The sequence below is a fragment of the Snuella lapsa genome (assembly GCF_039539345.1).
GTDB lineage: Bacteria > Bacteroidota > Bacteroidia > Flavobacteriales > Flavobacteriaceae > Snuella > Snuella lapsa.
Genome location: NZ_BAABCY010000033.1, coordinates 1 through 57,671 on the forward strand (window position 1 = coordinate 1; position 57,671 = coordinate 57,671).

Consider the following 57,671-nt stretch of genomic DNA (forward strand, 5'->3'; position numbering starts at 1 on the left):
AATGTTCGTTTTGCTCTTAAAGCTATCCTACAATACGTTTTACGTCTTTTTAAGCCTTATAATTTTAGGGTACAAGCAATTTACACCGTAAAATAAAAGCCCTTAAAAGGGCTTATTTGTGTCTTGTTTTTAGAAAATTAAGGGCTTGCGCAACGGCTACCATTGTTGTGCAACGTTATTTCTTTTTCGTCGATTTTATTCAGTATTAATATTAAACCAAAAGCCAAAATTGTAACTCCTAACGCTGTGTAGATTAAATTGTTCCATAAAAAATAACCAAGTCCCATAAAAATTGCTCCTGAAAAGGTCAGTATAAATCCGAATGGATTAGATTTAATAAAATTCAGAGAATGAATTGAAAGTCCAAGAAAAAGTAAAGATGGTCCAACGTAAACAAAAGGAAAAGCAATCGAAGGTGTATTCGCCAATTGATTAAAGAATTCAATTCGTCCGTCATTATCATTTCCAAAACTCCACGAAATAAAATCAATTGTATTCAGTCCGATAAATGCGATTACTCCCATTATTGTCAATGTCGAGGCAATTTTTCCGATTCCGTTTTTGGGAAATACTTTATTGAAATTCAGGAGTAGTACAGCTCCAATCAAATTTAACCAATGAGCAAAGTCAATAGGTTTTTGACTATGAGCAAATTCATTCCCTTTTGTAAATATCCAATAACTAATAACAAAAAGGAAAAGTCCAATTATACAAATAGTTTTTAATCTCAATTTTCGGTTTCTTTTAATGTTGCACAACTCGTTATATGCGGCATTATTATCCTACTTATCCCCTTTTTTTTTCCGGATAAGAGGAACTTTTGTTCCTCATTATAACTCGCAAAACACAAATATATACAAAACCCTACAAACATGTAATATATTATCTTGATTTAAATAGCTGTATTGTCTTATATAGTTATTTTAAGACGGGCCAAAAAAAGCTACTCCTTCACCTTTCCTTCACCTTTCCTTCATATCTCCTTCATATATACTTCACCTTTACTCCATAGTAAAGCTATTCTAAGATTTATTCATTAACCTGTATAGCTATTTCAGGACGGGTCATACTATATAGATGAAGTATGGATACTGTATGGATAGTGTATGGGAAATACATTTCAGCAGAAATCACCAAAAACGGCTAAAACACCATAAAAGAGTAAGCTTAACAACTCTATAAAACAGCTTGCAGTGCTTTTTTATAAAGATTCCTACCTTCACAGGAATAACAACTTCAAAAGGGCGTTTATAAACTGAGTGTCGCAACCTAACTGTAAAAAAAAAAACCGATTTAAATTGCCGGCTCCTTTTTATGCTCCGAATCCAATTCGTTAAAATAGTAGATCCCCATACTATCGAGAAACGCGAATAGCTTCGGTAAGGTAGCATCAAATCGCGACCAGTCCTTTTGGGCCTCATCGGTCCAGGCTGCCTCGGACATAGCAATCAACCTCGGAAAGGTCATAAAATCGATCCAGTCGTCCGTTGCCAAACGCTCCGTCCATAAATTGGCTTGCAGTCCCGCAATCAGCTTCAGATCAGTTTCAGCAAACCGATGTGTACTATCAGGATATTGGTATACGTCCCTTAACGGATTAAAGCCTTCCCAACGGCGACCATTTTTCAAGGAATCGTGCTGTACAAAATCAAAATAAAGTGGTCTGCGCGGACAAAGCACCGTCTTATAGCCTGCCTTAAGCGCCGTTTCCAGTTTATCCGTCTTATCGTGGCGCCACCAATAGATCATACTTGTCTGCCTATCCACACCCGAAGCTACAATCTCATCCCATCCCGCAAGATGCTTCCCTATTGCTTTAAGGCTATCCGTCATACGTCGCATAAAATAATGCTCGACCGCAACCAAATCCTCTAGACTCTCACGTTTCATCAAGGCCTTAATACCCGCATTATGGTGCCACTGTTCGTTTCCAAAATGTACCTCGTCCCCTCCTAAATGAATGTAGTTTGACGGGAACAAATCAGCTACTTCCCTCAGGATAGTTGTTAAATAGCCATAGGTCGCTTCATTACCCGGATCGAAGGTAAAATCGGGGTGCTTCTCGCTCCCGCCACCAGAAAACTCAGGATAAGCCTTGTTGGCAGCCGTGGCATGCCCTGGCATGTCTATTTCGGGAATAATAGTCACAAAACGCTCAGCGGCATAAGCCACTACCTCTTTAATATCTTCCTGGGTATAATAAGCCGCAGGTGCATCTGGATTTGTATGACTACCCTGCCCGCCCACAGTAGTTAACTTAGGAAACGCCTTGATCTCTATACGCCATCCTGGCGCGTCTGTTAAATGCCAGTGAAAAGTATTCAACTTAAACGAAGCCATTAAGTCTATATACTGCTTTACCTTTTCCTTACCAAAAAAGTGTCTGGACTCATCCAGCATAAACCCTCGGTAGTCAAAACGCGGTGCATCGGTAATTCGTGCGCAAGAAATGACCTTTTCACCAGATAAACTTAACTGCTGCCACAAACTCATAAACCCATAAAAGATACCCTTGGAGCTAGCTGCCGAAATTACAATTCGCTTTTTATTGATCTCCAGTACATAAGCTTCCCCTTTCAATGATTTAGAATCCAACAGTTGTAAATCGATAACCCGATCTGCCTTAGCATCTACAATAACCCCTAAATCAGAAAGCCGTTTACCATAGAATTCTGAAAGTCCCTGCAATGAAGCATCAGAAAGGCTAATGGCAATACCCCTTTCAAAACTAAACACACCCTTAACGGTTTCTATTGCATTCGGATACGGCACCAGTGCCCATGCAGGTTGTTCTTCAGGTTTACAACTATTTAGTACAATGGCTAAAATTATAAGGAAGATCGATCGGTTCATAAAATACACTTCAAGAGGTTTGTAAAAATTTTGCTATAAGACACGAAAATAAGTTTTTTTAACAAAACTGACCTAATCGTATTGATCTTAACCGAATAGCCATTGAAAGTTTACACCATCCCTCTGGTCTGTTTTAAGACTTCCCACTTTAGTTTTTCTTGGGCGTTAGTCGAAAGGCTCGAAACAACACATTGTCATTTCGACAGAACGACGAAGGAGTGACGAGAAATCTAAGTATAATGAGATGCCTCCTTTCGTCGAAATGAGAACTCCCTGCTATCCTTTATTTTATACTGCCTATATTACTATTCGTTTCTTTTGCTTGTCCAAAAGAAACGAATCAAAAAAAAACACTACTTCTACAGGGTTTTTCAGCATTCACTGAAAACCATTTGACAAACTCTGCGTCGCAGCGTTCCTGAATCTCGGAGCTTTGCCTGCACTATTCTTACGAAGAAGGGTCGTCAATCAATATCTACCCGTCGTAAACGTAACGCATTGGCAATCACCGATACCGAACTAAAGCTCATTGCCAAAGCAGCCAACATAGGCGATAAAAGAATTCCAAAAACAGGAAATAGCACCCCTGCCGCTATCGGCACACCCACACTGTTATAAAACAAGGCAAAGAACAGGTTTTGCTTAATATTACGCATTACTTTGGCACTTAAATTATAAGCCTTTACAATACCCTGCAAATCCCCTTTCACCAAGGTAATGGCAGCACTCTCTATCGCTACATCTGTTCCAGTCCCCATGGCAATACCCACGTTACTTTTGGCCAATGCCGGCGCATCATTAATACCATCGCCAGCTACAGCAACTTTTTTACCTGCCTTTTGGTAATGCTCCACCACATCCAGCTTATCCTGTGGCAGCATGTCCGCTTTAAAATCGCTCAACTGTAGCTCGTTTGCTACAGCTTGAGCCGTTAGCTTACTATCGCCAGTGAGCATTACTACGGCAACACCTTTTTGCTTCAAGCTTGCTATAGCCTGCTTACTGCTTGCTTTTATCCTGTCTGAAATCACCACATAACCAACCACCACCCCATCTACAGCCAAAAACGAAATGGTTTTGCCCTGCGATTGGTATTCGGAAACCGCTTTTTGCACCGACTCCGGCAGCTGGGCCTTCACGTCCTGCATCAATTTCATATTTCCGAAAGCCACCGTCTTCTGATCGACCTGTCCCGTTACCCCTTTTCCCGTTACCGAGCTAAAGCCCTCTACCTTAAAAGGGTCTACTCCCTGTGTTCTGGCATACTGGGTAGTCGCTTCGGCCAAGGGATGCTCGCTATGGACATTCAAGGATATCATATACTGCAATACGGTCTCTTTTTCAAAAGAATCTCCCACAACCTCTAGCTGCTCCACCGATGGTTTACCTTCGGTTATCGTACCAGTCTTGTCCACTATAAGGACATCAATAGCACTTAAAGTTTCCAAAGCCTCAGCATTTTTTATAAGCACGCCCGATTTGGCTCCTTTACCCACTCCAACCATAACAGACATGGGCGTTGCCAGCCCCAGTGCACAGGGACAAGCTATAATAAGCACAGCAATAGCATTTATCAACGCATACACATATCTGGGTTCCGGACCAAAAACCGCCCAAAGCACAAAGGTAACCACCGAAACAAGTACCACGATAGGCACAAAATACCCAGAGATGGTATCAGCCAACTTCTGAATGGGCGCCTGACTGCGACTGGCTTTATTGACCATGTCAATAATTTGCGACAGTAAGGTATCGGCCCCTACCCGCTCCGCTTTCATAACAAAAGACTGTTTGCCGTTAATTGTTCCCGAACGCACCCTATCTCCCGGTAATTTGTGTACAGGAATGGGTTCGCCCGTAATCATCGATTCATCTACCGCACTTTCACCTTCCCGAACCACCCCGTCCACAGGAATCCGGTCACCCGGTTTAACACGTAACAAATCACCTACCTCAATAGCCTGAATAGCTACCAGTTCCTCTTTGCCATCCACAATACGAATGGCCTGGTTGGGCGCCAGCTTGAGCAATTCCTTAACCGCACTATTGGTCTTCGTATGCGCGCGCGCTTCCAATACCTGCCCCATGAGTACCAAGGTCAAGATAACAGTAGCAGCTTCAAAATACACGTGTACGGTGCCATATTCAGTTTTAAACTGCGCTGGAAAAACCTCTGGAAACAGCAACCCGAACACACTAAAGACCCAAGCTACTCCTGCTCCTATTCCTATAAGAGTAAACATATTTAAATGCCAGCTCACAATCGACCTGTATGCCCTTTCAAAGAACATCCAAGTGGTATAAAATACCACGGGAAGCGATAAGACCAACTGAATCCAGTTCCAATTGCTTTGCGGAAGTATGCTGTACAAGGGTTTGCCTGGAAACATCTCAGACATGGCTATTAAAAATATGGGCAGTGTAAAAGCGACACTCCACCAAAACTTAGACACTAACTTTTTGTAGTGCTTCACTTCAGTAGATACTTCAGGCACCATAAGTACCAGATCCATACCACAGATGGAACAGGCTCCGGGAGTATCTTCAATTATTTCTGGATGCATGGGGCATGTATATTGTGCAGAAGCCTCAGCAACAAAAGACATTTCTTCCACCAGATCCATACCGCACACCGGGCAACCACCCGCAACACCGTAGGTTTTATCACCCTCGCAATGCATCGGACAATAGAACACGCCAGTTCCCGTACCGCTTTCTTTTTTAGGAGCGACTTGTTTTGGCTGTGCCATACCGGGCATGACAATACCATAACGCCCACCACTATCTGCTTCCAAAGCTTTCGCTAATGTTTCTAGGGAAATATGTGAAGCCATAGTTATAACAGCCTCTGCTTTTTCAAGATTTACATGCGCTTCTTCAACACCCTCCACCGCACTAAGGGTTTTCTCTACATGCGCACGACACCCGTTACAGGTCATCCCCGAAATCGAATATGTATGTTTCACAAGTTTAAGTTTTAATAATTAATAAGTCCGATTGACTTCTTAAACAAAGATCCGTTTTATCCAGAACCCAATTGTATACAATTTTGATTAAATTGTATCTAACTTTTTCCGTAGCCTTATCTTTTTAAAGGCAGATGGTGTAAACCCTGTTACTTGTTTAAATTGCTTTGAGAGATGCTGCGGACTGCTGTAATTAAGCTCATAAGAAATCTGGCTTAATGTTAGTTCATTATAAACAAGCAGTTCCTTGGCGCGTTCAATACGCTGCTCAATTATGTAATGCTCTATAGTATTACCGGTTATTTCAGAAAACAGCTTGCTTAATTGAGTGTATTCTATCCCGATTTCTGATGCAATAAACCCTGAGAAGGTTTGATGCTCCGGCTTTTCTTTTCCGTGATGAATGTGCTGAACGATAAGGGCTTTTATGTTCTTTACAATAATGGATTCTTTATCCTCTACCAATTCAAACCCTTCCTTTTCAAGGATAGCCTTAAGTTGTTCCTTTTCTTTTTCAGAGAGCACATGGTCAAAATAAATCGTTCCCAGATCTACATAGCTAAAGTCAAAGTGCTTTTTGCTTAGTTCTTCCCTAACCACTTTAATACAGCGGTTACACACCATGTTCTTTACTGCTATTTCAGTATAAGATTCCTTCATAATAAAGAAAGATCCGTGTTATTGATTACTAAAATTTAAAACTATTCTTAGGTATTCAAGCTGAATTAGAAGTCAGCTCTTTTCAATGGCATAAACTCTTAATAGTCTTACCTTATAATCGCGTATCCATTAATTAACTCCTAATTCAGCTTTCGCCTGTTAATGCTTAAGAATAATAGACCTATTGATTCATAGCCATTTCATGGTCGTACTGACAGCATCCTGGCAGGTTGTTATAAGCATCTTCACTTCCAGCTACCTTTTCGGTATCATAGCCTGAAGCAGCGATAGCCTTATGAATAGCCATGGCATCTGTTTTCGCTTCATCGAAGGTTACATCAATCTTCTTTTTATCAACATCCCAGTTGGCACTTGCAACACCCTCTACACCATTAGCGGCCTTCTCAATGGTCTTTTTACACATCTTACAATTCCCGCGAACACCAAAACTTAGGTTAGTTCCAGCATTTTGCACTGCAACCTCTGTGGTCGCCTCTTTTTTTGTATCGTTTTTACAGCTTGTAAATCCGATAGCAGCTATTACAGCTACACTTAAAATGATTCTCTTCATGGTATTAAATTTAATGATTATAATTATTATTTGTTATTCTATGAATAATTTTACTTCTCCACAGGTAAGCATCGCTTCACCAAAATAAGGATTTAATATATTTTCTTCGTTACTTAGCCAGTACGCACCTTTGTTATTATCTGCCATAGGACAAAATTGCTCATAAGCCTTCTTATCAATGCCAAAACGTTGTACGGCATCAATTAAATGCAGAGACAGGTTCTTAAAATGCTTACGTTGTTCCTGTATGTCTGAGGCTGCTGCAATACCTGTAGAAGTAGTTTGCAATGCTTTTTCCAACACCATCCAATGCCCATGAGCCTTACTATCAGTCAATAATTGCATATCTACAGCTTCCAAACCGCTACGCAATTGTTTTGCCGCTTCCCCAGCTTTCTTTGCATCATCCTTAACCAGGGCATCTTTTATCTGGATATAAACATCAAATACCTGTTGCAGTTGCTTACGGAAATCGGACGAAACATCAAATCGCGTTGTTTCCGAAGACTGCGTTACCTCCACACCCATATGCCCTTCATGACCAGTCATTACCTCACCACCACTTTTGTTCATCATAGACTTTTTGCCTTGTAACTGAGCAGCAGCATCAACTGTAAAAGTACCGTTAGTAACCACTTCATCACCTTGCTCCAACCCTTCCAACACCTCATAGGAAGCTCCCGTTTTGTTACCCAGAACAACTTCACGCATTTCAAAAATGGGCGTTTCACCCTTTACTTTCAAATACACTACCGAACGTTCACCTGTCCATAGAACAGCACTCGCAGGCACCTGTAACACAGCATCGTCCTGCAAGGCATTTAACTGTCCTTCCACAAACATACCTGGCTTAAGGAGTCCCTCTTTATTACTCAGAACAACGCGTAACTTAACAGTTCGTGTCTTGCTATCCAGAATAGGCTCTATAAAATCGACCTTAGTTTTAAATGCTTTATTAGGATAGGCATTGGTTTTAACAACGATTTCCTGCCCCTTTTTAACCTGGGCGATCTGATTCTCGTACACATCAAAATTGGCCCAAACGGTATTTAGGTTAGCCACTTTAAACAAGGCGTTACCTTCCATAATATGGGCGCCTTCACTAAGCGCTATTTCTGTAACAACTCCTGAAATGTTTGAATAAATAGTAAACTGTGTTTGAATATTTCCTGAGCGTTCTATTTCCGAAACCTGGGTATCCTTAACCATCCAGTTGCTGAACTTTTTCTTTACGGCCTCATATAACTCAGGCTGAGACGCCTTATTTTTATAAGCTATTAATAGTTCCTGCTGTGCTGCAATGAGTTCTGCCGAATAGATCTTTGCAATGGCCTGTCCGCGTTTAACATATTCCCCCAAGGATTTCACATATAACTTATCAACGCGTCCACTAAAGTGTACTGGTTGTGTCGCAGCTTCATCCTCGTTTTCAACAATCTTCCCTGATAATTTGAGCGTTTGTTCGCCTGCAAGTTCCCCCAGTACAGAGGTCTGTACATTCGCCAGGGCCATGGCATTTTCAGTCAGTTTAAATTGATCTTTGGACAATCCGTCTGCTCCAGCTTCAGCAGGAATAAGATCCATCCCACAAATAGGACAATCACCAAGCTCAGGTTGCATTATCTGAGGGTGCATAGAACAAGTCCACATAGTCTTTGCTTCGACTTCAATACTATGATCGTGTTTTTTATTAGTATTAGAAGCACCTCCAAAGAGTAACCACCCCAGCAGTATCCCAATGGTTAATATTCCGATATAAACTATATACTTTTTCATCTGTTTATTTTTACTGTTTTTCAATGGTCGCATGTCCATTATTATTTATTTTTTCGTTTCCAAAATTTTCTAACCGTAAGTGAGGAGGTATACCACAGCAGAAATCCGCTCAATACCGTAATCAGCCCTAAAAGAGAAAAGACTCTTAATAACGTAGTATTAAAGTTATCCCTCCCTTCGTAATCCATAGTATGGGTCATCCACAAAAAGTCGAACCAACGCCAACTACGATGCCTAACGGTTTGAAACCTCCCGTCTGCTTTAGACACATAGGCCTTTATATTCTCGTTATTAGCATAGGAAATGACATAAGCTGGCAATAAGCCTCCTCTGTATTCGTGATGCTTTCCCGCGGCATCTATCTGGTTTATAGAGGCTACCTCCAAGTTGCCCTTCATACGATGTTTAGCAATATAAAGTGCTTCTTCCTTTGAAATACCTTCCTTCTCGGAGCCGTCAACCGCATTGAACAGTCGCGATCCGTTAACCCAATAGTAAGGTGTTTTATTAATGTCCCGTATTTCAATAGATGATATACCGTGCTCCACATCCAGTTGTGTAGGACTGATCAAATTAGAAAAACTCAGGGGCTTATAGTTTAAGTTTTTAAATTGATCGCCATGAATATCATCAATATCTGTCCAACTAAAATACAGGCCACTGAATGTCCAGAACAAGAACTGAATTCCTAAGAACAATCCTAAATAGCGATGGACCTTACGTATCTTTAACGCTGTATGTCTGTTTACCATAATTATTGTGTTAGATAATTAATGATTGTCGATTGTATATAAAAGTCTTTAACAGATTCTATTTGATTCATCTCGAACTTTAACTGCAATTCCTGAACATCCAAAACATCATTAAAATCAATGGTTCCTGTTTCATAGCTTCTAACAAGTATGGCTTCGGCATCTTTGGCTTGCCTTAAGTTTTTAGTTTGGGTCTCATGACTTATTCTTGCAGACATTCTACCTTTCACAGCATCATCCAGCAATGTCTCCAATATGTTCAAACGCTCTTGCTTTTGCGAATGAATCTCTTGTTGCTGCAATGCATTTTGTTTGGTCTTGGACTTATATTTTTTATTAAAAATTGGAATGGAAACAGATAACATAGGCATTAAAATATCCTTTCCGTTGTCGTTAAAATCCATACCGGGCCGTTTCTCGACATTGATGTAATCTAACCCGAAACCAATCATCGGACTGCTTTCCTTTTGATTCAGTAATTCTGATTGTTCCACCGATTTATAAAGTTTATCGTACTTTAATAATTCGGGATGTAGCACCAGGTTGTCCGAGTGGATCTCCTGATCGTCGATGGGGATTTCCAATGCATCCACCACATCCACTTCAATACCTTTATCCCTATTCAGGAGTTTATTGAAACGTGTTTGCTCGGCCAGGTATTGTTGCTCCAACACCTGTTTGAGTTGCTCTAATTCATTTTGTCGCATTTGCAAGCGTAAAATAGCAACGGCTGATGCCTTTCCCACCTCTACCGCATTAAGCGCCAGCGTCTCGTAAGTTTTTAACAAAGCGATATTTTCATCCAAAACAACACGCTTCTTTTTATTGGCATACAACTTATAATAGGATTGCGATACCGAAGCCATCAACTTGCGTTTGGCAATCACAATATCCTCATACTTAGCATCGGCCAGCGAACTGACGTATTGCTCCCGTGCCGTAATACCTCCGAACCATGGCACCATTTGCCTGGCAGATAGTTTAAACCGCTGTGCCCCGGTGCGTGTCTCGGGTTCGCTTACAAAATAACCTACTCCGAATTCGGTATTGGGCAGGACATCGACTTCATTCACTTTCTCCGAAGCAATGCGGTATTGCAGTTCGTATTTCTGAATCTCCGGATTGTTACTTAAGGCCTCTTCCAGCAGACTTTCCAATTGTTGCGCATTTGAAAGGTGTACCGTTAGAAGAGAAAAACTGAAAGCGAAAAGTGAAATACTCCTCAAAGTAAAAACACTTGAACTCCCTACAAACAATACCTCCTTTATATTTTTAAACAACTCCTTCATAGTACATTCGATTTAGACATTTTTAATTGTAACTCTTGTTTCCAGCTAAACAACACCGGAACGACAAATAATGTAATAAGTGCTATGAGCATCCCTCCAAAACTTGGAATGGCCATTGGTATCATAATATCACTACCTCTGCCTGTTGATGTTAGTACAGGTAACAACGCTAAAATAGTCGTAGCCGTAGTCATCAAACAAGGTCTGATTCGCTTTTCACCCGCTTCAATCACCGAGGCCCGTATGGCTTCTTTTGTATGAGGTGCGTTCCTGCTAAATGTTTGTTTTAAGTAAGTGGCCATAACGACGCCATCGTCTGTTGCTATTCCAAACAATGCTATAAACCCAACCCAAACAGCGACACTAAGATTAATAGGATGCATTTGAAAGAGATCGCGAAGATTCTCTCCAAAAACACTAAAATTTAAAAACCAGTCCTGCCCGTATAACCAAATCATTACAAAACCTCCTGCAAAGGCAACGGCTATACCTGTAAATACCATGAAAGATGTGGCTACCGAACGGAATTGAAAGTAAAGGATCAAGAAAATAATTAATAATGCCAACGGCACAACTACCGATAAGGTTTTTTCTGCTCTCAACTGATTTTCGTAGGTCCCTGTAAACTGGTAATTAATACCATGTGGTACTTCAATTTCTCCTGAAGCGATCTTTTCTTTTATCAGTGCCTGTGCATTTTCAACCACATCGACTTCAGCATACCCGTCCAGTTTATCAAACAAAACATAGCCCACAAGAAAGGTATCCTCACTCTTTATTACCTGCGGCCCCTGCTCATAACGAATACTTGCCAATTCACTTAAAGGTACTGGAGTGCCTTTAGAAACGGGCACATAAATTTGCTTCAGATCTGTGGGATCGGCGCGTAATTCACGGGGGTAGCGTACCCTTACACCATAGCGTTCTCTGCCTTCGACGGTTTCTGTTAACACCATACCACCAACAGCTACCTTAAGCACATTCTGAACATCTTCTATTGACACCCCATAACGTGCAATTTTCTCCCTGTTAATATCAATCAGCAAATAAGGCTTACCCACAATACGGTCTGCAAAAACAGCTTCGGTTTTCACCCCTTCAGCCTGTTTTAAAATAGCTTCCAACTGTATTCCAAAATTTTCGATCTGCTTCAGATCCTGCCCTTTCACTTTAATCCCCATAGGGGCTCGCATGCCTGTTTGCAGCATAACCAGTCGGGTTTCAATAGGCTGTAACTTGGGCGCCGAGGTTACGCCTGGCAATTTGGTAACCTTTACGATCTCGTTCCAAATATCGTCGGGAGTTCGAATTTCAGGACGCCAGTTACGGAAAAATTCACCGTCTTCATCCGTAATGAGTTGTTCTTTTAAATTATCCACAGGCCATGTGTCTCGTTGTTCTTCAACTAGTATAACACCATTCTTCAATATAAAATCACCATTACCATCCACTTTATAACGTTGTCTTTCCCCAACCTCATTGAGCATGTACTCGGGTTTATACTGAATAACATTCTCGTACATGGATAGAGGTGCCGGATCCAATGCCGATTCTACCCTACCGGCCTTTCCAACAACCGTTTCGATCTCGGGAATATTAGCCACTGCCATATCCAGCTGTTGCAAAACACGTTTATTTTCTTCAACTCCCGAATGCGGCATGGAGGTAGGCATCAACAAAAAGGAACCTTCATTTAAAGCTGGCATGAATTCTTTTCCGGTATTCCTCATTATAAGAAATCCACATACAACAATAAGGGTAGGAATTGACAAAAAGAGCACTTTATGTGCCAAGGCCCAATGAAGAATGCGCGTATAATACCTTCTAAAAAGGGTAAAAGCCCCCAGCAGACCGAAACAGATAAGCCCCACAAAAACGAGGTTTCCAAAAATACTTTTATCCACACCTAGAGGACGCCAGTATTCTGCTAAAAGAAATACAATGGCCAGTGCCGATATAATCATATTAACAACACTTACAGTCAGTAAAATACGGTATTTAAAAAACGTTAACTGTATTTCGGATCTATCAGAATATCTGCTCCATAACGCCACTGCTCCAAAAGCAACGAGTAATAAACCTAGCCAATATCCATACAAAATGGCCCACAGTCCCAAACCTATCAATGCTGCGTTCAACACATATATGGCGCGTTTTTTCACTTGCTGTTTTTTGAACAAAAATGCTGCAAAAGGAGGGATTAAAAACAAGGCCACAATAATAGATGCTGTTAGAGCAAAGGTCTTTGTAAATGCCAAAGGTCTAAATAGCTTTCCTTCGGCTCCTATCATGGTAAATACGGGTATAAAACTTATAATAGTGGTCATGACCGCAGTAACAATAGCTCCCGACACTTCGGTCGTAGCCTGATATACCACACGATTTACAGGTAATTGCTTATGGTTAGTATCCAGATGGCGAATTATATTTTCGGAAAGAATGACCCCCACATCAACCATGGTTCCGATTGCTATAGCTATCCCCGATAACGCTACAATATTGGCATCGACACCAAAAACCTTCATGGCAATGAAGACCATGAGCACTGCAACAGGCAATAACCCAGAGATCAAAACGGATGCTCTCAAATTAAACACCATCACAATAATCACCAGGATGGTGATTAGTATTTCTAGAGTTAATGCTTCATTAAGCGTCCCTAATGTTTCTTGTATAAGCTCTGTCCTGTCGTAAAAAGGCACTATGGTAACCTGAGAGGTGGTTCCATCGGACAACACTTTTGAAGGCAAGCCTGCACTTAATTCCTGTATCTTTTCTTTAACGTTATTGATCACTTCCAGCGGATTTGCACCGTATCTGGCTACCACTACACCTCCCACGACTTCGGCACCTTCCTTATCCAATATCCCTCTTCTTGTTGCTGGCCCCAATGAAACCTTAGCAATATCCTTTACCTTGATGCTTGTGTAATCTTCGGATACCACTACCGCATTTTCTATATCACCGATGGATTTCACATATCCCAATCCGCGTACCAGATACTCTGCTTGATTGATCTCTACGGTCTGTGCCCCAATATCTTTATTACTTTCCTTTACGGCTTTAACAATCTGATTTAATCCAATATTATACTGTCGCATCAATTCGGGCACAACATCAATTTGATATTCCTGCACATAACCACCAATAGATGCTACCTCAGAAACACCACTGGCAGAAGACAAAGCATACTTTACATAGTAATCTTGAATGCTTCTCAACTCCTGCAAGTCCCAACCTCCGGTTACTTTACCTTGAGTATCGCGTCCTTCTAGCGTATACCAAAATATTTGTCCCAACCCTGTAGCATCAGGCCCTAACGCCGGACTTGCTCCTTCGGGCAATAAACCACTTGGTAATGAATTCAACTTTTCCAGAATTCTACTGCGACTCCAATAGAATTCTACATCTTCTTCAAAAATGATATAGATACTTGAAAATCCAAACATGGAAGAGCTCCGTATCGTTTTTACTCCCGGAATTCCCAATAACGAAGTTGTTAACGGATAGGTGACCTGATCTTCAATATCCTGAGGGGATCGCCCTTCCCACTTTGTAAAAACGATCTGTTGGTTCTCTCCAATATCCGGAATTGCATCAACGGCTACTGGGTTACTCGGTAAAAACCCAATATCCCATTTAAATGGTGCGTTAACTGTTCCCCAACCCACAAAAAGAACGAGCAACAAAACGGCAACCAATTTATTCTCTATTAAAAACTTTATGCTCTTGTTTAGCATTTTAACTGACTTTTAAACTATTAGACAATATAAGCGCACAGAGCGCAGTATACAATGTAACACCCTGCAGAAACAATTCTGAGGTGTATCGCTCTAAAGTTTAAAAATCAAATTAAATAGCTTTCGTCTATCTTGTAGATCTCTTTTATAACACACGGCGGTTTGTAGGCTCGATATGGCGTAACCTCTTTATCGGTGTCTTCAAAAAGATTAAGGTAAGTATATAGTAATGTTGCTACAAATACTTGTTTGTCCAACGATAATTTATGCAGATTAAGTTGTAATTCGTCCTGACCATCAACTATAACCTGCTTATCGCTGCAGCAACTTTTTTTAATCATTGAGCATTCTGAGCTTGTCGGTTTCTGTTGCATGTCCATACCGCAGGTTTCCACCTTATGGAATATAGCCATATCAACCAAAGTATCACCACAATAATGCATATCGACAGTGAACGACATTGTAGAAAACAACACTACAATAGCCATTAAAAAGGATACTATTTTGGCAAAAACTGCTCTCATAACAAAACAAAAGTACAAAAAATCGCGTATTTCAACTTTTTTTACATATTATTTAACAATCTGCGTTTCAACTTATAATAATAAAATGCAGGCAAAAGTAATAGTAAAATAATAGGTTGTATCAAAAAGCGACGTACATTAAAAAACATATAATAATCCTCCTGTCTTGGATTAATTACAAAATATAAATAAATAAAAATCAGTATCACAAAAGCAACTACATATATAAAGGCCGAAAACTTAATCATGTCTTTCTCTTTGAAAATGACATACAAGATCGCTAAGGACACAATACTGTTTAAAGCATAACGCAAGCCTGTAAACATTGTAAGCTTAAATACTTCCCGCCTGGGATTATCCAAATAAAGATAATCGTTCTTAAAAAAAATAAGATATGGATCGTAAAACAATTCATTTTCAAACCACCGAATCAGCACCAATGCTCCAAACAGTAAGAAAAGCAAAGTATATTTGGCAAACTTATTCATCTCCTCTACTTAAATTTGAAAAACGATTTACCCATAATACCCATAACAAACATACCATACCATAAATTATCCCTGGAAACACCACACTGTGCAACATTTCACTTCGCCAAGGGTAATGGTATACGGCAACTACAAAAAAGACGATACGGATTAAATTTACAATATAGATCAATACAGCTCCGCAAATTATATACAAAATTGTGGTCTTTAACCTTCCTGCGAAGGCTACGATAAATGCTAAAAATAAAATAATAACGCTTAGAGAATTACATCCTTCAATAATTCGTGCCAAATATTTACCATCAACAACAAGTTTTATTGAAGGTTCATCAGTATGTTCCACAACCTGTGTATCATACCCTATGTCATTCAACAAGACCCCAACCTGCTTGGCAACTAAATTCGTAATATAATCTGGGTAATACTGGGTATTAATTGAATATTGCAAATATGCTTTATACAACAAAGACAACACAATATATACAATTAAAAAAGTAAGAATAAACTTAATTACGGTTTTATATTGAATTAAAAGTGCTTTCAAAAAACTTTAGCGATTGTTGGATTAATTTATACTAAACACAATATCGAATTTACAGCTTTTTAAATACTTTTACTAAAACTTTTAAAATTATGATGTTCGAAACATTAAAACCACAAATATTATCTATTACCACTAATACAAAAAAAACAACCGACGAACGCCTATTGGCCATTTGCAAATTACTGGAAAGCAGTATAGATTATTACAACTGGGTTGGTTTTTATTTTAGAAACGGCAACAAAGAAGAACTTATATTAGGTCCCTATGTGGGCGAACCTACAGATCACACCATTATCCCTTTTGGAAAGGGCATTTGCGGACAGGTTGCCGTAAGCAATGAAAATTTTGTGGTACCCGATGTTTCTGCTCAAGACAACTATATTGCCTGCAGTATTACAGTAAAAGCCGAAATTGTTATTCCTATTTTTGTAAACGGAAAAAATATTGGTCAAATAGATATCGATTCGAATACGCCCGATCCATTTAGCGAAAAAGACGTTCATTTTTTGGAATTTGTCTGCAATGAAGTTGCCAAAATTTTATGATTATATCCTTTCAAAAGCAACACAGATTTTTCGTTTTTAATTTAACCTAGGTAACACCATACTAAGGCCCAGAAAGTGCCTGTTCATATTATGCCTTAAGGTCTCATTGCAAAGTTCTAGCACTCAATCTGGGTCTAACTAAAAAAACACATTGTTTTTTAATGGGATTAAGCCTATATTTTGACTGAAATAATTACTTTTGCACTCATAAACAAAAAAGCACTATAAACGCTTAATAATCACAAAATTTTATTTCCTTTTAACAGGAAAACCTTCAAACATAACACAACAATAATGAGCAACGAAAAAACTATCAAATCTGCCCTAATTTCGGTATTCAGCAAAGATGGCTTAGAACCAATTGTAAAAACATTAAACGAGCAAGGTGTTACAATTTACTCTACTGGTGGCACACAAGCATTTATAAACGATTTAGGCATTGATGTTGTCCCTGTTGAAGACATCACGTCTTATCCTTCCATTCTAGGTGGTCGTGTAAAAACCTTACATCCTAAAGTATTTGGGGGAATTTTAAATCGTCAAAATAACGAAACGGATGTTGCTGAATTAGCTGAATTCGAAATTCCACAGATAGATGCGGTTATTGTTGATTTATATCCATTTGAAAAGACAGTAGCATCAGGTGCTGGAGAACAAGACATTATTGAAAAAATAGATATAGGCGGTATCTCGTTAATCCGTGCAGCTGCCAAAAACTTTGCAGATGTTGTTTGCGTTGCTTCTGTTAACGATTACAGTGAGTTTTTAGAACTTATTACAACACAAAGCGGAACACTTTCTCTAGAAGACAGAAAACGTTTTGCTACCAAAGCGTTTAATGTATCCTCACATTACGACACAGCTATCTTTAATTACTTTAATAAGAACAATGAAGAAACCGTGTTAAAGATTAGTGAAACCAACGGTAAGACTTTACGTTATGGAGAAAATCCACATCAAAAAGGCTTTTTCTTCGGAAACTTTGATGATATCTTTACCAAACTTCACGGAAAAGAATTAAGCTATAACAATTTATTGGATGTTGATGCAGCTGTAAACTTAATGAATGAGTTTAAAAACGATGCCCCTACATTCGCCATATTAAAACACAACAACGCTTGCGGTCTTGCTCAACGCGACACCATACACCAAGCCTATATTGATGCGCTTGCGGGTGACCCTGTTTCAGCCTTTGGAGGAATTTTAATTAGTAACACCGAAATCGACAAAACCACAGCCCAAGAAATCCACAGCCTTTTCTGTGAAGTTGTTATCGCTCCCTCATTTTCAGAAGAAGCTTTAGAAATCCTAAAAGGCAAAAAGAATCGTATCCTTTTAGTTCTTAAGGACATTGACTTACCGCAAACCAATGTACGCACGTGCTTAAATGGCATTTTAGTCCAAGACAAAGACAACATAACCGACTCTAAAGAAGGTTTAACCAATGCCACAAATACACAACCTACAGCTGACGAACTGGACGATTTAATTTTTGCTTCAAAAATCTGCAAGCACACAAAGTCAAATACCATAGTGTTAGCCAAAAACAAACAACTATGTGCTAGTGGAACTGGTCAAACCAGTCGTGTTGATGCCTTAAACCAAGCCATTCATAAAGCTGGATCATTCAACTTCGATTTAAATGGTGCCGTTATGGCAAGTGACGCATTCTTTCCTTTCCCAGATTGTGTAGAAATCGCTAAAAATGCTGGTATAAGTGCTGTTATTCAGCCTGGAGGCTCTATAAAAGATCAACTAAGTATTGATTATTGTAATGATAATAATGTTGCGATGGTAATGACGGGAACACGTCATTTTAAACACTAAAATTAAATTTTAAATTTAATTAGCGTCCATCACACAGTTTTACACGTATAACACATTAATGATTTTTGATTTAGAAGTGGTTTATTTTTTTCAGATTAAATTGTAAAAGTTTAAACCACTTCTAAATATAGATAAGAATTATAGTGTACATATTTGTCAAGTTTTATTACATTTACAAGATTAGTTTTTAAACCTCAATAAATCACATACAACACATGGGCTTTTTCGACTTCTTAACCGAAGATATTGCAATAGATCTAGGAACTGCAAACACGCTTATTATACATAACGACAAGGTCGTTGTCGACGCACCATCTATAGTCGCCAGAGACCGCATTACCAGTAAAATAATAGCTGTTGGTCAAGAAGCCAGTTTAATGCAAGGAAAAACCCATGAGAACATAAAAACGATTAGACCTCTAAAAGATGGTGTTATTGCAGATTTCGATGCTTCGGAGCAAATGATAAGTATGTTTATAAAAAACATACCTGCTTTAAAGAAAAAGTTCTTCTCTCCTGCCTTAAGGATGGTTATATGTATTCCTTCAGGTATTACTGAAGTTGAAATGCGTGCCGTAAAAGAAAGTGCAGAACGTGTTAATGGTAAAGAAGTTTATTTAATACATGAACCTATGGCGGCAGCTATAGGTATTGGGGTAGACATTATGCAACCTAAAGGTAATATGGTAGTAGATATTGGAGGAGGAACCACCGAGATTGCTGTCATTGCACTGGGTGGTATTGTATGTGACAAATCCGTAAAAATTGCGGGCGATGTCTTTACTAACGACATCGTATACTACATGCGTACACAACACAACTTATATGTAGGGGAGCGCACTGCCGAAAAGATAAAAATCCAAATAGGGGCAGCCACTGAAGACTTGGAACTTCCTCCTGAAGATATGAGTGTTCAAGGACGTGATTTATTAACCGGAAAACCTAAGCAAGTCCAAATCTCTTACAGAGAAATTGCCAAAGCCCTTGACAAATCTATTTTAAGGATTGAAGATGCGGTTATGGAAACCCTATCACAAACGCCTCCAGAACTAGCTGCCGATATATACAATACTGGTATATACTTAGCTGGTGGAGGATCTATGCTTAGAGGTTTAGACAAACGTTTGTCCCAAAAAACAGATCTTCCGGTTTATATTGCAGAAGACCCTTTAAGAGCTGTAGTACGCGGTACAGGCATTACACTTAAAAACCTATCCAAATACAAAAGCGTATTGATAAAATAGTCTAACAGACCATGCAACAAATTATCAATTTTATAATAAGAAACAAAACCTTTTTGTTGTTCTTGTTGCTCTTTGTTATGTCTATTCTTTTTACAATTCAGTCGCACTCTTACCATAAAAGTAAGTTTATTAATTCGGCTAACTTTATTACTGGAGGAGTCTACAATTCTGTTAACAATATTACTGGTTATTTTAATCTAAAATCCCAGAATGATATTTTAGTAGAAGAAAACAATTACCTAAAATCACTTTTATATAATTCTGAGCAACAAACGGATGATTCCTTTTTTAATGACAGCTTATCTTTCGATAAACATTTTATATTTGGATCGGCTAAGGTTATAAAAAACAGCTACTCATCTACTGATAATATTTTGTTAATAGACAAAGGCTCTAAAGATAGTATAAAACAAGACTTTGGCGTCATAACTAGCAAAGGGATTTTAGGCGTTGTTAATAAGACGAGTAAAAATTTTGCCAATGTTATTTCAATTTTAAATACTAACAGTCAGATAAGCGCCCAATTAAAAAAATCAAACCATTTCGGCTCTTTAACTTGGGATGGCAAAAATCCCGCTTTTGTTCAATTACTAGACCTTGGAAAAATTGCACCTGTAGAAAAAGGTGATACAATAGTTACTTCTGGAAGGTCTTCAATATTTCCAAAAGGCATCCCTATTGGAACCATAGAAGACTTTAACCTAGACGACGCCGAAAACTTTTACGAAATAAAGGTCAAATTGTTTAACGACATGACCAATATAGAACATGTGTACACAATTAAAAACATTGATATTGTAGAGATTAACAATTTGTTAAACGAAAACAAAAATGAATAACATTATCTCTACAAATATCTTACGCTTTTTTATACTTGTATTAATACAAGTCCTAATATGTAGCCATATTAATTTTTTAGGCTATATCAACCCATATATCTACATCCTATTTGTAATATTGTTTCCAGTAAAAAACAACCGCGTTCTTTTTATCTTTCTAAGCTTTCTTTTGGGGCTAACGGTCGATATCTTTTTAGACTCAGGTGGCATGCATGCTGCTGCTTGTGTTTTTATAGCCTATGTAAGACCTGTAGTTTTAAAATTTTCTTTTGGAATACAATATGAACACCTTACCATGAAATTTGACGCCATTGAGTTTGGATCTAAAATAACCTATATAACAGTACTAACCATTCTGCATCATATTATTTTGTTCTATTTGGAAATATTTAGCATATCCAAAATAATGTTAGTGCTACAAAAAACGTTATTCTCAAGTATATTTACTATTTTATTATGCGTGTTGATAACTATTATTTTTAGCAGAAAAACCAAATGAGACAGCTCTTACTTTTCGCTTCTGTAATACTTGTTGGTCTTCTATTTATATCTAGGCTTTTCTATTTGCAAGTTTATACATCAAATGAACACAACTTATTTGATGACAATGCCATACGGAAAGTTTACGATTACCCAAAGCGTGGTTTTGTATATGACCGAAACGGAAAACTTTTAGTTGACAATCAACCCTCCTATGACGTAATGGTTATTCCCCGTGAGGTAAAGCCATTGGACACGTTAGAATTTTGCGCATTGCTTAAAATAGATAAAGAAAAGTTTATAAAAACCTATAAAAAGGCTTATCACTATTCCCCCAGGCTCCCTTCGGTTTTTGTATCACATTTATCAAAAGAAGACTATGCTGTTTTACAGGAAAAGATGCGAAAATTTGAAGGCTTTTACATTCAAAAGCGTTCTTTACGTCATTACCAAACAACGATAGGCGCTAATGTTTTAGGCAGTATTAGCGAAGTTAACAATACCATTATAGAAAAAGAGCCCTACTATAAGATGGGCGACCTCATTGGAACAGAAGGCGTAGAAACCTCTTACGAAAAAGTATTAAGGGGTGTAAAAGGCATTAAATTTATTCAAAAAGACCGATTTAATAGGGATATTGCTCCATACAAAGATGGGGAATTCGACACTATACCCGTACCCGGAAAAGACATTACTATTACCATTGATGCCGAATTGCAAGCTTATGGTGAATTGCTCATGCAAAATAAACGTGGTGGTATTATTGCCATTGAGCCCAGTAGCGGTGAAATTCTAACCATGGTTACTGCGCCTAGCTATAACCCCAACTTATTAGTAGGAAGAAATCGATCTGCCAACTACTCTAAAATGCATTACGACACCGTTGCAAAACCCTTATTCAATAGAGCGTTAAAAGCGCAGTACCCCCCAGGGTCTCCATTTAAAGTTCTGAATGCCCTCATTGGTCTGCAAGAAAATATAGTTAGTACCCATGATAAGTTTAGTTGTAGAATGGGGTACTACCTTGGAAGCAGAAAATTAACTGGCTGCCACGACCACTTTAGTCCGGTAAACATGAATCAAGGTATTGCACAATCTTGCAACGCTTACTTTGCAAATGTATACCGACGCATTGTTGAAAAGTATGACACTGCGGCTGAGGGGTTAAATGTTTGGAGCAACCATGTAAAAAGTTTTGGATTAGGTGACTATTTAGGATATGATTTAAAGATTGGCAGTCCGGGACGCGTTCCCGATGGAAACTTTTATGATAAATGGTACGGAAAAGGACGATGGGCATCAACTTATAACATTTCTAATGCTATTGGCCAAGGCGAGGTTGAAGCCACTCCCATTCAATTAGCCAATATGGTTGCCGCCATTGGAAACAGAGGTTATTTTTATACGCCCCACATCATAAAGAAGATAGAAGATGACACCATCCCTAAAAAATTCACAACCCGTAAATATACCTCTATAGACAAAGCAAATTTCGAACCTGTCATACAAGGGATGTTTGATGTATACAACGATGGTACTGCTACTTATTTAAAAGTACCAGATATTGACATTTGTGGTAAAACAGGTACTGCTGAAAACTTCATGAAGATTGACGGTGTAACAACCCAGCTTACAGATCATTCCATTTTTGTTGCCTTTGCACCTAAGGACGATCCAAAAATAGCATTGGCTGTCTTTGTTGAAAATGGCTATTGGGGCAGTCGGTTTGCTGGAAAAATAGCAAGTTTAATCATTGAAAAATACATTAAAGGACATATTACGAGAACTGATTTAGAACGTTGGATTTTATCACACAGTCTGGAAGATGAGTACGCCAAGCCCTACTCTGGAGAAGCTTTTAAAATAAACGGACAAACCTCATTACAGGTACTAGATGGACCTGACTACAATAAATTGATAGAACAACTAAACGAATTGAATAATGGTTAGGGAAACCAATAGGTATTTTAAATTTGATTGGATTACCATAGCACTCTTTTTACTTTTGGTTGGCTTTGGATGGGTAAATATTCTATCAGCATCGCACACAGGGGAAACAATTGATTACTTTAATTTTTCACAACCCTATGGCAAACAGCTTATATTCATATTTTTCACCTTCGCCTTAATTATTGTTTTACTCGCTATTGATGCCAAATTTTACGAACGCTTTTCCAGTATCATTTATATACTCTCCCTACTATCCCTTGTAGGATTATTCCTATTTGGAAAAAATGTAAATGGTGCTACCTCCTGGTATGGGATAGGAGGCATGACCTTACAGCCCAGTGAATTTGCAAAAGCAGCTACAGCGCTTGCCGTTGCCAAATTTGTAAGCGATTTAAACACCGACATACGACGTTTTAAGGATCAATTAAAAGTTTTACTCATACTATTTATCCCTGCCTTTTTGGTTTTATTACAAAACGACACAGGAAGCACACTCGTTTACGCAGCCTTTATTTTTGTTTTGTACAGGGAAGGACTGCCAAAACACTATTTAACCATTGGTATAATCGTGGTTTTATTATCTGTTTTATCGCTAAAGTTTGGTGCTACTAGAACTTCTGTAATTGCCTCTATAGGTATTTTGGCGTTTTACTTTTTAAATAAAAAACATACATCCATTATTCTGTCCTTCATTACTTTAATATGCTGTATACTTGTATCTTTTGGTGTTCGATTCTTTTACCAAAATGTTTTGCAACCGCACCAACAGGACCGTATTAGTTTATGGCTACGCTTAGAAAAGGATCCTGTTAAGCTGAAACAAATGAGACAGACATTCGCTTACAACTTAAACGAATCTGAAAAAGCCATTAGTTCTGGCGGCCTCACTGGAAGAGGTTTTTTAGAAGGAACCCGAACGACGGGAAAATTTGTACCAGAACAACACACCGATTATATTTTTAGTACCGTTGGTGAAGAATGGGGTTTTTTGGGGAGCTCTTTTGTTGTTGTACTTTTTGTATTACTCATTCTTAGAGTACTCCACTTGGCAGAACTTCAAAAATCACAATTTAGTCGTGTATATGGCTATTCGGTTGCAGCCATCATTTTTATGCACTTCTTCATCAATATTGGTATGGTTATGGGCATAATACCCACCATAGGTATTCCTCTTCCCATGTTTAGTTATGGAGGTTCTGGACTTTGGGCCTTTACCATCCTGTTATTTATTTTCATAAAACTGGATTCTAACAGAATCAATGAATGGTGATTACTTAGTATTCAGTATGCAATCACAATTTGCAGTGACAAATATCCTAACAAACAAAAAAATTGATTAGGGATTGACTAAGATTGAACGGACTTAACTCAAAAACCTAAAACAACCGCTTCAGAATAGCAGCCATAATAATTATTAACTTAACAACGACTAAAATCAGTTCTACTTTTTTAATTCCAGTTTTTCGGCAAAATAATCACAAAAATCTTTCATTGTTGCGGTCATTTTTTCATCTTGTGTAGCACGATTAAACGTGTCGCTCATGGCAACCAATGTTTGATGAAAAAACACTTTCATGTCATCTACTGGCATATCCTTGGTCCATAAATCGATACGCAATGTTTCTTTAGCATTAGCATCCCATACCGATAACATCATAGCCTTAGCCTCTTCATTACTTATACCACCATCTTGCGCAGACCATTTTAGCTTTTCAGGCACACGATTATCATCAAGTTCTACATTAAGTTCTATTGTTGATGTTTTATTCTTAGACATTATTTCCTTGGTTTAAATTTTGAATTATTAAAAATATCTTCAGCACTCATTATGAGCATATCCTTTAGGGGTATGTCATTTTTTTCCATGTAAGCCCTTACTATTTGCCAACCTATGTATTGCCCCAAACGCCCTGGCGATTCCCTGTCTATTTCTTCCAGATAAAACTTCGAAAAAGGTGCAGGATTTATAAATCGCCCTGGAAGTTTAGAATCTGCACTAAACAACAATTCACGTTCCACAAAATAACGCCAAATGTAACTTTCGTTCGCAACGGCCCAATCAAATTGTTCCTGGGTATACCCTATGCGCTCCTTCTCTTCGACAAAGGGGATGACCACATCTTTAAAGTAAAGTAACTTTCCAAAATATATCATCTCATCCAATAAGGTTTTTCTCTGTTGCTGAAATGCATACCTTTTGGCATATTCATTTGCCAAATCTACAATAATCTGTTCCTTGCGTAAATTTTGAACTGTATACTTCTGGATACCTCCATAGAATTTATGATCACTACCCAAATAAGTGTCCAGAGATATAAGTGCTATAGTATCTGTAACAATAACCTTATATCTATAATCAACATCAGACGTCGCAGTAATAACCCGTGGCACTTTAAATTCGGGAAAATAGTACTTTAAATGATTGAATAAAGATTCTATATGACGTCTTTCTTCCTTAAAATCAGGGAAAGCTTTAGCTACTTCTGCCAATAATTGTAACTGTAACGTATCTCGCTTTTTGGCAATCCAGAAGGAATCGGCATACTTTTCGGAAAACATAAACGGATAGGCCTGCTTCAATTTGGGTAAATCGCTGATAGATGCATCGGCAAAGAGTCTATCGTAACGTTCTATGTCAATGTCTATATTAATTGCTGCTATCGATTGTTCCAGATTATTTTCTGTTTTACATGAAAACACCATAACAACGAGTACAAAAAATGGTAACAAATATTTCATATTGAAAACTTAAACGCTATAAATTTTTATATATTGAGGGCTTTCCTTTATTTTTGTCTGCAAAGGTAATATTATTAGATTTAAATCCATTTAATATGCAAACAGAAAAAGTTGTAGACCATATTGTTAATTGGCTGAAGGACTATGCTTCCAATGCTGGCGTTAAAGGTTTTGTTATTGGCGTTTCAGGGGGTATTGACTCGGCAGTAACTTCAACTTTATGTGCAAAAACGAATTTACCACTTCTCTGCTTAGAGATGCCTATACACCAAGCAGACTCCCAAGTAAGCAGAGCCTTAAACCATATAGATTGGCTAAAAGCCAATTTCTCCAGCGTTACCATGACACAAGTAAATTTAACACCCGTTTTTGACAATCTGGTAGCCTCCCTACCTCCAGTAAAAAACGAAGAAGACAGATTTATGTCTTTAGCAAACACGAGGGCTCGATTACGAATGACCTCGCTTTACTACTTTGCCGCATTAAACAATTATTTAGTAGCCGGAACAGGTAACAAGGTTGAAGATTTTGGCGTTGGTTTTTACACAAAATATGGTGATGGTGGAGTAGATTTAAGTCCGATTGCCGATTTACTTAAAACCCAAGTTTATGAAATAGCGGAACATTTAGGAATTAACCAAGAAATCATTGATGCAGCGCCTACTGATGGGCTTTGGGGAGATGACAGAACTGACGAGGATCAAATAGGAGCGTCGTACCCTGAATTGGAATGGGCCATGAAAATGGACAATGATGGCAAAAAAGCCGAAGATTTCTCTGGAAGGCAACAAGAAGTTTTTAAAATTTATAAACGCCTTAACACCGCTAATAAACATAAAATGTTACCAATACCTATTTGTAAAATTCCCACAAACTTGATTTAAGCCTTGTAGGTTAGTAAAAAAATTACTACCTTTGCGTATTGGCTTAATCTCTCAATTATAATTATCTCTCAACCAAATTATAATATTAAAGCTTTCAATTATGATTAAATTATTAATAGCAGACAACCACCCTATTGTAAGAAAAGGGTTAGAAATTCTTTTTTCAGCGTCTTCTAACGTTAAAATTGTTGGAAATGTTGATAATGGCGAGGCCTTATTAGAGTTTGTAAAGAACAATCCGGTAGACATTATTTTAACCGAAGCTGATTTACCAAAACTTAATGGTTTAACAGTTTTACGTTATTTAAAAAATGACTATCCAGATGTAAAGACCATTATTTTTAGTGGTCAACCAGAAGAAGTTTATGCCATAAATGCAATTAAAGCAGGGGCAGCTGGTTACTTATCTAAATCCGTTAACATCATAACAATTAACGAAGCCGTTATAAAAGTTCACGAAGGCGGCATTTATTTAAGTAATGAGCTTACAAAGCAATTAGCATTAGGCAGTAGATCCAGTAAATCGGGAGCTTTTTACAAAAAGCTATCGACTCGTGAAGCAGAGGTTTTAAAACTCCTAACAATAGGAAGAAAAAACAAGGAAATCTCAAAAGAGTTGGACATTAACGAGAAAACTGTAAGTACTTACAAAGCGCGTTTAATGAAAAAACTGAAAGTAACCAATTTAGTTGATTTGGTTACACAAGCGAAGCTTGCTGTAGAAGCTGAATCATAATACCCGATTTAGCTTTCTGGACAAAAGCATTTTTAAGCCTGAGTAGTCTTTAACTTCTTCAAGGATATTTCTATTAGTATCTTGTATACTTTTTAGCGTTTCTTGTTGAAACTCTTTGACCTTTTGGTCAATGAAAAAGCAACGCAGGCTTAAAATCGTTTCGCTTACTAATTGCCCTACAGTATCTTTTTTCTGTTTTGGGTAAATTTCCATTCGGTTCCAATCATCAAGTGTATAACGTTCTTCGTCCATTAAAATGGACGTGATTTCACTTGCTATACCGCCATCAACCGTGTTGACAAATGTCTTCAATTCAAAATTAGGGTCTTGATTTAAGGCTTCTATCACTTTATAATAAATTGTTTTAAATTGTGGATTGGAAAATTCCATTTCGTCTTCCTGCAAATCTAAATACACCTTCTCAAAAACTTTAGCACGATGAACCACAGGCTCCAATACTAATTCTCCCTTATCGTTTTCTTTTAATACAAGGTCTTCAAAATCTTCAACCTCATTACCATATAATAATAAAACTTCTATAATTTTACGTTCTAAGACAAATTGTACATCTACTTTTTTAACGGGTTGCTGGTGCTTAATTACCTCGAAAGCCTTCTTGTCTTGTTTAGTTTGCTTATCTTCTTTCTGGAGTTCCTTTTTATCTATCTGTGCCAATGTACTAAACAAAACATCCTCGCTTATATCCATTATCCTAGCGCATTCCTGGATGTAGATTTCTTTTTTAATACGATCGGGTATTTTAGAAATACTATTTACAATATCCCTAACTGTATCTGCTTTTTTAATAGGATCGTTCTTAGAATCCTCAAATAAAACAGATGCTTTAAACTGAATAAAATCCTTAGCATTAGTCTCTAAATACAATTTAAGCTCTTCAAGAGAATTTCTTTTGGCAAAGCTATCGGGGTCTTCGCCTTCTGGGAAAGAACAAACCTTAACGTTCATTCCTTGCTCTAAGATAAGATCCACGCCACGAAGCGAAGCACGCATACCCGCTGCATCACCATCAAACAAAACAGTTATGTTTGTTGTTAATCTGTTTATAAGCCTAATTTGATCAGAAGTTAAGGCTGTTCCCGAGGAAGACACAACATTTTTTATTCCAGTTTGATAAAACTGGATAACATCTGTATATCCTTCAACCAAGTAACAGTTATCTTCTTTAGAAATACTTTGCTTGGCATGATAAATACCGTACAAAACTTTACTTTTATGGTAAATATCACTTTCTGGTGAATTTAAGTATTTTGCAGCTTTTTTATCATTGACCAAAATACGTCCTCCAAAACCCAATACGCGACCACTCATACTTTTAATAGGAAACATGACTCGCCCCTTAAACCTATCGAAACGCTTTGATTCCTTAACAATGGTAAGTCCTGTTTTTTCCAAATAATCTAAACTGTACCCTTGCTTTAAAGCCTCATCTGTAAAGGCCTGCCATTCATCAAGCGAATATCCTAAATCAAAGGTCTTTATAGTTTCGTTTGTAAAACCCCGCTCTTTAAAATAACTCAAACCAATAGCTTGGCCCTGATCGGTTTTGTGAAGTATTCGTTGAAAGTAATCATTGGCAAACTCACTAACCAAATACAAACTCTCACGTGTATTGGCTTGTTCTTTTTGTTCGTTAGATTGCTCGGTTTCTTCTATTTCAATATTGTACCGCTTAGCTAGATATTTTATTGCTTCTGGATAAGTAAAGTGTTCGTGCTCCATTAAAAACGCAACAACATTCCCCCCTTTTCCGCTGGAAAAATCTTTCCAAATTTGCTTGACTGGAGATACCATAAAACTTGGTGAGCGTTCATCACTAAAAGGACTCAATCCCTTAAAGTTGCTCCCAGCCTTTTTAAGTTGAACAAAATCGCCAATAACCTCTTCTACCCGAGCGGTTTCAAACACTAAATCTATGGATGATTGTGAAATCAAATGCCTGTATTATTACCGTTAAAACGTTTTTAAAACTCAATTTTTAAAAAGCAGCCTCCTGACTTATCGAAATAAGCTCAACATAAGTGGCAGGAATGACAATGTAAAAGTACTATAATCTTATTGATTATAGAAACGCATCAACCTTGCGGATTTAATAACATGACAATAATCATGTTTTAAACAAAGTTTTACTATTACTTTTAATACCTGTATTTAGGTTACTAACAACAAATCCTTTAAGTTCATGAAATCACAAAACTCTATTTCTAAATGGTTTAGGATTCTATTAGGGCTATTTTTAATTGTATATGCCTTAAATCAATTTTTACATTTTTTACCAACTTCGTATGGAACGATGCCAGAAAACACAAGAGATTTTATAGACGCTGTTGCTGTTTACTTACCATACCTGTACATGTTTGAAATCTTAATAGGGGTATTATTGCTTATCAATAAATGGACACCGTTTATTATAATTGTACTATTCCCCCTTACTATCGCATTTTTGATTTTTAACCTTTCCAACAATGACATTAGTAAAATTTGGCCAGCACTAATAGTAGCTTTCCTAAATATAACTTTAGTATTATCCAATAAAAAGAAATACATTCCACTCTTTGAATAATTTGATTATAATTGGTTAGTTTTAGCAATTTAAAGGCAGGCAAATACCCCAATATTGGTAGAAGCCTGCCTTTATTTATGAATTTATATTGCCCTATCAAGACCACACAAATCAACATCATTAATCTATATCAAAACGCAACCCTAGCGAAATGTTATGCTGCTCTATGATTTGATCTTTAAATAGTGGTGACAAATCATATTTTGCGTACAAACTGATATCGCCAATTCCAATATATCCCGACAATCCATAAACAAAATTTGAGGCATTCGAACTTCTACTAAGCTTTTCCTTTATGTTAGATCCTCCTTCTACATATTTTAACTTTTGTTGAGCCCCTAAATTTAATCCTGCATACCCGCCAACACCTATTTTAAATTGATCGCTATTTAAATATACAATCCGATCATCTTTTCTATCCATCTTCTTTAAAGGACCAAATTCAAAAAACAAAGGCACCACCAAATTTGTAATCTTCAACTTTGATTTGTTTAAATCTGCTGGAAATTGTTCAAGATAAGTGCCATTTCCATCTTGCATGAAATATTGATTATTCTTAATATTGAGTTTATTCCACTGAAGTGAAACCCCATATTTAAATCGTAACAGTTGACTATTTTTAAACACCTTGGTTTTCCAATTACATCCTAGCTCAGTAAAATCAACACCTTTAAATTGGTAAGGAGAATCTTTAAACCCTTGACCTTTTATTAAGGCACTGTTATAACCAACAGCCAATGTTAGCTCTATTGAAGTCCTTGGATTGTCTCTCGGTTCTCTTTTTTTTCCTTTGATACTAAAAGTTCTATTAACAACCATTAAACCCAATTTATTTTCTTTGTCATCTGCATTGGGTTTAAATATGTTTCTTTTATAAAGCGCTATTTGATTGTTAATAATGGCCCATCTGTTTTCAATATTCAAAGCTGCTTTTTCTGCGGCTTCATTTTTTAATCTATTCGATTCTTCTTCGGTTATTGCCCCATTTGATAATTCTTTATTAATCTCTTCTACCCTAACTTTTAAAAGCTGCTTTTCTTTATTTTCTACAGCTAGTTTATAGTTTTCCAATTTTTCAATCGCTTTTCTATTTTTAATAGCTGGGATAGTGTCTTGTGCTTGAGTTAACTGCACACTTAAACCTAGTGCCAATAGCACCACATACTTAATAATTGTTTGCATAATAGTTCGTTTTTAACCTACTGGGGTTATTAATTGATTTTGATGAAAGATTTTTAATTATTCCTTTGGGCCACTGCAGTTTTTACCGAATTATAACTTGCCTTTAGAGCTTCAAACACTTTCGCCCTAAAAGACTGATCCAATTCTGCCTCAACATCTTCCAATAATGCTATGGCATCAACCTTTTCAGAGCCTTTGATCTGTAATCGTTTTAATTTAATCTCCTTTTGCGCCTGTTTCAACAAAGTTTCAATTTCATCATCAGAAACCTCCTTATTCTCTTTTTTTATGGTATGTATCTGAGCCACTAAATCTTTAATTTTTTGCTCTTCAAAGGTTAAACTGTCAACGACAGCAACTGCAGTAACAAGTTCTATCCTTTTTTTATCCTCTATAACATTAATCTTTTTTTCTGAAGCGATTATAGTATTGGACTCATAAACACGCTCCTCAATCGCAGTTGCATTCTTTATTAATTTATTTACCCCAGTGTTATTAATACCTTCATTAAGCTCTTCAACTTCTTTAATACCCTGCCCAACAATTGCAGGCTTTACAACTTCCTTTAAAGGCAAAACTTCTATAGCTTCTGTATTATTGTAAAAAAACTGAGTTGTAACCAAGAAAATAGCAATAACACTTGCGGCCGCAAACAACCATGCTTTTCTGTTATCTATCCTACTCCCTTTAGTTTCTAAGCAATCTGACAGCTTATCCCATGCCGCTTCGGAAGGCTTTATCTTTCTATTGGATAGCGTTTCCTTAATATGTTCATCAAACTTTATAGGATCCATAACTTGTTTTATTAATATCGTTAACCTTTTCCTGCAATAGCTTCCTCGCTTTAAATAATTGCGATTTCGAGGTCCCTACCGTAATATCTAACATCTCTGCAATTTCATAATGCTTATACCCTTCAACAACATACATTACAAAGACCATTCTATAACCTTCGGGCAATTCGTCTATTAGTTGCTGTATTTCGCTTACCTCTATATCTGTTTCAATACTGTTTATTGCTTCGGTTTCATTTTCTACCATCTCCAAAGAGAATTCTACTTTTCTTTGCTTTCTTAAAAATGAAATGGACTCTCTTATCATAATACGGCGTATCCAGCCCTCAAAACTACCATCATTTTTAAACTGCTTTAAATTTGTAAAGACCTTAAAAAATCCATTGAGCATTACTTCCTCCGCATCTTGCAAGTCACTTATATAAAACCGACAAACGCTTAGCATCTTAGGAGCGTGCAATGAAAATAGCTCATGCTGCGCTTCCCGATTATTTTTAATCGCTCGCTTAATAAGTACTGATTCGTTTTTATGCAATTGAATAACTTTCAAAAGAGGCTTCATCTTGTCTTATATTTATAAAGACGCCATTCTTGAGTAAAAGGTTGCCTAGACCTATTATTTTTGAAAGATTTTATTTTTTTCTGTCAATTACATAGTTCACCATAAGTTCCAGCGAACTCTTGTAATCTGATTTTGGATAAGCCTGAAGTAACTGTAAGGCATCCGCTTGAAATTGTTTCATCTTTTTAATAGCATAATCCAATCCCCCGTTGTCTTTTACAAAAGCAATAACTTCCTTTACTCGTTTTGCATCCTTATTATGGTTTTTAATAGAATTTATCAACCACCGCTTATCCTTTTTGGATGCGTTGTTTAACACATAAATTAAAGGTAAGGTCATTTTTTGCTCTTTGATATCGATACCTGTTGGTTTTCCTATTTGGGTTTCCCCATAATCAAACAAATCATCCTTAATCTGAAATGCCATCCCAATAAGTTCACCAAACTTTCTCATGGTTTCTACGTGATTGGATTCGGGTTTTACAGAAGCAGCTCCAAGACTACAACAAGCCGCTATAAGGGTAGCTGTTTTTTGTCTAATAATTTCGTAATACACCTCTTCTGTTATATCTAATTTCCGTGCTTTTTCAATTTGAAGAAGCTCCCCCTCACTCATTTCCCGAACGGCTATTGAAATAATCTTAAGGAGGTCGAAATCATTATTGTCAATAGACAATAACAATCCTTTAGATAATAGATAATCTCCTATTAAAACGGCTATTTTATTTTTCCAAAGTGCATTTACCGAAAAGAAACCTCTACGTCTGTTACTATCATCCACCACATCATCATGAACCAATGTTGCTGTATGAATTAATTCTATAACCGAAGCACCACGATATGTACGTTCGCTAACTTCGCCATTGGAAACCATTTTAGAAACCAAAAACACAAACATAGGGCGCATTTGCTTCCCTTTTCGATTTACAATATAATGGGTTATTCTATTAAGTAGCGCTACCTTACTAGACATTGATAATTGGAACTTTTGCTCAAAAAGCTCCATCTCGAAAGCTATAGGCTGTTTTATACGCTCTACTATTTTCACAGATTAAATTTAAGACTTCCCAAATATAAGTTTTAGAAACTAATTTCTACCCGATAATCGAGATTTAAATACAAAAGAGCTTATCTGGGAATCTAAACATTTATTCATATAAAAACTCCTATGATTACCCACTGACTGCTTACGATTTATTAGCCAATTGCCCACAGGCAGCATCAATATCCTTGCCTCGACTTCTTCTAACATTTACAACTATTCGGTTCCTTTCCAGAGTATTGATATAAAGCTCTAGAGCCTCATTAGATGCCTGCTGAAATGCCCCATCGTCTATAGGGTTATACTCTATAATATTTACTTTACATGGCACGTATTTACAGAACTGAACAAAAGCATCTATGTCTTTTTGCGTATCGTTTACTCCCTTCCAAACAACATATTCGTAGCTAATCTTACGCTTCGTTTTGGCATACCAATATTCTAAAGCTTCACGTAAATCGTTCAACGGAAAGGTTTCATTAAAAGGCATTATTGCTGTACGTACTTCATCGACAGCCGAATGTAATGAAACTGCCAAATTGAATTTAACCTCATCATCGGCCATTTTTTTTATCATTTTTGGTACTCCAGATGTAGATACCGTAATACGCTTAGGCGACATCCCCAAACCTTCGGACGATGTTATTTTATCAATTGCCTTCATTACATTATTGTAGTTCATGAGGGGCTCTCCCATGCCCATAAAAACAATGTTGCTTAATGGTCTGTTATAATAAAGCCTACTTTCCTTATCGATGGCTACTACTTGATCGTAAATTTCGTCGGGATTTAAATTGCGCATACGCTTTAACCTAGCAGTCGCACAAAACCTACAATCTAAACTGCATCCTACCTGACTTGACACACAGGCGGTTGTACGTGTTGGCGTTGGGATTAACACTGACTCAACAATTAATCCGTCATGCAATCGTACAGCATTCTTTACCGTGCCATCATTACTGCGTTGCATATTATCAACCTGTATATGGTTAATAACAAAATGCTCCTGCAACATATGACGCGTTTCTTTTGACAAGTTCGTCATATCCTCAAACGTATGCACCGATTTTTGCCAAAGCCATTCATATACTTGGTTTCCCCTAAAAGCTTTATCGCCTTGCTTCACAAAAAAATCCCGCAACTGTTCTTTAGTTAATGCCCGAATATCTTTTTTTTCTGTCGCCATAGATTTTGCAAAAATAGTGAAAGGTTTTTCGAAATATGGTATTTGATTAATGAATAATTGATTGCATGCTACTTTATATAATATGATCGGCACCCCTCTGGCACAAAAAGAAAAAAGCCTCTAAACAGAGGCTTTAATTATTTTGTTACGACCTAATTAAAGGATTAGCATAGCATCTCCATAACTGTAAAATTTATACTCTTCCTTTACGGCTTCTTCATAAGCTCTTTTAATAAAATCATGACCTGCGAAAGCAGACACCATCATTAACAAAGTTGATTTTGGCGTATGAAAATTGGTAATCATACAATTGGCAATACTAAAGTCGTAAGGAGGGAAGATAAACTTATTGGTCCATCCTTCAATTTCATTCAACATCCCGTTTGATGACACCGAACTTTCAATTGCTCTCATAGCTGTAGTCCCTACGGCACAAACACGCTTTTTATTTTGAATTCCCTTATTAACTATTTCTACTGCCTTTGGTCCAATTTTAAGTTCTTCACTATCCATTTTGTGCTTCGACAAATCTTCTACTTCAACTGGGTTGAAAGTACCAAGTCCAACATGCAATGTAACCTCAGCGAAATTAACACCTTTAATCTCTAGACGTTTTAACAAATGTTTGGAAAAGTGCAACCCTGCAGTAGGGGCAGCAACTGCACCTTCATTTTTGGCAAAAATAGTTTGGTAGCGTTCTTCATCTTCCGGTTCAACATCTCTCTTGATGTACTTTGGAAGCGGTGTTTCACCTAAATCTTTCAATTTTTTCCTAAACTCTGTATAAGAGCCATCATATAAAAAACGTAAGGTACGACCTCTTGAGGTTGTATTGTCTATAACCTCGGCTACTAATGTATCGTCATCACCAAAATATAACTTATTACCAATCCTTATTTTTCTAGCAGGATCTACCAAAACATCCCAAAGACGTTGCTCTTCATTTAACTCTCTTAACAAAAACACTTCTATTCTGGCACCTGTCTTTTCTTTATTACCGTATAATCTAGCTGGAAATACCTTAGTATTATTAAGTATCATTACATCGTCTTCATCAAAATACTCAATAAGATCTTTAAATAATTTGTGCTCGATAGTTTGCTTCTCTCTATTTAGAACCATTAAGCGGGATTCATCTCTGTGTTCTGACGGATATTCTGCTAATAAATTATCCGGTAAATTGAAGCCAAAGTTTGATAATTTCATCTGTTTATTTTTTATTGTTTTAGAGATCAGATGTAATTCGCATATTGATCATTTCCATTGTTATTGAAATATGATAATTATGCTCATTTCATAAATACGTGTTTACTTTTTTATAAGAAAGCGCAAATATACAATCTGCGACTATGCCTTGTCAAGTATTTGGGTGATTATTATTGTGTTATTTTAAAACCAATGGCTTCTAAATCATCCCAAAAGGTAGGATAAGACTTAGATACAACTTGGGCATCTTCAATAATTATGGGTACTTTAAGAGCCAAGGGAGCAAAAGCCATGGCCATTCTGTGATCGTTGTATGTTGCTATTGATATGTGTTCTTTTATATCTTTTGATGGCTCCAAGTATAATGAATTATCTGTTATGTTTACCTCCCCGCCAAGCTTTTCTATTTCTGTTTTTAAAGCTACCAACCTATCGGTTTCTTTAATCTTTAGGGTATGTAATCCTGTTAAATCGCAAGCTATTCCTAAAGCAAAACAGGTTACGGCTATGGTTTGGGCAATATCTGGCGCATTAACCAAATTAAAGGTCTTGGCCGTCTTATTTTCACTAACTTTTTTTAAGGTTATGGTGTTATCTCCAAATATTGTCTCCACTCCAAAATGTTTGTAAATTTCGACTAAAGCCGAATCGCCTTGTAAAGAGTCCGATTTATACGAAGACAAGGTTACCTGTGTGCCTAGATCACTTATAGCAACGATACTAAAGTAATAAGACGCAGAAGACCAATCGGATTCTACTACCTGTTTTTGAGAAATCGATGACTGCTTATTAGGCTTTACAGAAATAATATTACCTTCAAACTTCGTAGCTACTCCGATTTCTTTCAACAAACCTAAAGTCATTTTTATATAGGGCACAGAAGTTATATCGCCTTCTAGTGTTAACTCCAATCCATTTTCCAGTTTTGAAGCAATTAACAATAAGGCAGAAATATACTGACTACTAACATTGGCCTTTAAGGAAACCTTATGTTTTGTTAACTTTTTCCCTTTTATCTTTATGGGAGGAAAACCATCATTTTCGGTATATTGAATATCAGCTCCCAAATGCTGAAGTGCTTCTACCAAAATCTTAATGGGACGCTCTTTCATTCGTTTGGATCCGGTAAGCACTACTTCTCTACCTTCCTGAACAGCAAAGAAGGCTGTTAAAAATCGCATGGCTGTACCTGCATGATGTATATCTACTATATCGGAAGTTGATGCCAGCGCTTTGGTCATTAAATTACTGTCATCGGAGTTTGAAACATTATCAAGCTCTAACCCTGGGTAAAGCGCTTTTAACAATAATAATCGATTCGATTCGCTTTTAGATCCCGTTATTTGAACAACCGATTTTCTATCTATTTGTGATTTTTGAAGTGTTATAGTTTGCATGCTGTATTGTTTCTTTATTTAAAGAAGCTGCAAATTTACTTTAATTTTTCGTTATTATGGTGTCTATCGTGATCTCGTTTTGCTTTCTTGTCCATTCTTTTATCGAAAGCCTCTTGTAAATCTACTCCCGTTTGATTTGCTAAACACAAAACTACAAACAACACATCGGCTAATTCTTCTCCCAGATCCTTATCTTTATCACTTTCTTTTTCACTCTGCTCACCATAACGCCTGGCAATAATACGAGCTACCTCCCCTACTTCCTCTGTAAGCTGTGCCATATTGGTAAGCTCATTAAAATACCTGACGCCATGATTTTTAATCCAGTCATCTACTACTTTTTGCGCGTTTTTTATATCCATCTATACTTTTGTTAAAACTATTTGTTCGTTTTCTTTCTCTATGAGTTGTTTAAAATATTCTTTTAACGTTTCGTAATACATCGCTGAAATAATCGGTTGATTTATTGATGTTTCAATCACTAATTGCACTTTAGATTCATTGGCTGATATCACGTATTTAAAAGCCCCTAACCCATCTGGCAACATAAAAGCTCCTGATTCGGGAGCTGATTCAACTTTGTAGCCCTCTGGCAGGGTTATATTAATCATATATTTAGAACCCGAAGGATACCCAAAATCAATCGGGAATTCTCTCTTTTCTAATTTAAAAGGATTCTCCTTAGTTCTTAAAAAGAATAAAGGGGAAAAATAAATTTTATCTCCTACGATATCTGCTTGACTTTCTTTTACAAATTTATAGGATTCCATGACTGGTTTCCCCAAATCTACGGCATTAGACACCTTAAAATCTGAAACTTCCAGGCCATTATACTTATTCTCTAATTTCTCTAAAAAGTCTGCCTCATTTGCTTTGTTGTATTTTTCTCTATAAGATAATGCATTGTGGCTTGTTTTCACACTTCTACATGCTCCTTCAATAGTTCCGTTTTTATCTAAATTAGCCATCATCGAAATAGTTTGTGACGAATTCTCCTTCGGATATAAACTAACTAAAGCTGAACTACCCTGCTTTCTAATAATCCTACCTTCCCAATTGAGTGTTCTGTATGGTAAAACATTTGGTATTCCGTATTCACAAGTTGCATCCAACAGAACAGTTCCGTCTAAAATTTCAACACAAGAGATCACATAATTATACCCCTCTCTTGTTGGGAATAAAGGAACACCGTTAGTCCTAGTACTTACTAAAACTGGGTTAGCATTAAGTCCTGCATGGCGCAACATGGAGGTTAACATTAAATTAATTTCAGCTACATTTCCCGTTTGCTCTTTATAGGCTTTTCTTACCCCATCATTACAATACTTTCCATAATAGCCATTCCATTTAACCCTAGACTTCACAAAATTATAAATAAGTGCTATTCGCTTCATTGGGTCTGACACGGCGCCTACTAATGCATCAATATCGTCTTCATAATACCCCGATTTATTTAATTCTGTTCCAAAGTTTGGACTTTCATAAATGGTCTTTACTACATCTTCCCATGTTGTAGAATAAAATTTCATAGGGCTATTAGGAAACTTAGTGTATGACAGTTCGTATTTTACAGAAGCCCTGTAATTATTAATATTATTAACATAAGGCTCTTCCTTTAATGCTGGGATATTTGTTAGTTCATAATACGAACAATTTTTATCAAATTCTATCTCAGAAGAACTAATATTGGTAGTTTGTCCCAAATTCCTATCCTTATTAGTAAGCCTAATCCTGTCTCGTTTTCTTTCCGTTTTTGGAATTACTGGCAAGTAACCTTTTGCATTAACCTTAAAGTTAAAGTATTCAGGAGCTTCGAATTTAGCTTCCAATTTTTTAACCGGGATATCGTGCTGAAAAACAAATTCATCTACATTTGAATAAAAAGGAGATGTAATTCGGTACTTGTACTCTATGACTGCGCCTTCCTTAATATTTGGCATCGTAAATTTGGTTTCATCCCAATACTTAGATCGTTCTTCTTCAAAAATACCATCTTTTTTAAGTTTAGTCTCTTCTATTTTACCATCAACAAAATTATAAGTATATGCTTTAATACTAGTTACTTTTTCTTTATTGGAATTACTTTTATATAGACCTATTGGTTTTGTAGCATATTGAAACCCTTCTTGCGTATATATTTTTATACGTTCTTGAACTTCGGTTATCAATTGAAAGCCTTCACTATCGCTGTACTCAAAAAAAGTATTCCTGTTTTTATACAAATAAGCAGCATTGGCTGACGAATCCAAAGGATGAAACTTTTCTTCTATTTCTTCCTTTGATACTTTTCCAAAATCGTAATTCTGTGCAATCGATGTTAAGCTAAAGAGCAAAACAGTTAAAAAGGCTATCTGTTTCATACGTTTAAATTTCAGTAATTATTTAATAGTAAATTAATTATAAAATTGAGAACGTATGCAATCGCTACGCTCTCACATTAAAAATTTTAAACATTCCCTTTTGTGAAAAAATGCTTAAAATTTATTAATGTTCGTTTCATATGTTTACTTTATTTGTTTTTAATTGGTCAGATGCAATTCGCAACAATCATCTCAGTGGGTATCAAGATTTTTTATGGCTCATTTCATGGTTTATGTTTATTGTTTTATTTCAAAGACTTCTAACTTCCATATAAACATTTCTTGATATGGCGAAATTGGTCAAGGATATATTATTTATTTTTAGTTTTGATTAATGCTATTTTTGAATTATCCTGTTTTGCGACTTCTTTATAAAAGTTTCTAAAACTATCGTAATCTTCTTTAGGAAACGCACCATCGCTTACAACAAATTGTCTTTTGTACAATAATGTGCTATCATCTACAACTTCAATTTCTGTTTTATGGCTACCAAACTTAGTCTCAATTATTTTGTTCTTTGGCAGGGATTCAACCTTATAACCTTGTGGCAACTTAATTTCCACTTTATCAACATCTTTAAAGCCCCTAAGAATTTTAAGTGGCCATTTCCTGTCCCTGTAACGGTCTGGTACGTGCGTATTTCTGTTTAAGGCATTTATGGTAACAAGCATTCTATCTCCGATTACTTTTGCATAATTGGACGTGTTAAAACCAATCGTTTCAACAAACACAACATTGTTTTTGTCATTTTCAATGTTCATTTTATCAATGGCTAACCCATTTATATACTTCCAGCGCTTTTTATAATGAACATCTAAGTCTCTTTCGGTTTCGGTTTCCAGCCAATATTTATCATCATACTGTATGCCCTTAGATCTAATACTTACAGTAGCTTCTATACCCCCTTCATTGGTAATACTATAACTCGCGTTTAAAACTTGCGTGCTCTCTTCGGTCGTGTACTTTTTGGTGTGAACTATCTTCCCGCCTTCTGGTGTTATTACCAATACATCCCTGTCGTCTGTAAAATCTCCAATAAACCCGAATGGTAATTTTTGACTCGTACATTCTAACCAAATATCTTCCTGATCTTCGACTGGGATATTGAGAATCACATGGTTTCCTTGTACTGAAGCAAAGTTGTTTTCTATATTTCTCTGACCACTTCCAGCATATACGACAGCATAATTAGAATTAAGTCCAGCTGCCTTTAACAAAGACATGGTATAGTTTGTTAACCCTTTACAATCTCCATAACCTAACTTATCTACTTCAGAGGCGTTAAAAGGCTTCCACCCGCCAATTCCTACCTGAACACTTATGTAACGCACTTTATCTTGAACGTATTTGTAAATTTTTTTAGCCTTATCAATATCCGTTTTTTCATCTTTAACCAAATCCTTAACCATATTAATGGTACTTTCGGGTAAATCGTGGGTGTCTTTTATTAAATCATGATACATCCATTTTCCAAAATCGTTCCAGTCCTCAACAGTAGTTTGCACTCCTTCCAAAGCAAACTGTTGGGAAGCAAATAACACTTTTGGCATGGTATCGCTAAACAAAGGGCTATAATCTTCTGGTCTGGTAGCTTCAATATTTTTTGCCTTATAAAAAACCTTACCTGATAATTCTTCCTTTTCTATATTAATTCCTTCAAGATTTCTTTCCTTCTTTCTAATGGTTAAACCTTCAGCATAAACAAGGGAATAAGAACTGTTTTCTACACTAACAAAATAATCATTTAAGGGCATAAACGGCCTTATAAATGCTGTATTATTAGTATGTATCTCGTATGTAAACTCAATAGTATATGGATAACTAATGGGTGTGTATTCTAAATATTTAACCCTGGAGTCTGAATACAAAGTACCGCCGTCAACCGCACTAACATCCTTAAATTCGTTCTTTTTTATTTTTTTTATTTGATTACCCAGATGGTTAAAGACCAAAACCTCTAATGTTTTAATCTTTACATTGTTATCGTAATGCACATAGGCATCAACAGCTGCATCTCCTTCTTTATTTAATACGGTCACAATGCGTTTCTCTGTAATCACCATTTCATCTGATGACTTCAATAAAACATTTGTTTCGCAAGATCTGACAACCGCATTGGCATACTGTTTTAAATTATCGGGAATTAAAAAACTATTGTATAATTTCCCTTGGGAAGAGGCCATTAAAGTTGTGAAGAAAAAAACAACTTTAATACTATTCTTAATGCTCATAAACTATTTGGTTAGATGCAAAAACAACGCTTTGCAAAAGATTTAATTAACTTAAGGTTTAAACTCCTTATCTTTCTTAGGGCGTATTAAAAATCTTATACCAAATATAATAAAACACGGCATAAAAACGTACTTAAATTCGCTAAAAATTACCCTAAGTCCCCATTCTGAAAAAAAGCGTTTCACACCTAAAGGCGACACCCTTATTGTTCTAAGTGGAAAGAAAAAACGATTATCATTGAAAGGAATAAAAAAACCGACGCCTTTACCTCCAGTGGTCATGGCATCTAGAATTCCATGTGATAGCGTCGTCAAAAAAATAACCAAAAACCAGATAAGTTTATGCTTCTTTCCGAATATTAGCATTAAAACAAGTGCCCATATCAGCGCAAAGACAATTGAATGGGTAAAACCACGATGCCCCATAGGATGCATATACGGCACCCCCAATTTAAATCCGATAACATCCAGATCCGGAAGCATGGCTGAAATGATCGCGGCTACCAATAACCACTTTGTATTTTGGTTATCGATAAGTTTTGTTATGGTATACCCAACAATGCTGTGCCCAAAAACGGAAGCCATTTTATTCTTTGTTTTTAGAATCGACTATAATAGTAACCGGACCATCGTTCACCAATGCCAATTTCATATCGGCACCAAATATGCCCGTTTGCACTTTCTTACCTAAATCAATTTCTAATTGACTTATAAAACTTTCGTACAAAGGAATGGCTATATCTGGCTTTGCCGCTCTAATATAACTAGGCCTGTTTCCTTTTTTGGTAGATGCGTGTAGCGTAAACTGACTAACAACAACAACTTCGCCATCAACATCCAATATAGAATCATTCATCACACCGTTATCATCATTAAAAATACGCATGTTGACTATTTTTTTAGTCAACCAATTAATATCTTCTTTTGTGTCATCATTAACAATCCCTAAAAGAACCATTATTCCGTTACCAATTGAAGCTACTATTTCTCCATCTATGGTTACACTGGATTTTAAAACGCGCTGTAATACTACTTTCATTTTTTATTCTTATGTCCCAGAATTAATCATCATTAATGCAACTACAGTTCGCTTTTAGGTATTATTTTATAACGAATACCTTCATAAGGGTTTTTGTTGCCCGCCTCATACAAAACAAGGATATTTCCATTTTGCGTTGCTGTTAAATCCGAATACGCTGCATGCGACTCATAAATAACGATCTTGCGACTCCAATTTAACCCTTCATCATAACTTACAGAGAGCACCATATTTGTTCTTGTATCTGGATCTGCAGGATTGGTAAATAACAGTATATTTTTATTATCTTTTTTAACCGACAATAGTGCTCCCTGACATCTGGGCTCCGGCAATTTTTCATCGAATACTTGATCAGTCCATGTATTACCACCATCTTTACTATATGCTACTTGTCGGGCTTTAATAGTGTCTCTTTTATAGTTGCGCATGTTTAGCATTAAATCACCATTTGACAATTCTGCCACAGTACATTCATTAACTTGATCCCTGGGGGTTTTCCCTCCTAATTTCCATGTAACACCGTGATCGTCAGAATAAATAACATGGGAATAATAGCGTTTAGATTCTTTTTCGATATGATCGCAGGGAATCACTAACCTACCTTTATGAGGTCCGTTTCTTAATTGGATACCGTGAACGGGACCTGTGGCATACCATGTCCAATCATCTTGTTTAACATACGCTGTGATATCTTTAGGATGAGACCAGGTCTTTCCTTCGTCTGTGGATGTTAATTGAAATACTAATCTACTATCTATACTTGTACCATTGATGATTTCAGATTCATGATCTTTGCCATTGTTCCATGTAGCCAACAAATGAATTTGTCCAGTCTCGACATCTACAACAGGTGCTGGGTTTCCGCATACGTTGTCCCCATTATCCCAAACTACTTTTAGATCACTCCATGTAACACCATTATCAACCGATTGTTTCATAACCAAATCAATATCCCCCGTGTCGGAACATCCAGATTTCCTAGCTTCGCAAAAGGCTAAAATAGTCCCACTATTGGTTGTTACAAGTGCTGGAATTCTAAAACAAGCGTATCCTTCTTCTCCTTGTTTAAACAAGATATTGGATTCACTTACCTCATTAGGCTTGTTTTCTGATCGATTATCTAAACCCAAGTATTGTTGTTTCAAGGACATAACACCTAACAAAAAAATTGAAACAACTAACAGACTATCCTTCATCTAATTAATATTTAGGTTACTAAAATTCAATAAATTTCACACACCATCCCGCTCCCAGTTATCTGTACGATAATGTTCTTCATCTCCCTCTATAATTTGTATATAGCTACGGTAACGGGAATATGCTATCTCTCCTTTATCCAATGCTTCCTTTACTGCACAACGGGGTTCTTGAATATGCAAACAGTTATTGAATTTACAATCTTGCTTTAACGCAAAAAATTCCGGAAAATAATCCCCCACTTCCTCTTTGTCCATATCCACTACTCCAAACCCCTTTATACCTGGCGTATCTATAATTTTAGCTCCAAATTCCAAATCGAACATTTCTGCAAACGTAGTGGTATGCTGTCCCTGCATATGTTGTACGGAGATTTCTTTTGTCTTAATATTTAAATTAGGCTCGATAGCATTTACGAGTGTTGATTTACCAACGCCCGAATGCCCAGAAAACATACTCACCTTGCCTTTCATTAACTTTTTAACCTTATCGATATTCTTTCCTGTTGCTGCTGAAATACCAATACATTCGTACCCTATCTTTCTATACACATGAGCTAGGTATTTTACTTCCAAAAGTGTTTCTTCGTCGTAGGTATCGACTTTATTAAACAGTAAAATAGTATTAACAGAATAAGCATTGGCGGTTACTAAAAACCGATCTATAAAACTGGTTAAGGTTGGTGGGTTATTGATAGTAATCATTAAAAACACCTGATCGATATTGGCCGATATAATATGTGTTTGCTTAGAAAGGTTAACCGATTTTCGAACAATGTAATTTGTCCTATCATGAATCTTATGGATAACTCCTGACACTTGATTATTATGGGTCTCCAAAGTAAAGTCCACAAGATCCCCAACAGCAATGGGGTTGGTGCTTTTAATACCTTTAATACGAAATTTTCCTTTTATACGGCATTCGTACGTGTCCCCAAATTCTGTTTTTACAGTATACCAGCTGCCTGTAGATTTATATACGCGTCCTGTCATATTTTTTCAAAAGTAACTTAAATTAATCTTTTTTTACGTAAGAATATATTTATATTCGCCATTTAATTTTACAAACAATCTACATCATGAAAAAATTATTAACCGTATTAAGTATTTCGTTAATTTCCTTTATCCAATCGAACGCTCAGGTAGAGTACAAAATCGTTACCAGTGTAGAATCCATTGTTCCCAATGGCTTAGGACGGTCCAGGATGATTAGCGCCAACGACACAAAGGACTATAAAGAATTCACAACAACACAAACAGAAGATGACAATACACGAAACAAATCCAAACGTGATGAAATAAGAGTTAAGGGATTTGATGAAACAAAATTATTAAACTTTTACAACCTTGGTGGAATCCGTTTTCAAAATATTGCCGCAAACGATGCTATCATTACTTCAAAAATCAATACTATGATTGAAGAAGGGTGGGAATTAGCTTTTGTTACCAGTGCTGTAGAAAGTGAAGGAGGAAAAGGAGACGGAAAAGGAATTTTTATTACGCGCTATATTTTTAAGAGAAATAAATAACAGTGCAGTGCTATTCAATTGAAAAGGCAAAGCCCCGCAAATGCGGGGCTTTGCCTTTGTTAACCCAAGAACTTTTAACTATTAATTATCTTTTCTTGATGGTTTATAGATTCTTGGTGGATCGCCTTAAACATTTTAAGAATAAATTCTTCACTTAATCCGTGTTGCTCGCCTTCCAAAACCATTTTACCCAAAATCTCATTCCATCGCTTAGACTGTAAAACGGCTACATTTTTTTGCTTCTTAAGCTCACCAATACCATCGGCAGCTTCCATGCGCTTGCCAAGTAACTCAATAATCTGGTTGTCAACCACATCGATCTGAGCTCTTAAATTATCAAGTGACTTATTGTATTCTGCCTCAGAATCAGTTTCTTTTCTAATCTTTAAATCCTTCATGATCTGAACTAAGGTTGAGGGCGTTACCTGTTGGGCCGCATCACTCCAAGCATTATCTGGATCGTAATGTGTTTCGATCATTAAACCATCAAAGTTCAAATCCAACGCTTCCTGAGACACATCAAAGATCATATCTCTCTTACCTGTAATATGAGATGGGTCATTAATTAATGGGATATCTGGAAACTTATTTTGAAACTCAATAGCTAATTGCCACTCTGGAATATTACGGTACTTTGTTTTTTGATAGGTAGAAAACCCTCTATGGATAGCTCCTATATTTTTAACGCCCGAATTATATATTCTTTCAATACCTCCTAACCACAAAGCTAAATCGGGATTTACAGGGTTTTTTATTAGCACAGGCTTATCCGTTCCTTCCAAAGCATCTGCTATCTCCTGCATGATAAATGGGCTTACTGTAGAACGCGCTCCAATCCAAAGTAAATCGATATCATGTTCTAAAGCTAATTTTACATGAGCTGCATTGGCTACCTCGGTACAAACTTTCATACCTGTTTCTTCTTTAACTTTTTGCAACCATTTAAGCCCTAACGCCCCAACACCTTCAAACATACCTGGTCGCGTTCTTGGCTTCCATATACCTGCTCTAAAGTAGTTAACATCGGTATCTTTAAGTTCATGTGCTATTTTCAGCACTTGCTCTTCTGTTTCTGCACTACATGGACCTGCTATTACTAAGGGATGATCTAAATTTAGCTCATCCAACCAGGTTCTCATTTCTTTTTTGTTTTCCATAATTTTAATACTTAACTAATTCCTTCTAAAATGTCCTTTATATGATTGGTATTTTTCATCTCATCAAAAACAGCTTCAAAATCGTCAGATTCCATAAGCTTTTTAAAATGAGTGAGATTATTAATGTACTCCTCTAAAGTTTCTATAACGTTTGTTTTATTTTGTCTAAAAATTGGTGTCCACATTTCGGGCGAACTTTTTGCCAACCGAACTGTTGATGCAAATCCACTACCTGCCATATCAAAAATATCCCGTTCATTCTTCTCCTTTTCTATAACGGTTTTACCCAACATAAATGAACTAATATGTGATAAATGCGACACATAAGCTATGTGCTTGTCATGCGCTTCTGGATTCATATACCGAATACGCATGCCCATAAATTTAAATAACTCCAACGCTTTTTCCTGAAGCTTGAATGTTGTTTTTTCAACTTCACAAATGATATTAGTCTTTCCCACAAACAAATTACTGATTGCTGCAGAAGGCCCCGAATATTCGGTTCCCGCTATGGGGTGCATGGCCAAAAAATTTCGACGCTTGGGATGGTTTTCAACAGCTTTACATATATCCAATTTGGTAGATCCTGCATCTATAACCAAAGCAGAATCTGACACCTTATCCAAAACCGTAGGCAACAACTTTACCGTAGCATCTACTGGAATAGCCAAGATGACCAAATCTGCATAGGCAATATCATCCAAAGTCGCTTTTTTATCTATTAAGTTTAAAGACAGAGCTTCTTCCAATGTAGCATCTTTTCTACTAATACCATGAATTACCACTTCTGGGTCATTTCTTTTGATATCTATAGCAAGACTACCACCTATTAAACCAATTCCTATTATGTATATATTTTTCATAGTTTTTGCTTCTTAAATCATCTGCAAAAAATAAATCTACTAGTGTTCTATTTTGTTCATTGATTCTCCTTTCACTCTCGCTATGGCTTCTTCTAAACTTTCTTCTGATGCACATAAAGAAAAACGGATATAGCCTTCACCTTGACTCCCAAAAATAGTTCCGGGTGTAATAAATATATGTTGTTCCTTAAGAGCTTTATCAATAAATTCTTCTGCCTTTAGCCCAGAGGGCAACTTTGCCCACACAAACAAACCGGTTGCATTTTTATCGTATGTACACTGCAACGCATCAGCCAGTTGCCACACTAAATTACGGCGCTTTTTATATACACTATTAAGTGTACTATACCACATTTTTGAACATTTTAAAGCTTCAATTGCTCCTTTTTGGATACCGTAAAACATACCGGAGTCCATATTACTTTTAACTTTCAGAACATTACTTATATGCTCACTGTCTCCAACAACCATACCTACTCGCCATCCTGCCATATTAAAGGTTTTGCTTAACGAATTAAGCTCTAAGCAAACAGATTTTGCACCTTCTACACTTAATATACTTTTAGGGTTGTCGTTAAGCACAAAACTATAAGGGTTGTCGTTTACTATTAAAATATGATGACGCTTAGCAAAGGCAACCAAATCTTCAAACAAACTTTCTGTGGGCTGCGCCCCGGTAGGCATATGCGGATAATTTAACCACATTAACTTTACCTTGCTCAAGTCTTGTTTTTCTAAGCTCTCCAAATCGGGCAACCAATTATTGTCTTCACTCAATTCATAAAAAACAGGTGTGGCACCTAGCAATCTTGTAACCGATTGGTAAGTTGGGTATCCCGGATTAGGAATTAGTACGGCATCGCCTTCATTAAGATATGCCATCGATATGTGCATAATCCCTTCCTTACTCCCCATAAGAGGCAATACTTCTACCGAAGGGCTTAAATACACCCCAAATTGTTCTTTATAAAACCCTGCAATAGCTTCCCTTAACTCCGGAAGCCCTTGATAACTTTGATATTTGTGCGCGTTAGAATCCAACAGCCCCTTGGTCAATGCATCTACAACTTTTTGTGGTGGTTGCATATCGGGACTACCAATGCCTAAGTTAATTACAGGCTTACCACTTGCTATAAGTAAGTTTACCTCTCTTAATTTTTTAGAGAAGTAATATTCTTCAACCGTATGCAATCTCTTTGCAACCTCAATCATAATTTTGCGTTTTTATATTCTCCCAAAATCTTAAATCCCTGCCCCATGATATCTATAATAGTTTTAGCCTTTTTAAAGTTGTCATACGACTCGAAAGTAACATCTACAAAAAAGGCATACTTCCAAGGTGTTTCAATAATTGGCAACGATTGTATTTTTGTTAAGTTAAGTTTACAATCACTCATAACATTTAAAATGGCTGCTAAACTCCCTCGCTTATGTTCGGTTTCAAACTTTACAGATGCCTTGTTAATTTCATTTTCCGGCACCTCGGAGTTTACGCGCTTTACAATGGCAAACCGCGTTTCATTATGTGTTATGGTTTGAATACTATGGGCCAAAATATCCAATCCAAATATACTGGCAGCCATATCGCTGGCAATCGCACCAACACCTTTTAGCTGTCCCTCATGAATACGTTGCGCTACTTCGGCCGTATCTTTATCTTCTACCAATTTAATATGCGGATAAAACTTAAAGAACTCCTTACACTGTAATAAAGCCATAGGATGCGAATACACCTCTTTTATATCCTCTATACTTTGATTTGGTAACACCATCAAGTTATGCTGTATATCTAGGTAATGTTCCCCTACTACATGTAAATTATACTTATCTATAAGTGCATAATTTGGAATGATAGATCCAGCAATAGAATTCTCTAAGGCCATAATGGCGGCATCACATTCTTTAGTTATCAAAGCATCAACAACCCTATCGAACGTTAAACATTCAACAACATCGACCGGCTTGTTAAAAAATTGCTGCGATACAATATGATGAAAAGAACCTTTTACACCCTGTATAGCTACCGTTTTGATCATATTACAAAAAAAAGTCCCGATTTTCATCGAGACTCATATTAAAATTTATTGTTATAAATTATACATACAACGCCTCGGTTCCTTTGCTAAAAAAGAAATAAAACCAGTTGTTAAAATATGTATAATATACTCTTGTTGTCATAATTACGCAGCTAAAGTAATTAATATTTTTAGAAATCAAAATAGTATAAAACCTTTTTTACGTATTTATTAAAAATTTTAAAGATTAACCAATAAAACCAACTTTACATTATATAATCATTATTTTTGAACAAATAATTTCAAATATGTCTATTGAAGTAGAAGGGATCTCAAAGCTTTACGGAAACCAAAAAGCACTAAATAATGTTTCATTTAAAATTGAAAAACCAGAAATAGTTGGTTTTTTAGGTCCCAACGGTGCGGGAAAATCGACTATGATGAAAATATTAACCACCTACATTAATGCAAGTAAGGGCATCGCAAAAGTTAATAATCACGATATAAATGACCAAAGTCATAACGTACAGCGAAGTGTTGGTTATTTACCTGAACATAATCCCCTATACCTAGACATGTATGTGAAAGAATATCTGACTTTTAATGCCAACATATACAAGGTAGACAAACAGCGCATCAATGAAGTAGTTGAACTTACAGGATTGACTCCAGAAATTCATAAAAAAATAGGCCAACTCTCAAAGGGCTATCGGCAACGCGTAGGCTTAGCCAATGCCTTACTACACGACCCCGACGTTTTGATTCTAGACGAACCCACAACCGGCTTAGACCCCAACCAATTGGTAGACATCCGTTCGCTAATAAAAACAATAGGCAAGACAAAAACGGTATTTCTTTCTACCCACATTATGCAAGAAGTTGAAGCCATGTGCGATCGGGTAATTATTATTAATAACGGAGAAATTGTTGCCGATAAAAAATTAAATGAAATACAAGAAGGAGACACTCAAATCGTTGTTGTAGAATTTGATTACCGCGTAGAGGATGCCTTCTTACTAAAACTACCAAAAGTAAAGAGTGTAACAAATACTCATGGTTTTGTTTATGAGATCACATTTGAAACCACACAGGATATGCGTTCCCATGTGTTTGATTTTGCCTACGACAATCAATTGAAGATCTTGCAACTCAACCAAAAGAATACCAGTTTGGAAGCCTTGTTCAGAGATTTAACCGCTTAGCATACTTTTCTTTAAATCCTACTCGTTTTAGACTCCTGCTGATTTTAAGAAGAAGTATGACAAATATCATCTTTACCAAACTATTAAGGTGCTAATTTTGCCCTATCATATTATTTCGATAATTGATATATAAGGTATGAACAAAAGCGCAACTCATTACCAAAAACATCTGGTAAAAAGTTATCTTTAAACAAAAACACTAAGATGAGCAAAGGAATTTATGTAGCTACCATCGAGCCGAATAGCGGTAAATCTGTTATAGTACTCGGCTTAATGCGAATGCTTTTAGGAAAGACAGCTACAGTAGGTTATTTTAGACCAATTATAGAAGACGTTGAAACCGATGAAATGGATAATCACATAAACACAGTGATTTCCCATTTCGAAATTGATCTTAATTACAAAAAAACATTTGCTTTTACCAGAAGCCAAGTTCTTGATCTATACAACCAAGGAAGATCTGGAGATGTGATTGACGAAATCATTAAAAAATATAAACATCTTGAAGAACGTTTTGATTTTGTTCTTGTAGAAGGTACCGATTTCTCACATGAAAATTCTAGTTTAGAGCTAGACATAAACATATTAATTTCCAAAAACCTAGGTATTCCCGCTATTATTGTATCTCAGGGTGACGGAAAAAATTCAAAAGAAATTGTAGATAGCATTCAACTGGCCTACGACACATTCAAAGAAGAAGTCGACGTACTCTCTATTATGGCCAATAAGATTGCTCCTGAAGAAATTGACACTTTAAAAAAATCGTTAAAAAGCCGTATTAACGACAACACAGACATAAGTGTTATTCCCAAAATACAAAGCTTGCTCAATCCAACAATAAAAGAAATTGTAAAATCTTTAGACGGTAAGATTCTTTTTGGAAAAGACCTCCTAAACAACCAAGTAGAGAGTTTTAGTGTGGGCGCCATGCAATTACGCAATTATTTAACACACTTAAAAGACAACGCTCTGGTAATTACCCCAGGAGATAGGGCAGATATTATCCTAGGCGCACTACAAGCGAATATCTCTAAAAATTACCCTAAAATATCTGGTATCATACTTACTGGCGGGCTAATTCCCGAACAACCCATTTTAAAACTAATAGAAGGGCTCTCAAGTGTCGTTCCCATTATTAGTGTTTACGGAGGCACTTTCTTGGTCACCAATACAATTGGAAGTATTAAATCCCGAATTTATGCTGAAAACATTGAAAAAATTACAGCTTCCATTTCTACATTCGAAAAACATGTTAATACCGATAAATTAGCTAATGACCTTATCACTTTCCAATCGGACATCTTTACTCCAAGAATGTTTCAATACAATCTGTTACAACGTGCGCTAAAAAACAAAAAACACATTGTTTTACCTGAAGGCTACGATGAACGAATTTTACGTGCCACAGCTCGTCTGGTTGAAGCCCAGGTTGTTGATTTAACGCTAATTGGTGAAAAGGACAAAATACAGGAACGTATCGAAAAGTTTGATATTTCATTAGACATGGAAACTATAAACATCGTTTCTCCTACCAAATCAGTTCATTTTGAGGACTATGTCAACACCTTATACGAACTCAGAAAACACAAGGATGTAACCTTACAAATGGCTAGGGATATGATGACCGATGTATCCTATTTTGGAACCATGATGATCTATAAAGGTCATGCGGACGGTATGGTATCTGGAGCCGTTCATACAACACAACATACCTTACGCCCTGCTCTGCAGTTTATAAAAACCAAGCCTGGCGTAAACATCGTATCATCTATATTCTTTATGTGCTTGGGAGATCGCATATCCGTTTTTGGCGATTGTGCCATTAACCCGAATCCAAATGCAGAACAGCTAGCCGAAATAGCTATCTCATCGGCGCAAACGGCTGAGAACTTTGGTATTGAACCTAAAGTCGCTATGTTGTCCTATTCATCAGGTGCATCAGGAAAAGGCATTGACGTTGAAAAGGTAAGAGATGCCACTGAGATTGTTAAACAACAATCTCCCAATTTAAAAATTGAAGGTCCCATACAATATGATGCTGCTGTAGATATGCGCATTGGAAAAAGCAAACTCCCCGATTCGGATGTTGCTGGTCGTGCCAGTGTATTGATCTTCCCAGATCTAAATACAGGCAACAACACCTATAAAGCAGTACAACGTGAAACTGGTGCTTTAGCCATAGGCCCTGTATTACAAGGTCTCAACAAACCTGTTAATGATTTGAGCCGTGGTTGTACCGCCGATGATATTTATAGTACCGTTATTATTACCGCCATACAGGCACAAGAATTTTAAATTATGCAAGTACTCGTATTAAACTCCGGTAGTTCCTCTATAAAATTTCAATTATTTTCAATGCCTGAGGCCAGCATTTTGTGTTCTGGTCTTATAGAACGCATTGGTTTTGAAGATGCCCTATTCAACTTTAAAACAAACGGTAAAACCATTACGCTTGAAACACCCATTTTAAACCACAAAGACGGTTTAAAGCTTTTGGCCGAGCATCTTTTAAATAAGGACATAGGCATTATAAAAACTTCTGATGACATCAGCATAGTTGGGCACCGGGTCGTGCACGGAGGCAAACACTTTAGTGAAACCACAGAAATAACAGAAACCGTAAAAGAAAAGATCAGACGGTTATCTTCCTTGGCGCCTTTACACAACCCCGCCAACTTACAGGGTATTGAAGTCGCCGAAGACATCTTTCCCAATGCAAAACAAATAGCTGTATTTGATACGGCCTTCCACCAATCCATACCAGAGTACGCCTATAAGTATGCTATCCCGAGTAAATTTTCCGATGAATATAACATTCGGGTCTATGGTTTTCATGGAACCAGTCATAAATATGTTTCCGAAAAAGCCATTGATTATCTAGGCAAAAAAGAGTCTAAAATTGTAACCATTCACTTAGGCAATGGATGTAGTATGACAGCGGTAAAAAACGGCAAAAGCATTGACCATTCATTAGGTTTTTCGCCAAATACTGGTCTTATTATGGGAACGCGATCCGGTGATATTGACTCCTCAATTATCTTTTATCTGGCCAAAAAACTAAATTTTAGCTTAGATGAAATTAACACCTTACTTCAAAAAGAAAGTGGCATGTTGGGGCTTACAGGTTTTAGCGACCTGAGGGATATAGAAGAGGAAGCTGCCAAAGGTAATAAATCCTGTGAGCTCGCTTTACAAATGAATGCTTATCGTATAAAAAAATATATTGGTAGCTATGCGGCTATATTAAACGGGCTGGATGCTATAGTCTTTACAGCGGGTATTGGTGAAAACTCACAACTGATGCGCCGGTTAGTATGCGAAGATCTTGATTTCCTCGGAATAGCAATTGATACTCAGAAAAACGAAATAAAATCCCAAGAGATACGATCTATCGGCCAAAAGGATGCTAATGTGGAAATTTTAGTCATTCCTACCAACGAAGAATTGGAAATAGCTAAACAGGCTATGGGTTTGTATCAGGATAAGCCTATTTGCTAATTTTTAGGTCTTTTAAAGTATTCTTGTCAGGTCGATTGCTGTCGAGGTCATAAAGAGGACTATTTAAAAATCAAACGTCCTTTATAGAGTTCTACCACATCTATAACATTAGGTTTAGTGTGAGCTATTACATTACCCGCTCCTGATATTTTTCCTTTTATTGATTGCTGTGGATTTACTATCATATCATTAGAACCTCTATTCCACAATGTGACATTTTGAGCTTCTAAATTTTGCCCTTCAAAACGTGAAGTTCCTGCCGCAAACGTAATGTGCAAATCATTGGTTTTCCCCGAGATAAAACAATTGGAAAGGTTGTTAAAAACAACTTTAAACGTCTCATTATCTATTTGCAACTTAACATTGGCATTAGTAAACGTATTGGGAGCACCAAAATCCTCAGACAGAATGGTTAAACTTGGATACGTAAGCACACCTTCAGAACTTATATCGTATTGTGTAGAGCTTCGTATTTCAGTAATATTAGGAGCCGTAATATACACTTTGGTAACACCGTATTCCCGAACATAATTACAGGTATTATTATCGGTTAATATCAATTTGCCTTCTACGACCACGGCTTCTACATCATTAATCAGGTTTTTTCCGGTCTCAACAACAACTTTTTGTTCGGTACCATCTTTCACAATAAGTTCGATATCCCTATTCACTAAAACCTTATCAAAATTAGCCACATCAACAGTTTGCTGAATGATGGCTCCTGTTTTTTGAAAACAGTCATTAGCATTTTCATTGTCGCAAGCGAGTGTTAAAAGCAGAATTAACCCATAAAATATTTTTCTCATTGTTTTCTTGTCATTCTGCGCTACGACGCAGAATCCATTATAATGACCAATCATAAGACAAATCTTCCCAATTTTTATTATCTTTTTCAATTAAATCTATTTTCCATGATCTATTCCAATTCTTAAATTGCTTTTCTCTTTTTATTGCATCATTTACATATTGAAACTGCTCAAAATACACTAATTTTTTTAAGCCATATCTTTTAGAGAACCCTTCAATTATTTCATTCTTATGTTCAAACATCCTTTCTTTCTAAATCATTGGTCATTCCAATATATAATGTTCCATTTTTCTTGTTAGTTAAAAAATACACATAAAATTGATAATAATTCCCTTTCATCTGTTAATTTTTTATTGTTCTTTAGTGATCAAATGCGATGCCTAAATTATCATGTACTCACGTGTTTTTATTTTGAAAATAGGAGTTCGTGAATCTTCGATTTCGGTTGGGTTTACAACTTTTTGTTAATGGGTATTTCATAATTTACTATAGATTCTGCGTCGTAGCGCAGAATGACAAAACTTATTTACAACCTGATCCCAACACCTAATTCAACCGCCTCAGCTTTGGCACCGTGTGATTTTAAGGTTAATGCCCCAAACCACTTTTTACTAAAATAGCGTTTTAACCCTATTCTTATATAAGCACGTCCCTCAAAATCAAAAGGGTAATACACATAATAGCCTAATTGCGTTACCAATGACGTTCTATTTACAAACAATTCATGACCTGCAAATACGCCAACGCGCTTATGGTCTTCGTCTCCAGAGACATTATCTTCTGGAAATGCAACAGATTTGTAATGAATCAACTCTTTTAAAAAATTGGAAAAGAAAACATCTGTTCCCAGCTGAATGGCACTTTTTCTGTTAATACGCTTATCTGCATATACAGAAACCACATAAAACGGGAATTGTCCACTGTCCACAACATCGCTTTCATTTATTCCAGTTCTAAAAGCCAGATTATACTTTACGGGTTCCTTAAATATTTTATCGTTTTCATCAAGTGTATATTGGTATTCCTGAATCGTATCATCTAAGTTATAAGTAATTCCTAAGTTAAACGTTATGGAATTGATACTGGTATTTGGTGCTTTTACATTTGCGTTTGAATAATGTATTAAGGACAGTCCGCCCTGTAATCCCAATCTGTCAAGAATACGTTCTTTTTTATAATTCAGCATCACATAGGTACTACTCATAACATGTGTACCAAAAGCATTATTTCGATAATTGTTTTCCTTATCATACGGATTATTGGTATAAGCCAATCCTTGGCCAATACGAAACATAAGACACCGTTTTAAAAAGTAAAAATTATAATGTGCATAAGCAGAAACCACATTACCCAACACCTTATTTTTAAGATTCTGATAAGCAAAGGACACACCATAATCGGGATAATTATAACGCTGTTCCCATTTGTTAAAACCAAATGTTTTTTGGTTCCAACCAACAATAACCCCTTCGGGGTGGCCTTTAATTAAATGAAGGATATCGTTATTGTGTAAAGCGATGTTGCCTTTAAAATAGTTAACATCTATATAAGTGGCATGCTGGTTGTCTTGAGAAAAAGACACACAACATAGGGCACAGAACATTGAGAAAAATAGAAGCCTCATGTAGGTTTAGTTATAAGGCAAATGTAATAGAATTATTAGAATAACTCAGACGCTATCGCTTTTATATTATCACTTTTCCCCATAGAATAGTAATGTAAAAAGGGCACTCCTGCTTCTTTTAACTCTTTAGATTGCTGAATGGCAAATTCGATCCCTACTTGTCTTACCGCCTTATTATCTTTACAGGCCTCGACTGCATCGATTAAATCTTGTGGCAAATCTATTTTAAAAACCTGAGGCAACACTTGCAAATGACGCTTTATAGCAAGAGGCTTGATTCCTGGGATAATAGGCACATCTATTCCAATTGCTCTGGCTTTATCTACAAATTCAAAATACTTTTTATTATCAAAAAACATTTGTGTTATTACATAATCTGCACCAGCATCAACTTTAGCTTTTAAGCGTTTTAAATCGGAAGTAAGTGAAGGTGCTTCCATATGTTTCTCTGGATAACCTGCCACCCCAACACAAAAGTCGTAATTATGCTCAACCTCGACCGTATCATGCAAATACTTACCTCTATTCAAATCTGCTATTTGTTCTACCAATTCACTGGCATAGGCATTACCGCCTTTGGTCGGCACGAAATAGGGTTCATCTTTTCTAGAATCACCACGTAACGCTACTACATTATCGATACCTAAATAATGGCAGTCCACCAAAACATACTCAGTTTCTTCCTTTGTAAAGCCTCCACATAACAAATGCGGAATGGCATCTACATTATACTTATGCATAATAGAAGCACATATACCAACGGTTCCTGGACGCATACGCGTAATTCGTTTA

At 36.7% G+C, this 57,671-nt stretch carries 52 protein-coding genes (1 of these 52 running past the window's edge); 14 read left to right on the top strand and 38 right to left on the bottom strand.

Annotated features, from left to right (window positions below; translation table 11 throughout):
* Positions 1–137 precede the first annotated feature (137 nt).
* The 12 genes from ABD792_RS05735 to xrtF all read right to left on the bottom strand — a co-directional run bounded on the left by ABD792_RS05735 (position 138) and on the right by xrtF (position 16,163).
* Positions 138–731 carry a hypothetical protein gene (locus ABD792_RS05735; RefSeq protein WP_345004887.1) on the bottom strand — a complete coding sequence of 198 codons (594 nt, stop codon included), beginning with the start codon at positions 729–731 and terminating at the stop codon, positions 138–140.
* 562 nt (positions 732–1,293) lie between these two features.
* The gene (locus ABD792_RS05740) at positions 1,294–2,853 is read right to left on the bottom strand and encodes a beta-N-acetylhexosaminidase (protein ID WP_345004888.1); all 1,560 of its coding nucleotides are present in this window, start codon (positions 2,851–2,853) and stop codon (positions 1,294–1,296) included.
* Positions 2,854–3,317: 464 nt separating this feature from the next.
* Entirely contained in the window at positions 3,318–5,819 is a 2,502-nt protein-coding gene (locus tag ABD792_RS05745; protein ID WP_345004889.1) for a heavy metal translocating P-type ATPase, read from the bottom strand.
* A gap of 87 nt (positions 5,820–5,906) precedes the next feature.
* Complete coding sequence (locus ABD792_RS05750; RefSeq protein ID WP_345004890.1) at positions 5,907–6,479, bottom strand: helix-turn-helix domain-containing protein; 573 nt, start codon at positions 6,477–6,479, stop codon at positions 5,907–5,909.
* 181 nt (positions 6,480–6,660) lie between these two features.
* The gene (locus ABD792_RS05755) at positions 6,661–7,050 is read right to left on the bottom strand and encodes a heavy-metal-associated domain-containing protein (protein ID WP_345004891.1); all 390 of its coding nucleotides are present in this window, start codon (positions 7,048–7,050) and stop codon (positions 6,661–6,663) included.
* Positions 7,051–7,083: 33 nt separating this feature from the next.
* The gene (locus ABD792_RS05760; RefSeq protein WP_345004892.1) at positions 7,084–8,826 is read right to left on the bottom strand and encodes an efflux RND transporter periplasmic adaptor subunit; all 1,743 of its coding nucleotides are present in this window, start codon (positions 8,824–8,826) and stop codon (positions 7,084–7,086) included.
* 41 nt (positions 8,827–8,867) lie between these two features.
* Complete coding sequence (locus ABD792_RS05765; RefSeq protein WP_345004893.1) at positions 8,868–9,578, bottom strand: PepSY domain-containing protein; 711 nt, start codon at positions 9,576–9,578, stop codon at positions 8,868–8,870.
* Between the two features lie 2 nt (positions 9,579–9,580).
* Positions 9,581–10,867: a TolC family protein gene (locus ABD792_RS05770; RefSeq protein ID WP_345004894.1), complete on the bottom strand. Its 1,287-nt coding sequence runs from the start codon at positions 10,865–10,867 to the stop codon at positions 9,581–9,583.
* Complete coding sequence (locus tag ABD792_RS05775) at positions 10,864–14,607, bottom strand: efflux RND transporter permease subunit (protein WP_345004895.1); 3,744 nt, start codon at positions 14,605–14,607, stop codon at positions 10,864–10,866. Before ABD792_RS05775 ends, ABD792_RS05770 begins: the two co-directional genes overlap by 4 nt.
* 107 nt (positions 14,608–14,714) lie before the next feature.
* Positions 14,715–15,131: an HYC_CC_PP family protein gene (locus ABD792_RS05780; RefSeq protein WP_345004896.1), complete on the bottom strand. Its 417-nt coding sequence runs from the start codon at positions 15,129–15,131 to the stop codon at positions 14,715–14,717.
* Positions 15,132–15,172: 41 nt separating this feature from the next.
* Positions 15,173–15,619 (bottom strand): exosortase F system-associated membrane protein, encoded by a 447-nt coding sequence (locus tag ABD792_RS05785; protein ID WP_345004897.1) that lies wholly within the window; start codon positions 15,617–15,619, stop codon positions 15,173–15,175.
* On the bottom strand, positions 15,612–16,163 hold the full coding sequence (gene xrtF, locus ABD792_RS05790) for an exosortase family protein XrtF (protein WP_345004898.1): 552 nt from the start codon (positions 16,161–16,163) through the stop codon (positions 15,612–15,614). The genes ABD792_RS05785 and xrtF overlap by 8 nt, the downstream gene beginning before the upstream one ends.
* Before the next feature lie 89 nt (positions 16,164–16,252).
* Here xrtF and ABD792_RS05795 point away from each other — a divergent pair, with 89 nt between their 5' ends.
* From ABD792_RS05795 to rodA, 7 genes are all read left to right on the top strand, one after another.
* Positions 16,253–16,708 carry a GAF domain-containing protein gene (locus tag ABD792_RS05795; RefSeq protein ID WP_345004899.1) on the top strand — a complete coding sequence of 152 codons (456 nt, stop codon included), beginning with the start codon at positions 16,253–16,255 and terminating at the stop codon, positions 16,706–16,708.
* 294 nt (positions 16,709–17,002) lie between these two features.
* Positions 17,003–18,535, top strand: coding sequence for a bifunctional phosphoribosylaminoimidazolecarboxamide formyltransferase/IMP cyclohydrolase (gene purH / locus ABD792_RS05800; RefSeq protein WP_345004901.1), 1,533 nt, complete (start codon positions 17,003–17,005; stop codon positions 18,533–18,535).
* A gap of 215 nt (positions 18,536–18,750) precedes the next feature.
* The gene (locus ABD792_RS05805) at positions 18,751–19,779 is read left to right on the top strand and encodes a rod shape-determining protein (RefSeq protein ID WP_199112004.1); all 1,029 of its coding nucleotides are present in this window, start codon (positions 18,751–18,753) and stop codon (positions 19,777–19,779) included.
* Between the two features lie 11 nt (positions 19,780–19,790).
* Positions 19,791–20,618 (top strand): rod shape-determining protein MreC, encoded by an 828-nt coding sequence (gene mreC, locus ABD792_RS05810; RefSeq protein WP_345004902.1) that lies wholly within the window; start codon positions 19,791–19,793, stop codon positions 20,616–20,618.
* Positions 20,611–21,117 (top strand): rod shape-determining protein MreD, encoded by a 507-nt coding sequence (locus ABD792_RS05815; protein WP_345004903.1) that lies wholly within the window; start codon positions 20,611–20,613, stop codon positions 21,115–21,117. The genes mreC and ABD792_RS05815 overlap by 8 nt, the downstream gene beginning before the upstream one ends.
* Entirely contained in the window at positions 21,114–23,048 is a 1,935-nt protein-coding gene (locus ABD792_RS05820; protein ID WP_345004904.1) for a peptidoglycan D,D-transpeptidase FtsI family protein, read from the top strand. The genes ABD792_RS05815 and ABD792_RS05820 overlap by 4 nt, the downstream gene beginning before the upstream one ends.
* Positions 23,041–24,318, top strand: a complete 1,278-nt coding sequence (rodA, locus tag ABD792_RS05825) for a rod shape-determining protein RodA (protein WP_345004905.1) — start codon at positions 23,041–23,043, stop codon at positions 24,316–24,318. The genes ABD792_RS05820 and rodA overlap by 8 nt, the downstream gene beginning before the upstream one ends.
* A gap of 171 nt (positions 24,319–24,489) precedes the next feature.
* Here rodA and gldC read toward each other — a convergent pair whose 3' ends face one another.
* Both gldC and gldB read right to left on the bottom strand, forming a co-directional pair.
* Positions 24,490–24,825, bottom strand: coding sequence for a gliding motility protein GldC (gene gldC / locus ABD792_RS05830; RefSeq protein ID WP_345004906.1), 336 nt, complete (start codon positions 24,823–24,825; stop codon positions 24,490–24,492).
* Entirely contained in the window at positions 24,825–25,787 is a 963-nt protein-coding gene (gene gldB, locus ABD792_RS05835; protein WP_345004907.1) for a gliding motility lipoprotein GldB, read from the bottom strand. The genes gldC and gldB overlap by 1 nt, the downstream gene beginning before the upstream one ends.
* Positions 25,788–25,882: 95 nt before the next feature.
* On the opposite strand from gldB, the gene nadE reads away from it, so the two are divergent.
* A complete protein-coding gene (gene nadE, locus ABD792_RS05840; protein ID WP_345004908.1) occupies positions 25,883–26,671 on the top strand; it encodes an NAD(+) synthase in 789 nt (262 codons plus the stop codon).
* Positions 26,672–26,771: 100 nt separating this feature from the next.
* Complete coding sequence (locus ABD792_RS05845) at positions 26,772–27,407, top strand: response regulator (RefSeq protein WP_345004909.1); 636 nt, start codon at positions 26,772–26,774, stop codon at positions 27,405–27,407.
* Here the strand turns inward: ABD792_RS05845 and dnaG are convergent.
* Complete coding sequence (gene dnaG / locus ABD792_RS05850) at positions 27,402–29,360, bottom strand: DNA primase (RefSeq protein ID WP_345004910.1); 1,959 nt, start codon at positions 29,358–29,360, stop codon at positions 27,402–27,404. The genes ABD792_RS05845 and dnaG overlap by 6 nt on opposite strands.
* A 247-nt stretch (positions 29,361–29,607) precedes the next feature.
* Here dnaG and ABD792_RS05855 point away from each other — a divergent pair, with 247 nt between their 5' ends.
* Positions 29,608–29,988 (top strand): DoxX protein, encoded by a 381-nt coding sequence (locus ABD792_RS05855; RefSeq protein ID WP_345004911.1) that lies wholly within the window; start codon positions 29,608–29,610, stop codon positions 29,986–29,988.
* A gap of 120 nt (positions 29,989–30,108) precedes the next feature.
* Here the strand turns inward: ABD792_RS05855 and ABD792_RS05860 are convergent, their stop codons facing one another.
* The 14 genes from ABD792_RS05860 to rsgA all read right to left on the bottom strand — a co-directional run bounded on the left by ABD792_RS05860 (position 30,109) and on the right by rsgA (position 45,176).
* Positions 30,109–31,170: a hypothetical protein gene (locus ABD792_RS05860; protein WP_345004912.1), complete on the bottom strand. Its 1,062-nt coding sequence runs from the start codon at positions 31,168–31,170 to the stop codon at positions 30,109–30,111.
* A 53-nt stretch (positions 31,171–31,223) separates the two neighbouring features.
* Positions 31,224–31,964, bottom strand: coding sequence for a hypothetical protein (locus ABD792_RS05865; protein WP_345004913.1), 741 nt, complete (start codon positions 31,962–31,964; stop codon positions 31,224–31,226).
* Positions 31,945–32,526 carry an RNA polymerase sigma factor gene (locus ABD792_RS05870; RefSeq protein WP_345004914.1) on the bottom strand — a complete coding sequence of 194 codons (582 nt, stop codon included), beginning with the start codon at positions 32,524–32,526 and terminating at the stop codon, positions 31,945–31,947. Before ABD792_RS05870 ends, ABD792_RS05865 begins: the two co-directional genes overlap by 20 nt.
* 70 nt (positions 32,527–32,596) lie before the next feature.
* Positions 32,597–33,574, bottom strand: coding sequence for a polyprenyl synthetase family protein (locus ABD792_RS05875; RefSeq protein WP_345004915.1), 978 nt, complete (start codon positions 33,572–33,574; stop codon positions 32,597–32,599).
* 139 nt (positions 33,575–33,713) lie between these two features.
* Complete coding sequence (gene rlmN / locus ABD792_RS05880) at positions 33,714–34,754, bottom strand: dual-specificity RNA methyltransferase RlmN (RefSeq protein ID WP_345004917.1); 1,041 nt, start codon at positions 34,752–34,754, stop codon at positions 33,714–33,716.
* 156 nt (positions 34,755–34,910) lie between these two features.
* Positions 34,911–35,960: a tRNA preQ1(34) S-adenosylmethionine ribosyltransferase-isomerase QueA gene (gene queA, locus ABD792_RS05885; protein WP_345004918.1), complete on the bottom strand. Its 1,050-nt coding sequence runs from the start codon at positions 35,958–35,960 to the stop codon at positions 34,911–34,913.
* Positions 35,961–36,130: 170 nt separating this feature from the next.
* Entirely contained in the window at positions 36,131–37,357 is a 1,227-nt protein-coding gene (locus ABD792_RS05890; protein ID WP_345004919.1) for a 3-phosphoshikimate 1-carboxyvinyltransferase, read from the bottom strand.
* Between the two features lie 35 nt (positions 37,358–37,392).
* Positions 37,393–37,719, bottom strand: coding sequence for a nucleotide pyrophosphohydrolase (locus ABD792_RS05895; protein ID WP_345004921.1), 327 nt, complete (start codon positions 37,717–37,719; stop codon positions 37,393–37,395).
* Positions 37,720–39,717 (bottom strand): DUF3857 domain-containing protein, encoded by a 1,998-nt coding sequence (locus ABD792_RS05900; protein ID WP_345004922.1) that lies wholly within the window; start codon positions 39,715–39,717, stop codon positions 37,720–37,722.
* Between the two features lie 311 nt (positions 39,718–40,028).
* Positions 40,029–41,948, bottom strand: a complete 1,920-nt coding sequence (locus ABD792_RS05905) for a DUF3857 domain-containing transglutaminase family protein (protein ID WP_345004923.1) — start codon at positions 41,946–41,948, stop codon at positions 40,029–40,031.
* 51 nt (positions 41,949–41,999) lie between these two features.
* Positions 42,000–42,533 (bottom strand): metal-dependent hydrolase, encoded by a 534-nt coding sequence (locus ABD792_RS05910; RefSeq protein WP_345004924.1) that lies wholly within the window; start codon positions 42,531–42,533, stop codon positions 42,000–42,002.
* Between the two features lies 1 nt (position 42,534).
* Positions 42,535–42,987: a D-aminoacyl-tRNA deacylase gene (dtd, locus tag ABD792_RS05915; RefSeq protein ID WP_345004925.1), complete on the bottom strand. Its 453-nt coding sequence runs from the start codon at positions 42,985–42,987 to the stop codon at positions 42,535–42,537.
* A gap of 41 nt (positions 42,988–43,028) precedes the next feature.
* The gene (locus tag ABD792_RS05920) at positions 43,029–44,183 is read right to left on the bottom strand and encodes a sialidase family protein (RefSeq protein ID WP_345004926.1); all 1,155 of its coding nucleotides are present in this window, start codon (positions 44,181–44,183) and stop codon (positions 43,029–43,031) included.
* A gap of 36 nt (positions 44,184–44,219) precedes the next feature.
* Entirely contained in the window at positions 44,220–45,176 is a 957-nt protein-coding gene (rsgA, locus tag ABD792_RS05925; protein ID WP_345004927.1) for a ribosome small subunit-dependent GTPase A, read from the bottom strand.
* An 86-nt stretch (positions 45,177–45,262) separates the two neighbouring features.
* Here rsgA and ABD792_RS05930 point away from each other — a divergent pair, with 86 nt between their 5' ends.
* Positions 45,263–45,712, top strand: a complete 450-nt coding sequence (locus ABD792_RS05930; protein WP_345004928.1) for a hypothetical protein — start codon at positions 45,263–45,265, stop codon at positions 45,710–45,712.
* A gap of 74 nt (positions 45,713–45,786) precedes the next feature.
* On the opposite strand, the gene ABD792_RS05935 is transcribed toward ABD792_RS05930, so the two are convergent.
* From ABD792_RS05935 to ABD792_RS05950, 4 genes are read right to left on the bottom strand one after another with little or no spacing between them, the layout of a single operon-like run.
* Positions 45,787–46,869, bottom strand: coding sequence for a chorismate mutase (locus ABD792_RS05935; protein ID WP_345004929.1), 1,083 nt, complete (start codon positions 46,867–46,869; stop codon positions 45,787–45,789).
* Positions 46,870–46,880: 11 nt separating this feature from the next.
* Entirely contained in the window at positions 46,881–47,732 is an 852-nt protein-coding gene (locus ABD792_RS05940) for a prephenate dehydrogenase (RefSeq protein WP_345004930.1), read from the bottom strand.
* Positions 47,733–47,771: 39 nt separating this feature from the next.
* Positions 47,772–48,944: a pyridoxal phosphate-dependent aminotransferase gene (locus ABD792_RS05945; RefSeq protein WP_345004931.1), complete on the bottom strand. Its 1,173-nt coding sequence runs from the start codon at positions 48,942–48,944 to the stop codon at positions 47,772–47,774.
* A complete protein-coding gene (locus ABD792_RS05950; protein WP_345004933.1) occupies positions 48,941–49,768 on the bottom strand; it encodes a prephenate dehydratase in 828 nt (275 codons plus the stop codon). The genes ABD792_RS05945 and ABD792_RS05950 overlap by 4 nt, the downstream gene beginning before the upstream one ends.
* 287 nt (positions 49,769–50,055) lie before the next feature.
* On the opposite strand from ABD792_RS05950, the gene gldA reads away from it, so the two are divergent.
* From gldA to ABD792_RS05965, 3 genes are all read left to right on the top strand, one after another.
* Positions 50,056–50,949: a gliding motility-associated ABC transporter ATP-binding subunit GldA gene (gene gldA, locus ABD792_RS05955; RefSeq protein WP_345004934.1), complete on the top strand. Its 894-nt coding sequence runs from the start codon at positions 50,056–50,058 to the stop codon at positions 50,947–50,949.
* Positions 50,950–51,153: 204 nt separating this feature from the next.
* Positions 51,154–53,244 carry a phosphate acetyltransferase gene (gene pta, locus ABD792_RS05960; RefSeq protein WP_345004936.1) on the top strand — a complete coding sequence of 697 codons (2,091 nt, stop codon included), beginning with the start codon at positions 51,154–51,156 and terminating at the stop codon, positions 53,242–53,244.
* Between the two features lie 3 nt (positions 53,245–53,247).
* Positions 53,248–54,447: an acetate/propionate family kinase gene (locus ABD792_RS05965; RefSeq protein WP_345004937.1), complete on the top strand. Its 1,200-nt coding sequence runs from the start codon at positions 53,248–53,250 to the stop codon at positions 54,445–54,447.
* Positions 54,448–54,506: 59 nt separating this feature from the next.
* Here ABD792_RS05965 and ABD792_RS05970 read toward each other — a convergent pair whose 3' ends face one another.
* From ABD792_RS05970 to metF, 5 genes are all read right to left on the bottom strand, one after another.
* Positions 54,507–55,253: a head GIN domain-containing protein gene (locus tag ABD792_RS05970; protein ID WP_345004938.1), complete on the bottom strand. Its 747-nt coding sequence runs from the start codon at positions 55,251–55,253 to the stop codon at positions 54,507–54,509.
* Between the two features lie 37 nt (positions 55,254–55,290).
* Positions 55,291–55,497, bottom strand: a complete 207-nt coding sequence (locus ABD792_RS05975) for a GIY-YIG nuclease family protein (protein ID WP_345004939.1) — start codon at positions 55,495–55,497, stop codon at positions 55,291–55,293.
* Positions 55,490–55,594, bottom strand: a complete 105-nt coding sequence (locus ABD792_RS05980; RefSeq protein ID WP_345004940.1) for a GIY-YIG nuclease family protein — start codon at positions 55,592–55,594, stop codon at positions 55,490–55,492. Before ABD792_RS05980 ends, ABD792_RS05975 begins: the two co-directional genes overlap by 8 nt.
* A gap of 187 nt (positions 55,595–55,781) precedes the next feature.
* Entirely contained in the window at positions 55,782–56,879 is a 1,098-nt protein-coding gene (locus ABD792_RS05985; RefSeq protein WP_345004941.1) for an acyloxyacyl hydrolase, read from the bottom strand.
* Positions 56,880–56,914: 35 nt separating this feature from the next.
* A protein-coding gene (metF, locus tag ABD792_RS05990; protein ID WP_345004942.1) for a methylenetetrahydrofolate reductase [NAD(P)H] crosses the window boundary here: on the bottom strand, positions 56,915–57,671 show its 3' portion. 200 nt of this gene lie beyond the right edge of the window; 757 of the gene's 957 nt are visible here — the last part of the coding sequence; the start codon falls outside the window, past its right edge — the gene reads right to left on this strand; the stop codon is at positions 56,915–56,917.

Excerpts from the sequence above, each read along its gene's own strand:
- ABD792_RS05740 (WP_345004888.1), bottom strand. The coding sequence starts at position 2,853 with ATGAACCGATCGATCTTCCTTATAATTTTAGCCATTGTACTAAATAGT.
- ABD792_RS05750 (WP_345004890.1), bottom strand. The coding sequence starts at position 6,479 with ATGAAGGAATCTTATACTGAAATAGCAGTAAAGAACATGGTGTGTAAC.
- ABD792_RS05755 (WP_345004891.1), bottom strand. The coding sequence starts at position 7,050 with ATGAAGAGAATCATTTTAAGTGTAGCTGTAATAGCTGCTATCGGATTT.
- ABD792_RS05760 (WP_345004892.1), bottom strand. The coding sequence starts at position 8,826 with ATGAAAAAGTATATAGTTTATATCGGAATATTAACCATTGGGATACTG.
- ABD792_RS05765 (WP_345004893.1), bottom strand. The coding sequence starts at position 9,578 with ATGGTAAACAGACATACAGCGTTAAAGATACGTAAGGTCCATCGCTAT.
- ABD792_RS05770 (WP_345004894.1), bottom strand. The coding sequence starts at position 10,867 with ATGAAGGAGTTGTTTAAAAATATAAAGGAGGTATTGTTTGTAGGGAGT.
- ABD792_RS05775 (WP_345004895.1), bottom strand. The coding sequence starts at position 14,607 with ATGCTAAACAAGAGCATAAAGTTTTTAATAGAGAATAAATTGGTTGCC.
- ABD792_RS05780 (WP_345004896.1), bottom strand. The coding sequence starts at position 15,131 with ATGAGAGCAGTTTTTGCCAAAATAGTATCCTTTTTAATGGCTATTGTA.
- ABD792_RS05785 (WP_345004897.1), bottom strand. The coding sequence starts at position 15,619 with ATGAATAAGTTTGCCAAATATACTTTGCTTTTCTTACTGTTTGGAGCA.
- ABD792_RS05795 (WP_345004899.1), top strand. The coding sequence starts at position 16,253 with ATGATGTTCGAAACATTAAAACCACAAATATTATCTATTACCACTAAT.
- purH (WP_345004901.1), top strand. The coding sequence starts at position 17,003 with ATGAGCAACGAAAAAACTATCAAATCTGCCCTAATTTCGGTATTCAGC.
- ABD792_RS05805 (WP_199112004.1), top strand. The coding sequence starts at position 18,751 with ATGGGCTTTTTCGACTTCTTAACCGAAGATATTGCAATAGATCTAGGA.
- mreC (WP_345004902.1), top strand. The coding sequence starts at position 19,791 with ATGCAACAAATTATCAATTTTATAATAAGAAACAAAACCTTTTTGTTG.
- ABD792_RS05815 (WP_345004903.1), top strand. The coding sequence starts at position 20,611 with ATGAATAACATTATCTCTACAAATATCTTACGCTTTTTTATACTTGTA.
- ABD792_RS05820 (WP_345004904.1), top strand. The coding sequence starts at position 21,114 with ATGAGACAGCTCTTACTTTTCGCTTCTGTAATACTTGTTGGTCTTCTA.
- rodA (WP_345004905.1), top strand. The coding sequence starts at position 23,041 with ATGGTTAGGGAAACCAATAGGTATTTTAAATTTGATTGGATTACCATA.
- gldC (WP_345004906.1), bottom strand. The coding sequence starts at position 24,825 with ATGTCTAAGAATAAAACATCAACAATAGAACTTAATGTAGAACTTGAT.
- gldB (WP_345004907.1), bottom strand. The coding sequence starts at position 25,787 with ATGAAATATTTGTTACCATTTTTTGTACTCGTTGTTATGGTGTTTTCA.
- nadE (WP_345004908.1), top strand. The coding sequence starts at position 25,883 with ATGCAAACAGAAAAAGTTGTAGACCATATTGTTAATTGGCTGAAGGAC.
- ABD792_RS05845 (WP_345004909.1), top strand. The coding sequence starts at position 26,772 with ATGATTAAATTATTAATAGCAGACAACCACCCTATTGTAAGAAAAGGG.
- ABD792_RS05855 (WP_345004911.1), top strand. The coding sequence starts at position 29,608 with ATGAAATCACAAAACTCTATTTCTAAATGGTTTAGGATTCTATTAGGG.
- ABD792_RS05860 (WP_345004912.1), bottom strand. The coding sequence starts at position 31,170 with ATGCAAACAATTATTAAGTATGTGGTGCTATTGGCACTAGGTTTAAGT.
- ABD792_RS05865 (WP_345004913.1), bottom strand. The coding sequence starts at position 31,964 with ATGGATCCTATAAAGTTTGATGAACATATTAAGGAAACGCTATCCAAT.
- ABD792_RS05870 (WP_345004914.1), bottom strand. The coding sequence starts at position 32,526 with ATGAAGCCTCTTTTGAAAGTTATTCAATTGCATAAAAACGAATCAGTA.
- rlmN (WP_345004917.1), bottom strand. The coding sequence starts at position 34,754 with ATGGCGACAGAAAAAAAAGATATTCGGGCATTAACTAAAGAACAGTTG.
- queA (WP_345004918.1), bottom strand. The coding sequence starts at position 35,960 with ATGAAATTATCAAACTTTGGCTTCAATTTACCGGATAATTTATTAGCA.
- ABD792_RS05890 (WP_345004919.1), bottom strand. The coding sequence starts at position 37,357 with ATGCAAACTATAACACTTCAAAAATCACAAATAGATAGAAAATCGGTT.
- ABD792_RS05895 (WP_345004921.1), bottom strand. The coding sequence starts at position 37,719 with ATGGATATAAAAAACGCGCAAAAAGTAGTAGATGACTGGATTAAAAAT.
- ABD792_RS05900 (WP_345004922.1), bottom strand. The coding sequence starts at position 39,717 with ATGAAACAGATAGCCTTTTTAACTGTTTTGCTCTTTAGCTTAACATCG.
- ABD792_RS05905 (WP_345004923.1), bottom strand. The coding sequence starts at position 41,948 with ATGAGCATTAAGAATAGTATTAAAGTTGTTTTTTTCTTCACAACTTTA.
- ABD792_RS05910 (WP_345004924.1), bottom strand. The coding sequence starts at position 42,533 with ATGGCTTCCGTTTTTGGGCACAGCATTGTTGGGTATACCATAACAAAA.
- dtd (WP_345004925.1), bottom strand. The coding sequence starts at position 42,987 with ATGAAAGTAGTATTACAGCGCGTTTTAAAATCCAGTGTAACCATAGAT.
- ABD792_RS05920 (WP_345004926.1), bottom strand. The coding sequence starts at position 44,183 with ATGAAGGATAGTCTGTTAGTTGTTTCAATTTTTTTGTTAGGTGTTATG.
- rsgA (WP_345004927.1), bottom strand. The coding sequence starts at position 45,176 with ATGACAGGACGCGTATATAAATCTACAGGCAGCTGGTATACTGTAAAA.
- ABD792_RS05930 (WP_345004928.1), top strand. The coding sequence starts at position 45,263 with ATGAAAAAATTATTAACCGTATTAAGTATTTCGTTAATTTCCTTTATC.
- ABD792_RS05935 (WP_345004929.1), bottom strand. The coding sequence starts at position 46,869 with ATGGAAAACAAAAAAGAAATGAGAACCTGGTTGGATGAGCTAAATTTA.
- ABD792_RS05940 (WP_345004930.1), bottom strand. The coding sequence starts at position 47,732 with ATGAAAAATATATACATAATAGGAATTGGTTTAATAGGTGGTAGTCTT.
- ABD792_RS05945 (WP_345004931.1), bottom strand. The coding sequence starts at position 48,944 with ATGATTGAGGTTGCAAAGAGATTGCATACGGTTGAAGAATATTACTTC.
- ABD792_RS05950 (WP_345004933.1), bottom strand. The coding sequence starts at position 49,768 with ATGATCAAAACGGTAGCTATACAGGGTGTAAAAGGTTCTTTTCATCAT.
- gldA (WP_345004934.1), top strand. The coding sequence starts at position 50,056 with ATGTCTATTGAAGTAGAAGGGATCTCAAAGCTTTACGGAAACCAAAAA.
- pta (WP_345004936.1), top strand. The coding sequence starts at position 51,154 with ATGAGCAAAGGAATTTATGTAGCTACCATCGAGCCGAATAGCGGTAAA.
- ABD792_RS05965 (WP_345004937.1), top strand. The coding sequence starts at position 53,248 with ATGCAAGTACTCGTATTAAACTCCGGTAGTTCCTCTATAAAATTTCAA.
- ABD792_RS05970 (WP_345004938.1), bottom strand. The coding sequence starts at position 55,253 with ATGAGAAAAATATTTTATGGGTTAATTCTGCTTTTAACACTCGCTTGC.
- ABD792_RS05975 (WP_345004939.1), bottom strand. The coding sequence starts at position 55,497 with ATGTTTGAACATAAGAATGAAATAATTGAAGGGTTCTCTAAAAGATAT.
- ABD792_RS05980 (WP_345004940.1), bottom strand. The coding sequence starts at position 55,594 with ATGAAAGGGAATTATTATCAATTTTATGTGTATTTTTTAACTAACAAG.
- ABD792_RS05985 (WP_345004941.1), bottom strand. The coding sequence starts at position 56,879 with ATGAGGCTTCTATTTTTCTCAATGTTCTGTGCCCTATGTTGTGTGTCT.